The sequence below is a fragment of the Actinoplanes rectilineatus genome (assembly GCF_000962825.1).
Taxonomy (GTDB): domain Bacteria; phylum Actinomycetota; class Actinomycetes; order Mycobacteriales; family Micromonosporaceae; genus Actinoplanes; species Actinoplanes rectilineatus.
The window spans coordinates 115,344-156,524 of sequence record NZ_JZKF01000013.1 but is presented as its reverse complement, the minus strand read 5'-3'; the positions used below and the strand labels follow the sequence as shown (position 1 = coordinate 156,524).

The 41,181-nt window shown below is 71.6% G+C and carries 42 protein-coding genes and 2 pseudogenes (1 of these 44 cut by a window edge); 20 read left to right on the top strand and 24 right to left on the bottom strand.

The window, feature by feature from the left end:
* Positions 1-474: 474 nt before the first annotated feature.
* Positions 475-3,063, bottom strand: coding sequence for an ATP-binding protein (locus tag WH85_RS13240; protein WP_045742115.1), 2,589 nt, complete (start codon positions 3,061-3,063; stop codon positions 475-477).
* A gap of 97 nt (positions 3,064-3,160) precedes the next feature.
* On the opposite strand from WH85_RS13240, the gene WH85_RS13235 reads away from it, so the two are divergent.
* A complete protein-coding gene (locus tag WH85_RS13235; protein WP_045742114.1) occupies positions 3,161-4,216 on the top strand; it encodes a class I SAM-dependent methyltransferase in 1,056 nt (351 codons plus the stop codon).
* Between the two features lie 80 nt (positions 4,217-4,296).
* A complete protein-coding gene (locus WH85_RS13230) occupies positions 4,297-4,800 on the top strand; it encodes a hypothetical protein (protein WP_045742113.1) in 504 nt (167 codons plus the stop codon).
* An 18-nt stretch (positions 4,801-4,818) separates the two neighbouring features.
* Here the strand turns inward: WH85_RS13230 and WH85_RS53710 are convergent, their stop codons facing one another.
* Positions 4,819-6,030: an FAD-dependent monooxygenase gene (locus tag WH85_RS53710; RefSeq protein WP_045742112.1), complete on the bottom strand. Its 1,212-nt coding sequence runs from the start codon at positions 6,028-6,030 to the stop codon at positions 4,819-4,821.
* Between the two features lie 255 nt (positions 6,031-6,285).
* On the opposite strand from WH85_RS53710, the gene WH85_RS13220 reads away from it, so the two are divergent.
* Positions 6,286-6,717 carry a VOC family protein gene (locus WH85_RS13220; RefSeq protein ID WP_045742111.1) on the top strand — a complete coding sequence of 144 codons (432 nt, stop codon included), beginning with the start codon at positions 6,286-6,288 and terminating at the stop codon, positions 6,715-6,717.
* An 875-nt stretch (positions 6,718-7,592) separates the two neighbouring features.
* Here WH85_RS13220 and WH85_RS13215 read toward each other — a convergent pair.
* The 5 genes from WH85_RS13215 to WH85_RS13195 all read right to left on the bottom strand — a co-directional run bounded on the left by WH85_RS13215 (position 7,593) and on the right by WH85_RS13195 (position 12,439).
* Complete coding sequence (locus WH85_RS13215) at positions 7,593-8,246, bottom strand: response regulator (protein WP_045742110.1); 654 nt, start codon at positions 8,244-8,246, stop codon at positions 7,593-7,595.
* Positions 8,243-9,496, bottom strand: a complete 1,254-nt coding sequence (locus WH85_RS13210; protein WP_245673924.1) for a sensor histidine kinase — start codon at positions 9,494-9,496, stop codon at positions 8,243-8,245. Before WH85_RS13210 ends, WH85_RS13215 begins: the two co-directional genes overlap by 4 nt.
* A 13-nt stretch (positions 9,497-9,509) precedes the next feature.
* Complete coding sequence (locus WH85_RS13205; protein WP_045742109.1) at positions 9,510-10,250, bottom strand: ABC transporter permease; 741 nt, start codon at positions 10,248-10,250, stop codon at positions 9,510-9,512.
* Positions 10,247-11,146 carry an ABC transporter ATP-binding protein gene (locus WH85_RS13200; protein ID WP_045742108.1) on the bottom strand — a complete coding sequence of 300 codons (900 nt, stop codon included), beginning with the start codon at positions 11,144-11,146 and terminating at the stop codon, positions 10,247-10,249. The genes WH85_RS13205 and WH85_RS13200 overlap by 4 nt, the downstream gene beginning before the upstream one ends.
* Before the next feature lie 87 nt (positions 11,147-11,233).
* Positions 11,234-12,439: a glycosyltransferase gene (locus tag WH85_RS13195; RefSeq protein WP_045742107.1), complete on the bottom strand. Its 1,206-nt coding sequence runs from the start codon at positions 12,437-12,439 to the stop codon at positions 11,234-11,236.
* Positions 12,440-12,564: 125 nt separating this feature from the next.
* Between WH85_RS13195 and WH85_RS13190 the strand changes: the two genes are divergently transcribed.
* Positions 12,565-13,011, top strand: a complete 447-nt coding sequence (locus WH85_RS13190; protein ID WP_045742106.1) for an SRPBCC family protein — start codon at positions 12,565-12,567, stop codon at positions 13,009-13,011.
* Here WH85_RS13190 and WH85_RS13185 read toward each other — a convergent pair.
* Positions 13,002-14,591, bottom strand: coding sequence for a phytoene desaturase family protein (locus tag WH85_RS13185; protein WP_045742105.1), 1,590 nt, complete (start codon positions 14,589-14,591; stop codon positions 13,002-13,004). The genes WH85_RS13190 and WH85_RS13185 overlap by 10 nt on opposite strands.
* An 86-nt stretch (positions 14,592-14,677) precedes the next feature.
* Between WH85_RS13185 and WH85_RS13180 the strand changes: the two genes are divergently transcribed.
* Positions 14,678-15,142 carry an SRPBCC family protein gene (locus WH85_RS13180; protein ID WP_045742104.1) on the top strand — a complete coding sequence of 155 codons (465 nt, stop codon included), beginning with the start codon at positions 14,678-14,680 and terminating at the stop codon, positions 15,140-15,142.
* Positions 15,143-15,261: 119 nt separating this feature from the next.
* Here the strand turns inward: WH85_RS13180 and WH85_RS13175 are convergent, their stop codons facing one another.
* Positions 15,262-15,858 (bottom strand): hypothetical protein, encoded by a 597-nt coding sequence (locus WH85_RS13175; protein ID WP_245673923.1) that lies wholly within the window; start codon positions 15,856-15,858, stop codon positions 15,262-15,264.
* A 241-nt stretch (positions 15,859-16,099) separates the two neighbouring features.
* Here WH85_RS13175 and WH85_RS13170 point away from each other — a divergent pair, with 241 nt between their 5' ends.
* On the top strand, positions 16,100-16,309 hold the full coding sequence (locus WH85_RS13170) for a hypothetical protein (protein WP_045742102.1): 210 nt from the start codon (positions 16,100-16,102) through the stop codon (positions 16,307-16,309).
* On the opposite strand, the gene WH85_RS13165 is transcribed toward WH85_RS13170, so the two are convergent.
* Positions 16,297-16,680 carry a hypothetical protein gene (locus WH85_RS13165; protein ID WP_045742133.1) on the bottom strand — a complete coding sequence of 128 codons (384 nt, stop codon included), beginning with the start codon at positions 16,678-16,680 and terminating at the stop codon, positions 16,297-16,299. The genes WH85_RS13170 and WH85_RS13165 overlap by 13 nt on opposite strands.
* A gap of 424 nt (positions 16,681-17,104) precedes the next feature.
* Here WH85_RS13165 and WH85_RS13160 point away from each other — a divergent pair, with 424 nt between their 5' ends.
* Positions 17,105-17,461 (top strand): DUF6401 family natural product biosynthesis protein, encoded by a 357-nt coding sequence (locus WH85_RS13160; RefSeq protein WP_045742101.1) that lies wholly within the window; start codon positions 17,105-17,107, stop codon positions 17,459-17,461.
* Positions 17,462-17,738: 277 nt separating this feature from the next.
* On the opposite strand, the gene WH85_RS13155 is transcribed toward WH85_RS13160, so the two are convergent.
* Together WH85_RS13155 and WH85_RS13150 are read right to left on the bottom strand one after the other, a co-directional pair.
* Entirely contained in the window at positions 17,739-19,106 is a 1,368-nt protein-coding gene (locus WH85_RS13155; protein WP_045742100.1) for a mechanosensitive ion channel family protein, read from the bottom strand.
* Positions 19,107-19,629: 523 nt separating this feature from the next.
* Positions 19,630-20,325 (bottom strand): cellulose binding domain-containing protein, encoded by a 696-nt coding sequence (locus tag WH85_RS13150; RefSeq protein ID WP_045742099.1) that lies wholly within the window; start codon positions 20,323-20,325, stop codon positions 19,630-19,632.
* Positions 20,326-20,422: 97 nt separating this feature from the next.
* On the opposite strand from WH85_RS13150, the gene WH85_RS46955 reads away from it, so the two are divergent.
* The 8 genes and pseudogenes from WH85_RS46955 to WH85_RS54110 all read left to right on the top strand — a co-directional run.
* The gene (locus WH85_RS46955) at positions 20,423-20,662 is read left to right on the top strand and encodes a hypothetical protein (protein ID WP_052720404.1); all 240 of its coding nucleotides are present in this window, start codon (positions 20,423-20,425) and stop codon (positions 20,660-20,662) included.
* Positions 20,663-20,933: 271 nt separating this feature from the next.
* The gene (locus WH85_RS13140; protein WP_083448970.1) at positions 20,934-23,165 is read left to right on the top strand and encodes an ATP-binding SpoIIE family protein phosphatase; all 2,232 of its coding nucleotides are present in this window, start codon (positions 20,934-20,936) and stop codon (positions 23,163-23,165) included.
* A gap of 22 nt (positions 23,166-23,187) precedes the next feature.
* Entirely contained in the window at positions 23,188-24,438 is a 1,251-nt protein-coding gene (locus tag WH85_RS13135) for a cation:proton antiporter (RefSeq protein WP_045742097.1), read from the top strand.
* Positions 24,439-24,582: 144 nt separating this feature from the next.
* Positions 24,583-25,299, top strand: coding sequence for a VOC family protein (locus WH85_RS13130; protein WP_245673922.1), 717 nt, complete (start codon positions 24,583-24,585; stop codon positions 25,297-25,299).
* 24 nt (positions 25,300-25,323) lie between these two features.
* The gene (locus tag WH85_RS13125) at positions 25,324-25,533 is read left to right on the top strand and encodes a DUF3072 domain-containing protein (RefSeq protein ID WP_045742096.1); all 210 of its coding nucleotides are present in this window, start codon (positions 25,324-25,326) and stop codon (positions 25,531-25,533) included.
* A 103-nt stretch (positions 25,534-25,636) separates the two neighbouring features.
* Positions 25,637-25,873: a hypothetical protein gene (locus WH85_RS13120; RefSeq protein WP_045742095.1), complete on the top strand. Its 237-nt coding sequence runs from the start codon at positions 25,637-25,639 to the stop codon at positions 25,871-25,873.
* A pseudogene (locus WH85_RS53990) lies at positions 25,874-26,083 on the top strand (Clp protease N-terminal domain-containing protein); the annotation flags it as partial.
* A 174-nt stretch (positions 26,084-26,257) separates the two neighbouring features.
* A pseudogene (locus WH85_RS54110) lies at positions 26,258-26,485 on the top strand (Clp protease N-terminal domain-containing protein); the annotation flags it as partial.
* Positions 26,486-26,522: 37 nt separating this feature from the next.
* Here the strand turns inward: WH85_RS54110 and WH85_RS13110 are convergent.
* A complete protein-coding gene (locus WH85_RS13110) occupies positions 26,523-26,990 on the bottom strand; it encodes a GNAT family N-acetyltransferase (RefSeq protein WP_045742093.1) in 468 nt (155 codons plus the stop codon).
* Between the two features lie 66 nt (positions 26,991-27,056).
* Here WH85_RS13110 and WH85_RS13105 point away from each other — a divergent pair, with 66 nt between their 5' ends.
* Positions 27,057-27,497, top strand: coding sequence for a MarR family winged helix-turn-helix transcriptional regulator (locus tag WH85_RS13105; RefSeq protein ID WP_045742092.1), 441 nt, complete (start codon positions 27,057-27,059; stop codon positions 27,495-27,497).
* 154 nt (positions 27,498-27,651) lie between these two features.
* On the top strand, positions 27,652-28,602 hold the full coding sequence (locus WH85_RS13100; protein WP_045742091.1) for a pirin family protein: 951 nt from the start codon (positions 27,652-27,654) through the stop codon (positions 28,600-28,602).
* A gap of 12 nt (positions 28,603-28,614) precedes the next feature.
* Here the strand turns inward: WH85_RS13100 and WH85_RS13095 are convergent, their stop codons facing one another.
* Positions 28,615-28,899, bottom strand: coding sequence for a hypothetical protein (locus WH85_RS13095; RefSeq protein ID WP_045742090.1), 285 nt, complete (start codon positions 28,897-28,899; stop codon positions 28,615-28,617).
* Between the two features lie 186 nt (positions 28,900-29,085).
* Positions 29,086-29,211, bottom strand: a complete 126-nt coding sequence (locus tag WH85_RS53705) for a hypothetical protein (RefSeq protein ID WP_281179057.1) — start codon at positions 29,209-29,211, stop codon at positions 29,086-29,088.
* Between the two features lie 84 nt (positions 29,212-29,295).
* Between WH85_RS53705 and WH85_RS13090 the strand changes: the two genes are divergently transcribed.
* A complete protein-coding gene (locus WH85_RS13090) occupies positions 29,296-30,831 on the top strand; it encodes a phospholipase D family protein (protein WP_045742130.1) in 1,536 nt (511 codons plus the stop codon).
* Here the strand turns inward: WH85_RS13090 and WH85_RS13085 are convergent.
* From WH85_RS13085 to allB, 4 genes are read right to left on the bottom strand one after another with little or no spacing between them, the layout of a single operon-like run.
* Positions 30,780-31,880: a protein-L-isoaspartate O-methyltransferase family protein gene (locus WH85_RS13085; protein ID WP_045742089.1), complete on the bottom strand. Its 1,101-nt coding sequence runs from the start codon at positions 31,878-31,880 to the stop codon at positions 30,780-30,782. The genes WH85_RS13090 and WH85_RS13085 overlap by 52 nt on opposite strands.
* 5 nt (positions 31,881-31,885) lie before the next feature.
* Positions 31,886-33,058 (bottom strand): aminoglycoside phosphotransferase family protein, encoded by a 1,173-nt coding sequence (locus WH85_RS13080; RefSeq protein ID WP_045742088.1) that lies wholly within the window; start codon positions 33,056-33,058, stop codon positions 31,886-31,888.
* Positions 33,055-34,041 (bottom strand): allantoicase, encoded by a 987-nt coding sequence (alc, locus tag WH85_RS13075; RefSeq protein ID WP_045742087.1) that lies wholly within the window; start codon positions 34,039-34,041, stop codon positions 33,055-33,057. Before alc ends, WH85_RS13080 begins: the two co-directional genes overlap by 4 nt.
* Complete coding sequence (gene allB, locus WH85_RS13070) at positions 34,041-35,345, bottom strand: allantoinase AllB (protein WP_045742086.1); 1,305 nt, start codon at positions 35,343-35,345, stop codon at positions 34,041-34,043. Before allB ends, alc begins: the two co-directional genes overlap by 1 nt.
* Before the next feature lie 95 nt (positions 35,346-35,440).
* On the opposite strand from allB, the gene WH85_RS13065 reads away from it, so the two are divergent.
* Positions 35,441-35,866 carry a glutaredoxin domain-containing protein gene (locus WH85_RS13065; RefSeq protein WP_045742085.1) on the top strand — a complete coding sequence of 142 codons (426 nt, stop codon included), beginning with the start codon at positions 35,441-35,443 and terminating at the stop codon, positions 35,864-35,866.
* Here the strand turns inward: WH85_RS13065 and WH85_RS13060 are convergent.
* Positions 35,863-36,156 carry a hypothetical protein gene (locus WH85_RS13060; RefSeq protein ID WP_083448968.1) on the bottom strand — a complete coding sequence of 98 codons (294 nt, stop codon included), beginning with the start codon at positions 36,154-36,156 and terminating at the stop codon, positions 35,863-35,865. The genes WH85_RS13065 and WH85_RS13060 overlap by 4 nt on opposite strands.
* Positions 36,157-36,405: 249 nt before the next feature.
* Here WH85_RS13060 and WH85_RS13055 point away from each other — a divergent pair, with 249 nt between their 5' ends.
* Positions 36,406-36,732: a hypothetical protein gene (locus WH85_RS13055; protein ID WP_045742083.1), complete on the top strand. Its 327-nt coding sequence runs from the start codon at positions 36,406-36,408 to the stop codon at positions 36,730-36,732.
* Between the two features lie 4 nt (positions 36,733-36,736).
* Here WH85_RS13055 and WH85_RS13050 read toward each other — a convergent pair whose 3' ends face one another.
* The 4 genes in view from WH85_RS13050 to pucL are tightly spaced (at most 25 nt apart) and all read right to left on the bottom strand, a layout consistent with a single transcriptional unit that may run on beyond the window.
* On the bottom strand, positions 36,737-37,873 hold the full coding sequence (locus WH85_RS13050; protein ID WP_045742082.1) for a DUF6986 family protein: 1,137 nt from the start codon (positions 37,871-37,873) through the stop codon (positions 36,737-36,739).
* Positions 37,874-37,881: 8 nt separating this feature from the next.
* Positions 37,882-39,417: a malate synthase A gene (gene aceB, locus WH85_RS13045; RefSeq protein WP_045742129.1), complete on the bottom strand. Its 1,536-nt coding sequence runs from the start codon at positions 39,415-39,417 to the stop codon at positions 37,882-37,884.
* Between the two features lie 25 nt (positions 39,418-39,442).
* Positions 39,443-40,786: an 8-oxoguanine deaminase gene (locus tag WH85_RS13040; protein WP_245673921.1), complete on the bottom strand. Its 1,344-nt coding sequence runs from the start codon at positions 40,784-40,786 to the stop codon at positions 39,443-39,445.
* Positions 40,777-41,181: the 3' end of a factor-independent urate hydroxylase gene (pucL, locus tag WH85_RS13035; protein WP_245673925.1), read on the bottom strand. The gene runs 447 nt beyond the window's last position; 405 of the gene's 852 nt are visible here — the last part of the coding sequence; its start codon lies off the right edge, out of view; the stop codon is at positions 40,777-40,779. The genes WH85_RS13040 and pucL overlap by 10 nt, the downstream gene beginning before the upstream one ends.

Genomic DNA, 41,181 nt, shown 5'->3' with positions numbered 1-41,181 from the left:
CATCGGGTGCAGACACCACCCCAGGCCGACGAGCGCACCCCGGAAGCCCACAGCAAGAGCACCCGATCACGACATTGGGAACGCCCACCACCCGAAACAGGACGGCCACCGCCCCCAACCGCATGATCGGGCGCAAACACCAACCCCACAGACGACACCCGCACCCAATCACGACACTGGGAACGCTCACCACCAGGAACAGGACGGCCACCGCACCCGATCACCACAGCGGGAACGCCCACCACCCGAAACAAGACGGCACGCGCACCCGATTACCACAGCGGGAACGCCCACCACCCGAAACAAGACGGCACGCGCACCCGATCACCACAACGGGGACGCCCACCACCGGACAGAATGGCCAACGCACCCGACCGCAACATCGGGTGCAGACACCGCCCGAGGACGGCACGCGCACCCGAACCCCCACGCCCGGCGCGCCCGGCGAGTGGGAGCGGGCCGCGTAGAGGGCTGTCAGTGGACTCCGGGGAGCAGGCCCAAGGCACGGGCCCGGGACACCGCGTCTCGGCGGGAGCCGGCGGCCAGCTTGCCGAGGATCGCGGCGACGTGGGCGTCGACCGTGCGGACCGAGAGGACCAGCCGACCGGCGATCTCCGGGTTCGTCAGGCCCTCGCCCAGCAAGCTAAGCACCTCGGACTGGCGACCGGTCAGGCCTGCCGGATGGTGGCGGGCGGCCGCCTGCGGTCCGCGCGGTATGCGCGGCACGCCACGGTCGCGCATCGTCGAGCGGAGGCGGCGGGCCAGCGGCGCCGCACCGATCCGGTCGCACAGGGCGAGCGCCGCCCGCAGGTCGTCGGGGCGGTCGCTGTGGCCCAACGCCAGCGCCTGCTCGTAGGGGCTTCCGGCTGTGGCGAACCGTTCGACCGCCTCTTCCGTTCGGCCGAGAGCGAGTAGCGCGTACCCCGATGTCGTTGATGTGAGCGGGACCTGCGCGCCCAGCTTGCGCAACCAGTAGGCGAAGCCGGCCAGCCGGCGGCCGCCCTCGGCAGCGAGTGTCTGCTGGTATACCGGGGTGAGGCGGGCTGCGACGGTGTGGTCGCCGCGCAGCCAGGCCGCTTCCGCGAGGGCCGCGCCGGCCGGGCCGAGGCGTTGAGCTTCGCCGATGCGGCGGGCGTGGTCCCAGGCGCCGGCCAGGTGTTCGTCGCCGCCGGGCAGTCCGCGGCGGATCCGGGACAGGCCCAGCACCACCAGTGCGGGTGGGCGCATGTTCGGGGACGCGTTCTCGGCCCAGCGGGCGCGGCGTTCGGCGTCGTCCCATTCGGCGCGGGCCAGGTGTACCACCGAGCGGGTGATCTGCAGGTAGCGGAGGAAGCCGAGTACTTCGGTACGTTCGGCGAACCCGATTCCCTCGTCGAGCAGTGCCGCCGCCTCGTCGAGGTGCAGGTCGTCGATCAGGTGCCAGGCGTAGTTGGCGTAGGCGCGGCAGGCGTGGTCGTCTTCGCCGGACGCGAGCGCCACGGACAGGCTCTCGGTCAGCATCTTCCGGCCTCCCGGGTCGCCGAGATCCCAGAGGGCGTAGCCGACGTTGTTCAGCGCGTGGGACAGCACCGCCGCGTCACCGGCGGCGCGGGCCAGGGTGATCGCGCGGCTGCCAGCGGTGACGGCTGCGGTGCTCTGCCCGGCCAGGACCAGTAGTTGTGCCTGGTTGCTCAGCCCGAATGCGAGGGCCGGTTCGTCGCCGGCCTGTTCCAGTACGGCGACCGCCTCGTCGCCGGTCTCCTCGGCGGCGGGACGGTCGCCGGCGTACCAGTGCAGGCGGGACAGCCGGCGCAGGGCCAGGCCGAGCGCCACCTGGTCCGGCAGGGTCCGTCGCAGCGTGACCGCTTCGCGCTGGGCGGTGGCCGCCGGGTCGGCGAGGCCCAGCATGTACGCCTCCTCGGCGTAGGCCTCCAGCAGTCCGGCCCGGTCGGCCGGCCCGAACGCGTCCCGATGATCCAGCACCAGCCGGTAGTGCGCGGCGGCCTCCCGGTGGGATCCGGCACCGGCGGCCTCGGCGGCGGCGGCCGGCGCGTACGCCACGATCACGTCGGCGTCGCCGGCCTCGGCGGCGTGGTGCACCAGCCGGGACAGGTCGGCTCCGCCGTGCGCGAGCAGCGCGGACAGCACCGCCCGGTTGGCGGCGATCCGCCGGGACGCGGTCAGGGTGGACGCCACCGCCCGGCGCATCAGCTCGTGCCGGAACAGCACCCGGGACGGTGTCACGGTCAGCATGCCGCGCTGTTCGGCCGGGCCCAGCACCGGCAGCCCGCCGGGCACGGTCGCGTCGATCAGCCAGTGTTCGACGGCGGTCGGCACCACCGCGAGCCCGCCCAGCGCCTCCCGGCAGGCCGGGTCCAGCAGTTGGAGGCGGGCGTGGACCGCTTCGGTGACGGTCACCGGCACCGCTTCGGTGTCGCCCGCGCCGAGCACCTGGGTCACGAAGAACGGGTTGCCGTCGGTGACGGTAAAGACCCGGTCCGGGTCGAGCCCGTGCTCGCCGACCATCCGGCGGACCGCCCCGGCGGAGAGCCGGGACAGTGGCAGCCGCACCATCGGGGCTGCCGCGGCCAGCCCGAGCAGCGACCGCACCGGGTGGTCGGCGCCGATCTCGTCGTCGCGGTACGTCACGACCAGCACGACCGGCAGGTCGACGATCCGGCGGACCAGGAACCGCAGCACGTCCAGGGTGGCCTCGTCGGCCCAGTGCAGGTCCTCCAGCACCAGCACCGCCGGGTGGCCGGGCCAGTCCAGTTCGGCCCGGAACGCCTCGAACACCCGGGACCGGTCGCCGGACGCGAGCGCCTCGGTCAGTCCGGCGCCGACCGAGCCGACCAGGTCCCGCAGCGGTCCGAGCACCCGCGGGGTGGCCAGGTCGTCGCAGTATCCGACGAGGAGCCGGCCCTCGGCCGGCAGCACCGGGCGCAACGCGGACACCAGGCTGGACTTGCCGATCCCGGCCTCGCCGGTGACCAGCACGACGCAGCCGTGACCGTCCCGGGCCCGCCGGGCCGCCGCCCCGAGCTCGGCGAGCTCGTGCTCCCGTTCCAGGAGTGGCCGCCCCATAGCAGCGACCCTAGGTTCCGATCCGGGTAGCCGCCCGCCCTGAGCTAGGTAGCCGACACGGATTCCCCCGGCCGCGCCACACCGTAGAACCGAAGGTATGACAGTCAACGAGCAGAAACTCATGGACTTCGTGCACCGTTTCGTCGGCGACCTGGGTGCCGCCGTCGCCGCCGGGCACATCGTGATCGGCGACCGGCTGGGCCTCTACCAGGCGCTCGCCACCGGGGCCGCCCTGCCGGAGGAGCTGGCCGAGCGGACCGGCACCGCACCCCGCTACGTCGAGGAGTGGCTGCGGGGTCAGGCGGCCGGCGGCTACGTCGAGTACGACCCGGCCGACGGGCGGTACTCGCTCACCGAAGAGCAGGCGTTCGCCCTCACCGACCCGAACGGCCCGATCTTCGCCCCCGGCGCGTTCCAGCTGGCGCTGGGGGCGTTGCGGGCCCAGGACCGGGTGGAGCGGGCGTTCCGCACCGGCGAGGGGCTCAGCTGGGGCAGCCACGACGAGGACGTCCACGCCGGGTGTGAGCGGTTCTTCCGGCCTGGGTACAGCGCGCACCTGATCGCGGAGTGGCTGCCCGCCCTGGACGGAATCCTGCCACGGCTCGGCGACGGGATCCGGGTGGCCGACGTGGGCTGCGGGCACGGGGCGTCGACGGTGCTGATGGCGCAGGCGTACCCCGGATCGTCGTTCACCGGATACGACTGCCACACCGCCTCGATCGAGCAGGCGCGCAAGCGGGCGTCCGACGCGGGACTCGACGGCCGGGTCGGCTTCGAGGCGTCCAGCGCGCAGGACTTCGGCGGCGGACCGTACGACCTGATCACCACCTTCGACGCACTGCACGACATGGGTGATCCGCTGGCGGCGGCCCGTAACGTGCGGTCCCGGCTGACCGGCGACGGCACCTGGATGATCGTCGAGCCGGCCGCCGGGGAGACGGTCGCGGACAACCTCAACCCGGTGGGGCGGGTGTACTACTCGTTCTCGGCGTACCTGTGCGTCCCGGGCGCGCTCGCCCAGGAGGGCGGCTGGTCGCTCGGCGCGCAGGCCGGCGAGGAGCCGATCCGGCGGCTGGTCACCGAGGCCGGATTCACCCGGTTCCGGCGTGTCGCGCAGACGCCGTTCAATCACGTCTACGAAGCTCGCCCGTAAGCGCTACGCCCGGTGCAAGGCCGACGGCAACGGGGTAGGTAAGAATGCTGTCAGCCTGACACAGGGAAAGAGGACCGCGCGTGACGGACGAACCGCTCTACGCACAGCTGGGCTACACCGACGCCGAGTGGGGCCTGCTCACCGGGCTTCCGCAGTCGGTGATCACCGCAGCCAGCGCCGCCACCCCGGACAGCGCCCGCAAGACCCGCGCCGAGAACCAGGCCGGGCTGGACCGGATCTCCGACGCCCGCGCGTCGGCGAGCGCACTGGTCTCGACGGTCGCCGGTGCGGCCGTCGCCGAGGCCGGTGACCCCGAGATCGGCGAGGAAGCCCCGATCATCGAACCGAACGACCCGGAGGCCTACGTCCAGGACGTGTTGTCCCGGGCGGGCGAGGCAGCGGCGTTGCTCTCCGCCAAGGCCACGGTGGCCGACGCCGAGACGTACCGTCACTGGCTTCTGGAGATCACCGACGCGGTGGTGGGTGCCGCCTCGACCGGTGGTCTGCTGGGTATCGGCGCCGAGACGGTCACCGAGGACGAACAGTCGTTCCGGGACCATCTCGCCCAGGCGCTGGCTGCCTGATCTCCTGGCGGCCGTCCCTCACCGGGGCGGCCGCCAGCTCAGGACCGGGTCCATCTGCCGGAGGACCAGGTCCGGGCCGAGCATGCCGGCCAGCTTCATCCCGAGATTCCGGGAGAACACGGCGAGCGGGTGGCTGAGGCCGGCCACTCTGCCCACTCTGCGTGAGGCTTCAGAGACTTTTCTCGTACGCGTGACGCGCTCTGCCGAGTAAAGAGGTAATTCGCCTGCTCGGGCCGCGACGACCAGTGCATCCTCGAGTGCCTGGCAGGCACCTTGCCCCAGATTCGGGGTCATCGCGTGCGCGGCGTCACCGACCAGCGCCACCTTCCCGCTGTGGAACCGAGGAAGCGGCTCGTCGAGGCAGCGGATGTCGGTGCGGGTCACCTCGTCGGCGGCCGCGATCAGTGCCGGGATCGGCTCGTGCCAGCCCCCGAAATGCCGCAGCATCTCGGTCCGCTCGTCGCCGGCTCCTCCCGCCGTCGCAGGCACGGCATCGCCCGCCGTCGCAGGTGCGGCATCTCCCGCCGTCGCAGGCGCGGTATCTCCCGCCGTCGCAGGCGCGGTATCTCCCGCCGTCGCAGGTGCCGTGGCGTAGCAGTAGACCCGCCCGTCGCCGAGCACCATCACTCCGAACACCTTCCCGGCGCCCCACGTCTCGGCCGGGTCCAGCCTGCCCCCGGGATGCGGCACCACGATCCGCCAACTGGTCACCCCCGTGTACACCGGGCCGGGATGCTCCGGGAACAGCGCGGCCCGGATCGGCGACCGCAGCCCGTCGGCCGCCACCACCAGGTCGGCGGTGAGCGTCCCGTCCGCGGTCGACACCCGTCCCGCCTCGGCATCGACCGCCCCCGCAGGCATACCGAGTCGTACCGTCCCCGGTGCGAGAGCACTCGCAAGCGCGTCGACGAGCGTCGCCCGGTGCACCACGATCACCGGGTCGCCGTACCGTGCAAGTGCCCGGTCCGCATCGGTCCGGGTGATCCAGCGGCCGTCCGGGCGCTGGATCCCGGCCGTACCCCGCAGCCCGGCCAGCCCCCGGATCCGCTCGCCGACGCCCAGCACGTCGAGCACCCGGAGCGCGTTGGGCGCCACGGCCAGCCCGGCACCGACCGGTTCCAGCGACGAGGCCCGTTCCAGCACGGTCACGTCCCAGCCGCGCCGCTGCAGTGCCAGCCCCGAGGCCAGCCCGCCGATCCCCGCCCCGACCACGACCGCCCGTCGTCCCATACCCCTCATCCTGCTCCCCCGCAGTCACAGCCGTCTGCATGCAGCCGTCCAACCGCTGCCTTACTCACGCGCTGTCTCCGGCCGATGCCGCACGATCGTTCGTGCTGTCCGGTTTCCATCTCGGGCGGTCACACCCGGTTTCCGTCTCAGGCAGTCGCACCCGGCTTCCGTCTCAGGCAGTCGCACCCGGCTTCCGTCTCGGCGGTCGCACCCGGTTTCCGCCCCGGAAACGACGAGTCCAGCCACGATGAAGGCATGACGGACACGACGACGACGCCCCCTCCGCCGCAGGTCTGGCCCAGCCTGCGCGCCAAGGACGCCCGGGCGCTGATCCGCTTCCTCGTCGAGGCGTTCGGCTTCGAGGAGACCGTGGTGTACGGCGACGGCGACCAGGTGGACCACGCCCAGCTCACCTGGCCGCTGGGCGGCGGCATCATGCTCGGTTCGGCCCGCGACGACCCGTTCGACCAGTGGCCCTTACGAGCCGGAACCTTCGGCGCGTACGTGGTCGCCGAGGACATCGACGCCCTCCACGAACGAGCCGCCAAAGCCGGTGCCGAAATCCTGAAGCCCCCTTTCGACACCGACTACGGCTCCCGCGATTTCACCGCCCGAGACCCCGAGGGCAATCTGTGGCAGTTCGGCACCTCCCGCGGTGAGTCCCCCGCCCCCGCCCCCACCGACTGACCCACCCCACCCACCCCACCCACTCCTCTACTCATCCGCTGGTCAGCTCATCCGTTCTTCCGACCGCTTGTCTACTTGCATGCCCGTCTGTCCGCTTATTTGCCTTCCCGTCCGCATATCCGCCCGTCCGCCTATCCATCCGCCCGTCCGTCCTCATATCCGACCGCCCGTCCTCATATCCGCCCGTCCACTCGTCCGCCCTCCCCGTCAGCCCATCCGCCCCTCAACCCGGCAGCCCGTTCGCCCGTCTACTCGGGGTCCAGCCGTCGCTGATGGCTGACTCCCGCCGCCCGAACAACCGTGCCCGACGGCCCAACCCGCTCAGCCGTCGCCCACGGTCCACCCAAGGGCCGAAAACAACCCTGGACGACGGCCGGACGACCCCAAGCCGTCGCTGGTGGTCCGTCCACGAGCCGAAAACAACCCTGGACGACGGCCGGACAGCCCCAAGCCGTCGCTGGTGGTCGATCCACAAGCCGACAACGACCGTGGACGACGGCCGGCAGTTCCCAGCCGTCGTCCACGGTCGGCCGGCGTTTCCGGAGAGCCGTGGGCGACGGCTGCCACGGCTCGACTCCGCGCGGCAGCCATGAACGACGGCTGGACCCCGAGTGGACGCGCGAACGCGCGAACGCGCGAACCGGCGAACCGGCGAACCGGCGAACCGGCGAACCGGCGAACCGGCGAACCGGCGAACCGGCGAACGAGCAAACGAGCAAACGAGCAAACGAGCAAACGAGCCGAATCGTCGCTACCCGCGGGGAGGCTCACGGATGGCACACACGGGGGTGAGGCTCTCGCGGCAGGTCAGCCCGGAGGCGGCGGCACAAGGCCGAGTGGGCAGGTGGCCGCGTGGTAGCGCGGGAGGTGTGGCGTCAGGAGGGGCCGTCGACGCGTACCCCCAAAGGGAGAAGGCCCCGCTCGAAGGCCGCGCCTACCGCCGACGCCCGGTCCCGCACGCCGAGTTTCGCGTAGATGTGCAGCAGGTGGGTTTTGACCGTGGCCTCGCTGATGAAGAGGCGTGCTGCGGTCTCCCGGTTGGTGCAGCCCTGGGCGGTGAGGGCGAGGACTTCCCGTTCGCGGGGGCTGAGGGACTCCTTGACGGGGGTGGGGGCGCGCAGGCTGCCCATCAGGCGGCCGGCCACCGCCGGGGAGAGGACCGGTTCGCCGCGGTGGGCGGCGGCCACGGCGCGGAAGAGTTCTTCGCGGGGGGCGTCCTTCAAGAGGTAGCCGGTGGCGCCTGCTTTGATCGCGGGCAGCACGTCGCCGTCGGTGTCGTAGGTGGTCAGGACCAGGATGCGGGCGGGTGAGCCGGCCGCTTTCAGCTCGCGGATCGCGGTGACGCCGTCCATCACCGGCATGCGCAGGTCCATCAGGACGACGTCGGGGGTGACCGCGGCGGCGACCGTCAGCGCCTCGCGGCCGTCGGCGGCCTCGCCGAGGACGGTGAAACGGCCGTCGCCGGTGAACATGCCGCGCAGGCCGTCGCGGACCACCGGATGGTCGTCGACGATCAGCAGGCCGATCATGCGAGGCCGCCGACCGGGATGGCCGGTACGCAGGCGGAGATCGCGGTGCCGGCGCCCGGTTCGGATTCCACGTCGAGGGTGCCGGCTATCCGGGTGAGGCGTTCGCGCATGGCCCGCAGGCCGAAGCCGCCGGTGTCGGAGACGGGGCGGGGCAGGTGCGGGTCGAAGCCGGCGCCGTCGTCGCGGACGTCCAGGGTCACCAGGTCCTCCATGTAGGAGAGGGTCAGTGCGACCCGGCGGGCGTGGGCGTGCCGGGCCACGTTCGCCAGGGTCTCCTGGGCGGTACGCAGCAGTGTCGCCTCGATCTCCGGCAGGAGGCGGGCGGGTTCGCCGGTGACGATCAGTCGGGCGTCAGTGGTGGTGTGCAGGCCGGACCAGCCGCGTACCACGTCGGCGAGGACGTCCGGCAGGGGCGCGGCGTCGAGTTGCTGGGGGCGCAGCGCCTGTACGGATCGGCGGGCTTCGGACAGGCTCTCCCGGGCCAGGCGCTTCGCGGTGGCCAGGTGCCGGTCGCGGTCGCCGGGGTCCGCCCCGGCAGCCTCGGCCGCCTCCAGTTGGGTGACGATGCCGGTCAGGCCTTGGGCGAGCACGTCGTGGATCTCGCCGGCCATCCGCTGGCGTTCGTCGAGCACCCCGGCTTCGCGGGCCTGGACCAGCAGCTGGGCGTGCAGGCCCGCGTTCTCCCGCAGCGCCTCCTCGAGTTTCGTGTTCGCCTCGGCCAGTTCGTCGATCATGCGGACGCGGCGGCGGGCGTCCCGCTCGTTGCGGGTCTCGACGTAGAGCATCACGCCTGCGATCAGCAGGTTGGCGGCGACCACGACCAGGAAGGCGATGACCCCGCCGAAGACGGCGAGTGTGCCGAATCCGCCGACCTGGGAGAGCCCGGTGATCGCGGCGCCCGGGACGGCCCCGGCGATCCGCCACCGGCCGGGCAGGGCGTAGATCACGAAGAGGTTCGCGGTCCAGGTGAAGAAGCCGAAGAACGGGCTGCACCAGACGAGGAGCAGGTTGCAGCTGAGCAGACCGACGAAGAAGACGGTCATGTGGACACGGCGGGTGGCCCAGTGTGGATGCAGGGTCACCCACCAGAGGATCCAGGCGGCGGTGAGGGCCACCGCCGCGAAGATCTCCGGCGCTGGGCGGTGGGTGATGTGCGGCGCTTTCACCACGAACGCCAGCGCGGTGGCGATGCCGAGTGTGGTGAACGGCAGCCAGCTCCGCCAGGCTTTGCGTTCCGGCGCTTCGGTCACGTCCGTCAGTCTCTCAGGACCACTGGAACAGGCGGGAGGCCGCGACGCCACAGATCAGCAGATAGCCGAGGAGGACCGCGACGGACAGCGGGTTCGGCCAGGAGCCGGTCATCGCCTCGTGCAGGGCCCGTTCGGCGGCGCCGAGCGGCGTGAAGTCGCCGATCCGCTGTACCGTGGCCGGCATCGATTCGCGCGGCGCCCACAGTCCGGCGAAGAACATCGACGGGAAGAACAGCAGCGTGCCGACGGCGTTGCCGGCTTTGCCGGTGGGGACGAGGGCGGCGACCAGCAGGCCGATCGCGAACACCCCGGCGCCGCTGAGCAGGAACGCGATCAGGAAGGCCGGCATGTTCGCGGCGGGCTGCACGTCGTAGACCAGGTAGCCGACCGTGATGCACAGGGCCGCCGCCACCACCGCCACCAGCAGGTTCGCGACGAGTTGGGCGCCGAGCAGGGCGACCGGGTGGACGGGGGTGGTCGCCAGGCGGCGCAGAACACCCTTCTCCCGGTACGTGGCGAGCGCCGCCGGCAGCATCTGGAGGCCGAGCATCGCGAGCACCAGGGTGACCGCGATGCCGACGTACAGGTCGATGATCCGCAGGCCGCCGAGCTCCGGCACCGGTTCGCGGAATACCCGGATCGCGCCGAGGATCACGACCAGGGCAGTCGGGAACAGTACGGCGAAGAAGATCGCCAGTGGTTCGCGGACGAGCAGCCGGAGTTCGGTCGTGGTGAGCTTGACGAAGACGGTCACGACTCCTCCCTGCCGGTGAGGCGGACGAAGGCGTCGTCCAGGGTGGCCTGTTCCAGGCGCAGTTCGACGGCGACGATCTGGTTGAGGGCGAGCGCGGACACCACCGCGTGCAGCAGGTTGCCGTTTCCGGACACTTCGATCCGGTCGCCGTGCCGGGTCAGGCGGCGCACCTCGGGCAGGGTGGTGAGCAGTGCGTCGGCGAACGGCACGGACGGCCGGAACCGGATGGTCTGCTCGTCGGAGGTCTGCTGGACGAGGCCGGCCGGGGTGTCCAGGGCGACCACCTCACCGCGGTCGATCACCGCGATCCGGTCGCAGAGGCGTTCGGCCTCCTCCATGAAGTGGGTGACCAGCAGGACGGTGACGCCCCGGCCGCGGATCTGCGAGATCAGCTCCCAGGTGTCCCGGCGGGCCTGCGGGTCCAGGCCGGTGGTCAGCTCGTCCAGGACGGCGATCCGCGGGTTGCCGATCAGGGCGAGGGCGATGGAGAGGCGCTGTTTCTGGCCACCGGAGAGTTTCGCGTACCGGGTGGTCAGCTTCTCGGTGAGGCCCAGGTCACCGGCGAGCTGCCGCCAGTCCGCCGGGTCCGGGTAGAACGTCCGGTACAGCTCGAGGGCCTCCCGGACGGTGAGCCGGTCCGGCAGCTCACCCTCCTGCAGCTGCACGCCGACCTCGGCGCGCAGGCTCCGGTCGGCCGGTGGGCGGCCCAGCACCGTGATCCGGCCGGAGTCCGGGGTGCGCAGGCCGCCGATGCATTCCACCGTGGTGGTCTTTCCGGCGCCGTTCGGACCGAGGATCCCGAAGATCTCGCCGGGTTCCACCGTGAACGACACGTCCCGCACGGCGACGGTGTCGCCGTACCTCTTCGCGAGCTTCTCGACCTCGACGACTGGCATGCACCAAGCGTGGCGGACCGGCAGGGGTGCCCGGATCGACCGGTGGGCGGCCGAACGGATCCACCGATCGGTGGATCCGGACTACTCCTACGCCGCCGCCTCACTGCCGGCGCTGGTACGCCGCAGCCCACTCACCGCCGAGTAGATCGAGCCGATCTGAGCGGCGACCCGCTTCCACGAGTACGCCTGCCGGGCCCGGTCCAGTGCCGCGGTCCCGTACGTGAACCGGCGGACCTTGTCGTTGACCAGCCGGCGCAGGGCACCGCCCAGGGCCCGCGGGTCGCGGGCCGGCACCAGGTCGCCGGTCAGCCCGTCCACCACGGTCTCGGTCAGCGCGCCCACCGAGGTCCCGATGATCGGCACTCCGCACGCCATCGCCTCCAGGGCGGCCGGGTCGAACCGGTCCGACGCGGCCCACGGGGCGGCGACGAGCAGGTCGGCGGAGCGGTACCAGTTCGGCATGTCCCGGTACGGCACCTGGCCGACCAGGCGGAGACGGTCGGACACCTTGAACTGTTCGGCCATCGCCCGCAGCAGCCGGGCGCCCGGGTCGGCGGTCAGCTGCTCGGCCGGTGGGCCACCGACCACCACCACCTCGGCGCCGGGCACGTACCGCATCGCCTGGATGACGTCGCCGAAGCCCTTACGTTCGACGAGCCGGCCGACGGACAGGATGCGGGGTCGTTCCGGGTCGCGGTGCACGGCCGGCCCGTCCGGGCTGAACCGTTCGCTGTCGACGCCGGCGGGCACGACCGACAGCCGGGCCCGGGGGACGCCGATCCGGACCAGTCCGCGGACCTCGTCCTGGGTCTGGGCGACCACCCGGTCGACCGCACGACCCAGCGCGCGTTCGTAGCCGGCGCGGGACGGGCCGTTCGCGGTCTCCCGGTCGTCGTCCCGGGCGCCCAGTTCGTGGAAGGACTGCACCACCGGGATGCCGACCTGCCGTGCCGCGGTGACCGCGGCCAGGCCGCTCGTCCAGAAGTGGGCGTGTGCCACGTCCGGGGTCCAGTCCTCGTCCCGCCACTGTTCCCGGAGTCGCCGGGCGAACTCGCCCATGTGGGGCAGCAGCAGGCCGGGTGGCGTGGGACGGGAGGGCCCGGCCGGGATGTGGACGACCCGAACGCCGCTCGGGGTGGGAACCACCTCGGCCACGTCCGGATCCTCACGACGGGTGTAGACACGGACGTCATGTCCAAGCTCGGCCAGCGCGGTGGAAAGCCCGGAAACGTGGGCCCCCTGGTCCCCGCCTCCGAGCGGGCTGGCGTGCTCGGAGATCATTGCAATTCGCACAGAGTCTCCTCTACCGCTTGTATCGCAGGCGACGAGTTCGGATACCCGGTGCCGATTGCCCCACTGCCCGAGGCGTAAACATGACCCGGCCGTTACAAGCGTCCTGAGCAGGGTAATCAGCTGTCGTGGCCACCGTCTCGCGCACTGTCGCAGCACCACCCGATCGGGTTTTCGCCGTCCTCGCCGACGGCTGGACGTACAGCGACTGGGTGGTGGGCACCGCCCACATCCGGGACGTGGACGAGGAGTGGCCGCAACCGGGCTCGAAACTCCACCACAAGGCGGGGCCGTGGCCGCTGTCGCTGCACGACTCGTCGACCGTGCTGAGCTGCCTGCCGGACCGGCGGCTGCGGCTGGAGGCCGGGTTGTGGCCGTTGGGGTCTGCGGTGGTGGACATCATCCTGGAGGCCACGGCCGGCGACCAGACCCGGGTGATCATGCATGAGGAGTTCGAGCAGGGGCCGTTGAGCTGGGTCCAGAACAAGATCAACGACCTGCTGCTGCACCGCCGCAACGTGGAGACGCTCAGCCGCCTCGCCGACATCGCCGAACGCTGGGACGGTCAGCGGTAGACCGCCCGGTGCGCGCCGTCGATCAGCGCCCGGTAGGCCCGGCCCGTCACGGCACGGTCCCGGGCCAGCGCCGCCCGGGCCGCGTTCGCCCCCGGCGCACCGTGCACCCCGCCGCCCGGGTGCGCCGAGGCGCTGCCCAGGTAGAGCCGGTCCACCGGGGTGTCCGGCCGGCCCAGCCCCGGGATCGGCCGCAGGAACAACTGCTGGAACGCCGCCGACGTGCCGCCGCCGAGCGCCCCGCCGACCAGTGACGGGTTCTCCCGTTCCAGGTCGCCGGGGGCGAACACGTTGCGGCCCTCGACCATGCCGAGGAAACCCGGCGCGTGCGACTCGACCACGGCCTCCATCCGGCGTACGTGCTCCGCGATCTCGTCGGCGTGCCAGGACTGGCGGTGCGGCAGATGCGTGTACGCCCACATCGCCTCCGTTCCGGCCGGCGACCGGCTCGGATCCGCCGTGGTCATCTGCCCGAGCAGCAGGAACGGGTCGGGGGGCAACTCGTCGACCGCGATCCGGGCCGCGTACCGCGTCAGCCCGTCGAGGTCCGCGCCCAGGTGCACCGTCCCGGCCCCCACCGCCGCCGGGTTCTTCCACGGCACCGGGCCACGGACCGCCCAGTCGACCTTCAGTGTCGCGCCGTCCCAGCGGAAGTGCGCCAGGTCCTCCACCATCCGCGGCGGCAGCCACCGGTCACCGACCAGGTCCAGGAACAGGGCCGGGGCGGGCAGGTCGGCGATCACCGCGCGACGGGCCCGCCAATCCCGGCCGTCCACCGTCCGCACCCCCATCGCCTGCCCCCGGGCCACCAGCACCCGGGCCACCGGCGACGAGTACACGATCTCGCCACCGCGGGCGGTCAGGCGCCGGACCAGGGCGGACGTGAGCTCCTGGGCGCCGCCGCTCGGCACCGGCCAGCCGTACTCCTGGCCGAGCATGGCGAGCAGCCAGCCGTACACCCCGCCGCCGGCGTCCTCCGGTGACAGGTCGGTGTGCAGGGTGCACCCGGCCAGGGCCAGTTTCGCCCCCTCACCGTCGAACAGTTCCGAACCCAGCTCGCGGACCGACAGCACCAGCCGCCGGGCCAGGCGCAGGCCGCCGCCGACCCCGAGCCGGCGGGCCAGGGCGAGGCCGTTGCGGACCGGCGGGAACGGGTCGAACAGCGTGGCCAGCATCGGTGCGGAGACGTCCCGCCAGTCGTCGTACGCGTGCTTCCACCGCTCCCCGTCGCCGGGCGCGAACTGCTCCACCGACGCCATCGTGGTCGCCAGGTCCCGGTCCAGGCTCACCGCACGGCCGTCCGGCAGCAGATGGGTGAGGACCTTCGGGGCGTGCGTCCAGCTCAGTCCCTGCTCGTCGAGGTGCAGGCCGCGCAGCACCGGCGAGGTGTAGCCGAGCGGGTAGAACGCACTGAACAGGTCGGAGAGATAACCCGGCGCGGTCACGTGACCGGAACGCACCGCCCCACCCGGATGTGGCGTGGCCTCCAGCACACGCACCGACCAGCCGGCGTCGGCAAGCAGGTTCGCCGCCACCAGACCGTTGTGACCTGCACCGACGATGATCGCGTCCACGGTCTCCACACCAGCACGCTACCCACCTGTGCGTTTGGCACGCCATTTCCCGGGCACCGGTAGTGCCGAGAGCAGAAAACAGAAGGGAGATCCTCGTGAGCACGGTTACCGAGTTCGTCGACGTGAACGTACCGGTGAGCACCGCGTACAACCAGTGGACCCAGTTCGAGGAGTTCCCGCGCTTCATGGACGGCGTCCGGGAGATCCGGCAGATCGACGAGACCCGCATGCACTGGGAGACCGAGGTCGGCGGGGTGCACCGCGAGTTCGATGCCGAGATCACCGAGCAGCTGCCCGACGAGCGGGTCGCCTGGCACACCACCGAGGGCGAGAAGCAGGCCGGCGTGGTCACCTTCCACCGGCTCGACGACGCCCACACCCGGGTCACCGTCCAGATGGACTTCGAGCCGCAGGGTTTCGTCGAGATGGCCGGCGACAAGCTCGGCGTGATCGACCGCCAGGTCAAGGGCGATCTGAAGCGCTTCAAGGAGTTCATCGAGAGCCGCGGCGGCATCGAGACCGGTTCGTGGCGCGGTCACGTCGATCGCCCCGGAGCCTGAGAATCCACCACCTGAAGATCACAACAATCATCTTGTACGACCTACGCAGAAGTACCGTGCCTGAACGCCGGGTGGGTGCCGCACCGGCCCTCACCCGGCCGCCGGGCTGAGATCGGTGGTCACCCCTCGGGCGTACCCAGCCGGCGTTCGTCCGCTGTGGTCGCCAGCCGCCGCAACTCCAGGCTGCCGACCCCGGACCGGGCCCGCACCGAATACCGGTCTCGGGTGCCGCGATAGCCCGGCTCCCGGAGCACCCGCCCCGCGGCGGTCCCGTTGTTCGCCGTCCACGGTGTGGTGACCGACCCCGCGCCCTGGTCGAACCGCAGCCGGAACGGCGCATCGGTGTCGGCCGCCAGCACCGCCGTGCCGATCCCACCGGTGAACGTGACCGTGACCGTCCCGTCCGGCGCCGGCAGCCACACCTCGGCCAGACCGGACGTGCCCAGGTCGAGACGCTCGACCCGGCCGTGCCGGAGGTTCACCTGCTGCTCGCCGGCCCCGTCCGGCAGTGCGATCCCCCACCGGACGTCCCGGTTCAGCACGATCCGCACCTCGTCCAGCCCGTCGCCGCCGGTACCGCGCAGGCCCACCACGACCCGCCCGCCACGGCGGGTGACGACCGGCGCCACGCCCGCGTCCGGTTCGGTGCTGATCCGGTACAGCAGTCCGGGAAGGGTCGCCGTCTCGACACGTACGCGACTCGCCGCGTCACTCACCGTGAGCCATGCTCCGGTGCGGTCGAGTAACGGACCTGCCTGGACCCGATCCGGCGCCGACGGCTGCGGCCGGGGCGGCGCAGGCGTGGGTGGGGTGCACCCGACCGCTCCGACCAGCATCGACAGACACGGGACGAGCACGCTTGAGTGACGGCGACGCAAGGCGAGGGGCACCATCGGACAACGGAGAATCGGCCGAACGGGTGACGGCGTTTCGTCCTGATCGAGACACACTTTCCGAGTGCGATCTGCCGGATTCCTGTCTGAACGTCAGCGCCGTTTCGCCTGGGTGGCCTTCTTCCTCTCGGCCTTCCAAGCGCCACTGGCGGCGAAGCTCGTCGATGACGCCTCATGGTTCTTCGCCATAGTCGTGTCACTCGTCGTAGCCACCGTGATCATCGCGGACGACTCTCAGCGTCGCCGCCCCCAGGCGGTCGACTACCCGGAGTGACCGGGTAACGCCTCGTGGCCGGGCCGCCCGCGTGTCCGGCGGTGTTCTTTGAGTTCCGCCTCGTACAGATGACGGCGCCCGCCGGCCAGACGGTCCCGGGCGTCGCGTTCGACGGCGCGGAACTCCGCGTGGTACCCGTCGTCGAACTCCTCGACGATCTGGAACGTCCAGCGTCCCGGGACGACGTTGCGGCCGATCAGATCGTTCCGGATCCGGTCGGCCACCTCACCGTGCCCGGCCTCGGCGAACAACGTCACGGCCTCGTCCAGGGCGAAGTCGGCGCTGCCGATCAGCTGGTGCATCGTGTAGAGGTGGCCGCGGGCCCGCTCGACCGTCTCGAGTGCCTCGCTGAGCTTGCCGAGCGCCAGCACGGTCGTGTCGTCGAGCCCGTCCGGCCGCCGATGCTCCCGATCCGGCCCGTCGGCCGTCCGCCCACCCGCCGGGCGGTCCGCTGCTCGCGTCCCCGCCGGCCCCGCCGCGGCCCGCCCGCCCACCGCGCGCTCGCCGGTCTCCGCTTCTGCCACGGCACCTGTGTTCCCCGCGCTGCCCGCCTTGAACCGATCCGAGCGCTTTTCCCGACCGGTTCACCTTTCCGGGGTACGGCCGCGGGCCCGTTCGCGTCCGGGCACGGCCGCGAGCCGGTTCGCGCCCGGGCACAGCCGCGGGCCCGTTCGCGCCCGGGCACAGCCGCGGGCCGGTTCGCGCCCGGTACGGCTGCGGGCCGGTTCGCGCTTCAACCGATCCGCAACGGTGCGAGAAACGTTCGGGCACCCCGGGCTACCTAACGTTCTTCTCATGAATGGCCTGTTCAGCAACGCCGCCGCCCGCGCTGCTCAGCGCTCCGCCCACTCGTCGCTCGCCGACCTGACCGCCGTGGTCGGCATCAGCGGTTTCGCCGCCGCCGACGCCAACCCCGGCCTGATGTCGATCGTCGACCAGCACTCGGCCGGAGTCCGCGACAGCCTGTCGGCCGACAAGCGCCCGCTGACCGCGGTGCTGCTCGCCGCGTACGCCGAGGGTGTCCGCGACGCCGCGTTCCAGCACGGCTGGACGGCCCCCGAGGGCGAGATCGACTGGTCCGAGGACGACTGGGTACTCCGTCGCCTGCTCGCCGTCTGCGCGCTGGCCCGCACGCTGCCCACCACCCGCTGACCCGCCCCGACCGCACCGGGTCCGCCGCACGCTGAACCGGCACTCCTCCGACGACCGGGCTGCGTCCGCGTCCGGCCATCACTTCCCCGATGACCAGGCTCCGATCCGCCCCCGACGGCACCTCCCCGACGACCAGGCTCCGATCCGCTCCCGACGGCACTTCCCCGACGGCCGGGCTTCGGCCCATCCCTGAACGACCGACTCCCGACCGCCAGGGGCCGGCACCCACCAGGTGCCGGCCCTCAGTCGTACCCGCATCGCGCCGTAGGTCAGATGTTCATCTCGGCCTGGGCTTGTCCCGGGGCAGAGGCAGCGTCTCCGTCTCGTCGGTGTCCGGCAGGGGAACCACCTGGGTCCGGTCCCCCTCGTCGGTGTCCTCCACGTTCACCGACGCGTCCGGCTCCGGATCCGTGATCACGGTCGTCTCGCCGCTCCCCGGCCCCTGGGTGATCACCGCGTTCTCCGTCTCCCGGGTAGTGGCGGATCCGGCATCCCCGGTGGTGGTGTCCTCCGGCCCCTGAGCGGTCCGGCTCTCCGGCCGGACTCCGGGGGTGAAGACCGTCGGGCCGGCCGGGGCGGGCGCGATCGCGTCCGTGGTGATCACCTGGGTCTCGTCCGCCGACCGTTCCCGGGCTTCCGCCTCCGCGCGCTCCCGCTCCGCCCGGCGCGCCTCCTCGGCACGACGGTTCTCGGCGATCCGGGCCTCCTCGGCACGATGCGCCTCCTCCGCGGCTCGGGCCTCGGCGAGTCGGGCCACCTCCACAGCCCGTGTCTCCTCCTCGGCGAGGCGGGCCTCCTCGACCCTGCGGGCCTCCTCCGCGAGGCGGGACTCTTCGGCGAGACGGGCCTCCTCGACGATCCGTGCCTCTTCGGCCCTGCGGGCCTCCTCCGCGAGACGCATCTCCTCGGCTCGGCGGGCCTCCTCCTCGGCCGCGGCCCGGGCGCGTTCCTCCGCGCGGGCGCGGGCCTGTTCGCGGATCGCCGCCGATTCGGTCGCCGCCCGCTCCAGCCATCCCTCCCAGCGCTGCTGCATCGGCCGGACCAGACCGCCGCCGACCCCCACGATGATCACGCCGGCCACCGTGGCCAGGACGGTGATCAGCAGCGGACGGGTGACCGCCGTCGCGATACCCACCTGGTCCAGTGCCGCGATCACGCCTAAGGTGACGATCACGCCGGCCGCCACGCGGGCCAGCAGACGGGCCGTCCCGCCCACGCCCAGTACCGTCCGGATCAGGTCGTGGGCGGCACCGGCGATCGCGGCCGCCACCACCAGCACCACGACCGCCACGAACAGCTGCGGCAGCCACGAGATCAGGCCGGTCAACAGGTCGCTCACCGGGTTCGGTCCCCACAGCCCGAACGCCAACTGGAGGGCGATCAGCATCACCGCCCAGAAGACCAGGCGACCACAGAAGTCGGTGGCCGCGGCGGTCCGGTCCTTCAGCAGGCGGCCGGCGATCCCCCGCTCGACGGCCCGGTCGAACCCGGCGCGGCGCAGCGCCTTCACGGTCAGCGTTCGCGCCAGCCACGCGAGTAGCCAGCCCACCAGCAGGATCAGGGCGAATGCCACCGCGTACGGCAGGAACAGCACCACCGATCGCCACATGTCGCTCAGCCCACGGCTCAGCCCGTCCCCGGTCATCCGCCCTCCTCAAGATCCTCGAGACGCCTTCCACGCCTCAACGAATCACCGGCCGGAGGATTACCCCGTAGCCGCCCGTGAATATCGACCGACGGCACTCCGAATACGCGGACACGGAAAAGCGACCGCCACGCCCCGTCCGGTGGATCACGCGGGAAGCGGGGCATCCCGGAGCACCGATGCCGCTCAGCTTGAGTTGATCAATGCCGTGACCGGTAACCATGCGATCGCTTCGCCGCGGCGACTCGTCGGCCGTGGACGGTGGTCGCTTTCAGCTCACGGATGAACCACAGCCGACGGCCGAGCCGGCCGAGCCGTCGGACACGGCTGTCGACAGGACGCGAGTCAGCCGTGAACGACGGCCCGGGAACACCCAGCCGTCACCCACAGGACGAATCGACGAGGCGAAGCGCCTCGCACCAGCACGCATGGTCGAGTAAGCAGCCCAGTCCATGACCGACGTCGCGCAATGACCGGCGGCGGTCGGCGGTGCGGGCCGCCCCGGTCGGGACTCAGCCGGCGACTATGCGCAGGCGGTGCCGTCGATGGTGCAGCCGGTGGGCAGTGCGGAGGGCGCCCCGCCCAGCGTGAAACTGAACGTCGAGGAGCCGCCCGCCGCGACGGACGAACCGTGGAACGTCACCCGGGTTCCGGACTGGGACACCTGGACACCGCCGGACGCCGCCACGTTCTCGCCGCCGGGCACGGTCATCGTCACGGTCCAGTCGTCGGCGGCGGCGTCGCCCGCGTTCACCACCTGCACCGTGCCGACGAAGTCCGTGTCCGCCGAATAGCTGTAGAAGGCGCTGAGCACCGCGGCTCCGGAGTCCTCCGGGGCTGCCGAGGTCGCTTTCCGGGTGGGCGTACGCGACCCCGCGTGCACCGCCGGCCTGGTGACCACCGTGGAGGCGGACGGCGACGGCGACTTCGACGGGGTGGGGCTCGCCGACGCGGAGGCGCTGGGGCTCGCCTTCGACGGCGAGGCCGGGGTCAGGTCGGGTACTTCGACCTCGGTGGTGGACGGCGTGGCGGGGGCCGCGACCGGGGTGGTGGTCTCCTCCTGGTCGCCGCCGGTCAGCAGGAACCCGGCGCCGATCAGCGCGGCCACGGCTCCGGCGGCGACCGCCACCCGGATGCCGCGGCTACCCATTCCGGGACGTCGGTGGCGGGCGTCCAGCAGCGGGTCACGGCCGGCGTGCGGTGCGGGTTCCTCGAACATTGACAGTGGCGCGGCCTGCCCCCACGGTGAGTAGTCCGCGGGTTCGTCCTGCTGGTACGGCGGCAGTCCGTACCCCGGGGCGAAAGAGTCGGACTCAGTGCCCTGGGGCGAGGAAGGCGAGGAGGGCAAGGAAGGCGACGAGGGCGAGGAGGGCGACCAGGAGGAAGAGAGCGGCGAGGAGGCGGGCGGCGAGGAGGCGGAGGACCGCCGCGGCACCGACGGCAACATGATCGTCTCGCCGGACTGTGCCCAGTCGGCGAGTGCCGCGTACCCGTCATCGGCGTGCCGGTCGTCGGCCGACGGGCCGTGCCCTGGATGGCCGGGCGGCACCGAGTGATCGACGACTCGGCGATCGGCGCCTGCCGTCGCCTGCTCCTGCTCCCCGGAGGAGCGCGTCACCCCGTGCGGTCGTTCGATCACGGCCGCGATGATAGGGGAACACGAATGATCTTCACCAAGATCAAACGGTAGTTGACCAGCAACTTTAAGTGATCTGACACGTCAAACGGGTACACCTCGCCGACACCCGGTCCCCTCGGTTGGTCAATAACCGGACGGTCGGCCGGTGGGGCATCGTACAAACGGATTAGTCGGGATAGGCTTTCTGCATGGTCGGCTCGGCAGGAACAAGCTCGAGGGATCTCGGGTCCGACGGTCTGGGGACCGGCGGGCTCGGGTCTGGTGGGCTCGGGTCCGGCGGGTTGATCCCGGCCGGCATCCGGCCCTCCGGGATCTCCACTCTCCCCCTACAGGCCGCTGGTTCGCCGCACACCGGCATCGCCTGCGCCTCGATGGTGCACGCGTTCGACTGGTCGCGCACCGCCCTGGGCCCGATCACCACCTGGGACCCGGCGGTCCGCGCCGCCGTCGAGCTGATGCTCGCCTCGCCGGTGCCGATGATGCTGGTCCACGGCGACGCGTTCCTGGTCCTCTACAACGACGCCTACGCCGAGGTGCTCGGCGACCTGCACCCGGCGGCGCTGGGCCGTCCGGCCGCGCAGGCGTTCGGCGACGCGTGGGACCAGCCCGGCATGCGCGACGTGATCAGCCGGGTGCACCGCACCGGGCGGGCGGTCCTCGAGCCGGAGAGCCAGGTCGCCATCGCGCCCGGGCGCACCGAGCCGGCGTTCTACACCCGCGGGCATTCGGTGGTCCGCGACTCGCGCGGCGCGGTCGCCGGGGTCCTCACGGTCGCCGCCGAGACCACTCAGGTGATCCACCGGCTGCAGAGCCTGGGTGACCTGACCGCACGGCTGGCCGGCGCGCTCACCATCGACGATGTCACGCGCGTCGTTCTCTCGTACGCGATGGAATCCTTTGATCTGGATCATTGTGTGCTCGCGGTGGACGACGGCGGCACCTATCGCTTCGTCCGGCGGATCCGGGGGGAGATGCTCGACGAGGCCGACGAACGCCTGCCCCCGGTCTGGCGGCGTGTCAGTGACGACACCGCGCCGCTGGTCGAGGCGGCCGAGAGCGGCCGGGCCAGTTTCGTCGCCGACGGTGAGCCGCTGGCCGCCGTCGCCACCGACCGGCACGAGCGCCGGGTCCGCGCGCTGGCCGTGCTGCCGCTGCGCACCCCGTCGCTGCGCGGTGCGTTCACCGTCGGTTTCACCCGTGCGCACGCCTGGCTGCCCGCCGAACGCGCCCTGCTCACCGCCGCCGCCGCCCTGGTCGCGCAGGCCGCCGAGCGGGCCCGCCGGTTCGAGGCCCAGCACGGCACCGCCCAGCTGTTGCAGCGCAGCATGCTGCCGGAGCACCTGCCCGAGTTGGACACCTTCCGGATCGCCGCGCGCTACGACGTCGGGGTCGACGGCAATGCCGCCGGTGGTGACTTCTACGACGCGTTCCGGCTGCTCGACGGCCGTCTCGCGATGGTTCTCGGCGACGTGGCCGGGCACGACGTGCGGGCCGCCGCGGTGATGGGCCAGGTCCGGGCGGCCCTGCGCGCCCTGGCGCTGACCGATCCGTCGCCGCCGAGCGTGCTCGCCGGGCTGGATCGGCTGGTCGGTTCACTCGGTGCCGAGTCCCGCAACGAAGAGATCTTCGTGACCGTGGTGTACGGCGTGCTGGACCCCGCCGACGGCACGATCACGCTGGCCAGTGCCGGTCATCCGCCGCCCGTGCTGCGCCGGGCCGGGCAGGGTGGCGAGCCGGCCACCGCCGAACTGGTCAAGGTGCCGCCGGGTGCCCCGCTGGGCCTGGGTGGGCGCTGGCAGACCGGTTCGCTGCTGCTGGAGCCGGGCGACACGATTCTGATGTTCAGCGACGGCGTGGTGGAACGCCGCGGGCGCCCGCTCAACGACGGCCTGGACGACCTGGTCGCCGCGGCGGCGCATTCGGCCAGTGGTGACCCGCGCAACATGTGTTCCCTGGCCACCTCCGCGGTCGAGGGCACCACCGACGACGACGTGGCGGTGCTCGCCGTGGAGCACGCGCTGGCGATGAGCCGGGCCGCGACCATGCTGGTGGCCGCCGAGCCGACCGGCCCGAGCCGGGTCCGCCAGTGGATGACCACCCGGCTGCGGGAGTGGTCGGTGCCCGAGGCGGTGATCGGCGCGGCCATCCTGTGCACCAGCGAGCTCACCACCAACGCGCTGCTGCACGCCGGCACCCCGGCTCAGGTCCACATCGACCTCAACGCGGAACGCCTGCTCGTCTCGGTCGCCGACACCGGCACCCGGGGCAGCGTGATCCGGGCCCGGACCGACACGATGGCCAGCCGGGGCCGGGGTCTGGGGCTGATCGAGGAGCTGAGCGACTCGTGGGGCACCGACCCCACGGTCCGTGGATCGACGGTCTGGTTCGAGATGTTGCTCGGGGGTAATGGGCGGGCATGATTGCCGCCCCTGACTTCCACCCATGGAGCTGACGCTCTCCGACGGGCTGTTCGCCCTGGCCGGCGGGAGTGCCCTGCTGGCCGGCATCCTGCCCCGCATCCTGGAACGCCGCCCGATCTCGATGCCGATCGCCTTCCTGGCCCTGGGCCTGCTCGTCTTCGGCCTGCCGCTGGGCCTGCCGGACGCCGATCCGCTCGCGCATCCGACGCTGACCGAGCACCTGACCGAGATCGGCGTGATCGTCGCGCTGATGGGCGCCGGGCTGAAGATCGACCGGCCGTTCGGTCTGCGCCGCTGGGCGTCGACCGGGCGACTACTGATCATCGCGATGCCGGTGACGATCGCGGCGACCGCCCTGCTCGGCTGGTGGTGGGCCGGGCTGGCGCCGGCGGCCGCGCTGCTGCTCGGCTCGGCGCTGGCCCCGACCGATCCGGTGCTCGCCGCGGACGTGCAGGTCGGCGAGCCGACCGACGAGGAGGACTCGGAGGACGAGGTGCGGTTCGCGCTGACCTCCGAGGCCGGGCTCAACGACGGGCTGGCGTTCCCGTTCGTCTACGCCGCCGTCGCGATCGCCACGCACGGTCTCGACCCGGCCGGCTGGCTCGCGGAGTGGGCGCTGAAGGACGTGCTGTACAAAGTGGCCGTCGGTGTCCTCGGTGGCGCGCTGATCGGTCACGGGCTGGGCAAGCTGTTCTTCCGTGCCCGGCGGGACTCGCTGCGGCTGGCCCGGCATTCCGAGGGTTTCCTCGCCCTGGCTGCGACCTTTCTGGCGTACGGGGTGGTCGAGGTCGCCGGAGGCTACGGCTTCCTGGCGGTGTTCGTGGCGGCGCGGGCGATCCGGGCGGCGGAGCGGTCGCACGAGTACCACCAGGTGCTGCACGATTTCGCCGAGCAGACCGAGCGCCTGCTGACCGTGCTGCTGCTGATGCTGCTCGGTGGCGCGGTGGTGGGCGGGTTGTTGACGGCGTTGACGTGGCAGGCCGCCCTGACCGGACTGGTCCTGATATTTCTGATTCGTCCGCTGACCGCCTTCGCATCCCTCCGCGGCACCCCGGGGTCCACATCGGAACACTGGGTGATCGCCGCATTCGGTATCCGTGGCATCGGATCCTTTTATTACTTAGCGTACGCAGTTACACACGCCGACTTCCCGGGTATGGAGATCGTCTGGGCGACGGCCGCATTCGTGGTCGTCGTGTCCGTTGTGCTGCACGGAATCGCGGCCACTCCGGTGATGCGTTACCTGGATCACTCAACCGCTCACACTGTGTAGTATTTTTACCTCGCAAATCGGACAATGGACCGTCCGGTAGTGACGAAGAGTTATCAGTGCCGTAGAGTGCTCAAGTAACTGGGGATGTCCACCATGGAGCGGCTCATGCGGATCAGAGGCTATGCACCGTTGACACCTTGCTGGGTGGAACTGGCGAGCGCGGACCCTGCGCGCGCGTCACAGTTCTACGCAGAGTTGTTCGGATGGGAGTCAGCGGGTGATCGGTTCAAGCTCGGGGGACGTGCCGTCGCCGGCCTCACCCGGAGTGGGCCCGACCGGCCGGAGGGCTGGCTGACCCACCTCAGCGCACCCGACCTCGAGGAGGCGCTCGAGCAGGTCGCCCTCTCCGGCGGCCACCTGCTGAGCCACCCGGCCGAGGCACACGGCGGACGCCGGGCGATCATCGCCGACCCGTCCGGCGCGGTGCTCGGCCTCTGGGAGCCCCGCGAGTTCGGCGGCTCGCAGGCGCGCGACGAGCCCGGCACGATGTCCTGGCCCGAGCTGATCACCGACGACGCGAACACCGCGGCCCGGTTCTACGGTTCGGCGTTCGGCTGGCTGCTGCGCCACGAGTTCGGCACCGGCGAGTGGCTCAACCAGGCACACGACGCCATCGCCGGACTGTCCGCGGGTTACCGCGGTGGCTGGTGGCGCGCCGCCTTCCAGGTCGAGGACATCCAGTCCGCGGCCGACTACTGCGAGCGCCTCGGCGGCGCGGTGCTCTCCGAGCCGGTCGAGACCGGGCTGAGCGCCTTCGCCGAGCTGCGTGACCCGTTCGGCGCGCGTTTCACCGTGGTGGCGCCGGTGCATCACCCGGTCGAGTTGACCGTCTCGTTGGGGGCTCTCCCGGCATGGGAGTGACCCACCACGGGTAATGACGGTGTCATGTCCGATCAGACGAACGCCGACACCGGCAACACCATCAAGGATCCCAGCGACTGGACGACCGGCGAGGAGCCGGCCACCGGAGCGCAGGAGTCCTACCTGCACACCCTCGCCGCGGAGGCGAAGGAGGATGTACCGGAGGGCCTGACGAAAGCCGAGGCCTCCCGGCGGATCGACGACCTGCAGGAGAAGACCGGCCGCGGCAGGTGAGCGGCCCGAGGAGCGACCGGCCCGATCAGGGCCGGTCTTCTTTTTTGCCCGGCGAGCGTCAACCCGGGTTGACGGGAGCCGACTGTCAACGTACGTTGACAGCATGACCGAAGCGACCGACCTCGCCGCCGCCGCGAGCAGCACCGACCCCCGGGTGGGCCTGCGGGCGGTCGTGGCGTTGCGCCGACTGCTGGAGGGCCTCGAGCATCTGCAGGTGGCCAACGCCCGCCGCAAGGGCTGGTCCTGGCAGGAGATCGCCGACGCGCTCGAGGTGACCCGCCAGGGCGTGCACAAGAAACACGCCAAGCTCGTTCCGCCGCACGACCCCCGGGAGGGCTAGATGTTCGAGCGATTCACACAGGGCGCCCGCACCGCGGTGATCGGCGCCCAGACCGAGGCCCGCGAGCTGGGACACCCCGTGATCGGCACCGAACACGTGCTGCTCGCCCTCGTCGCCGACGAGGCCGGCCCGGTCGCCGCCACCCTGCGCCACCACGGCGTCGACCGGGCCGGCGTGCGCTCCGCGATCATCCGGCACCTCGGCGACCAGAGCACCGAGGCCTCCACGGTGGCCGATCGTGACGCCGAGGACGCCGCCGCCCTCAAAGCCATCGGCATCGACCTCGACGCGGTCCGCGCCGCCATCGAGGAGAACTTCGGGGCCGGTGCCCTGCGACTCCCGCACCCCGCGCCGAAGAGGAGGGGACTCTTCGGCCGCTTCCACGCCGGCACCGGCCACATCCCGTTCTCGCCGCGGGCCAAGAAGGTGCTCGAGTTGTCCCTGCGCGAGGCCGTCCACCACAAGCACGACTTCATCGCCCGCGAACACATCCTGCTCGGCCTGCTCCGCGAGGGTTCCGGGCTGGGCGCCCGCATCCTGACGGAACGCAACGTCGACGTGGCGGCCCTGCGCGCCGAACTGACACGGTCCCTCAACACCAGGGCGGCATGAAACCCACGATGGGGTACGCGACCGAGCACAGTCCCGGTCAGACCAGCCGCAGGCGCATCGACGGGTCAGCGGTCCGGGCGAAACCGAGCGAACGGTAGAGCGGCTCGGCCTCCCCGGAGGCGCGCAGGTCCAGGGTCCGGAGGCCCTGGTCGCGGTACCACTGGAGCAGCCCGGTCATGCACGCCCGCGCATAGCCCCGCCGCCGCATGTCCGGATCCGTCGCGACGCTCATCACGTAACCGACGCGCCCCGACGGGTCGACCGGATTACCCAGCCGCTCCTCGATCAGGCCGACCGCGCAGGCCGCCAGCCCACCCCCGTCCGGACGGTCCACCACGTAGGCGGCGAGCGCCGGCACCGGTTCGGCGAGCCGCCGGGCGAACGACTCGCGAACCGGCTCCCGCCAGTCGTCGTTCCAGCCCTCGCGGTAGGCCTGGCTCAACATCACGGCCCGGAGACGGACCAGTTCGGCGGCATCATCGGGAACAGCTCGGCGACTCGACACAACGGCACCCTAACGCGCGCCTCCCCGGGCTGGGCTTCTTTCAGATTTGAAGGGTATCGTCGGGGTATGGCCGAACAGCTCAGCGCGAACCAACTCGAGCACTGGCGCACGTTCATCGAGGGTTCGTGGGCACTGCACACCCGCCTCGAGGACGAGTTGCGCGCCGCCACCGGCTTGAGCATGAACGACTACCACGTCCTGGTCGCGTTGACGGAGGCGCCGGGCCGCCGCATCCGGATGGGCGAACTGGCCAACCGGCTGGTGCTCTCACCGAGCCGGATCACCTACCAGATCACCTCGATGGTCAAGCGCGGGCTGGTCCGCAAGGAGAACTGCTCCGACGACGGGCGGGGCCAGGAGGCCGTGCTCACCGACGAGGGCTTGGAGACGTTGCGGGCGGCGGCGCCCGCCCACCTCGCCACCGTCCGCGCAAGCTTCATCGACCACGTCGACGACGAGGAGCTGGCCGCGATCGGCCGCATCTTCGCCAGAGTCCGAAAGGCGTGACCGGCAGGCCACCCTCATCGTCACGGAGCAGTCGGGACCGCTCCGGCCGGACCTCGATGACACGGCTCACTGATTCTTCAGATTTAAAGCAGCACCTTGTTATTTCAGATTTGAAGGAGCTATGCTGGGGCCCTCGAAGTCAGGAGGGCTTGAGATGCCTGCAATCACCGTCGATGACGTTCTCGTTCTGCCGCGACTGCCGGAGCTGGATCCGGTCGCGACGGAGTTCCGGGCGGTCCGCCGGCTCACCACCGCGCCGCAGGGATACGAGGGTGAGGGCTTCCCGGTCCGACGGGCCTTCGCCGGGGTGCCGGTCACCGAGCTCGACCCGTTCATCCATCTCGACCAGATGGGCGAGGTGGACTATGCGCCCGGAGAGCCGAAGGGCACGCCGTGGCATCCGCACCGCGGGTTCGAGACGGTCACGTACATGATCGACGGGATCATGGACCACCAGGACTCGCTGGGCAGCGGCGGCTCGATCGCGAACAGTGACACGCAGTGGATGACGGCCGGCAGCGGGATCCTGCACATCGAGGCGCCGCCGGAGCACCTGGTCACCAGCGGTGGGCTGTTCCACGGCCTGCAGCTGTGGGTCAACCTGCCCAAGGCAGCAAAGATGATAGACCCGAAATATCAGGACATCAGGGGTACGGCTGCCGCCCTCCTCACCACACCGGACGGCGGCGCACTGATCCGCGTGATCGCCGGTGAGATCGCCGGGCACGCCGGACCGGGGTCGACGTTCACGCCGATCAACCTGGCGCACATCACCATGGAGCCGGGCTCCCGCCTCGACCTGCCGTGGCAGCCGGACTACAACGCCCTGGTCTACGCCCTGTCCGGCGAGGGCTGGGTGGGCACCGACATGCGGCCGATCCATCTGGGACAGCTGGCCACGTACGGCCCCGGTGACGCGATCCGGGTCGAGGCCAAGACGGCACTGGACCTGTTCGTGATGGGCGGTCGGCCGATCCGTGAACCGGTGGCGCAGTACGGGCCGTTCGTGATGAACACCAAGGCCGAGCTGAAGCAGGCGTTCGAGGACTTCCAGAAGGGGCGCCTCGGCGTCATCCCGGCGACGAAACTGCCGCACACCGACTGAGCATCGGTTCTCTCACCGCGCGGGCGGGTGTGGCTGATATCGGCGCACCCGCCACTCGCCGCCCTCGGCGGTGCCGGCGTAGATCTGTTCGATGCGGTTGCGGGCCGCCGCCTCGGTGGCGAAACGTCCCCGCTCCTGCGTGCCGAGCCGCAGATCGCGGTCGAGGATGACCTCCCAGCCGCCGGATCCGGCCGCCTTCTCCAGACGCAGGAGCGACACCGGCCCGGGGTAGACGCCGGGAAAGTGCAGCCAGGCCGCTTCGTGGAGTTGCGGGGCACCCCGCGGTCGCCGTTTCATTCGCACAAGTGTACGAATCAAGCGATCTTTGTCGACCCCGGCCGTCGCGTACGCCCGTGGGCCCGGACGAGGTGACCGGTGCTCAGTGATCGGGGCCCGGGAATCCTGGGGCAGGCAGGAGAGGTGTGGCGGAAGGCGGGGAGTAGTGGCTCGTACCCCCTGGCAAGTGTGAGAAAGACGCCTGGATCAGGACATCAGGAGCATCGCGGCGGTGCCCATGACGACGAGGAAGAGGACCGCTATGAGCAGTCCTTTCTCAGCGGCGTCGGCGGTCTCGGTGACGGGCGTGCTGACCAGGGGCTCGGCGCTCATGGGGTCCACTCCTGATGACGAAGGGATGCGGGGTGCGTGCGGGAGGCTTACGGTGAGGGCGTCGTCGACCTCGAAGGGGCTGCTTTGCCGCTGCACGAATGGCTTCTCACCGCTGCCGAGCGCGGCAACCCGGACACCTCCATACCCACATGGAACACCGGAAACACTGCCGAGCCTCTGATTCATGGGCGAAAGTACTTCGATCGGCTGGTGAGTGAAGTCGAGGCTCTTTCGGAGGGCGACCACCTGTTCTTCACCGACTGGCGGGGCGACCCGGACGAGCTGATGCGTGACGACGGTCCGTCGATCGCGGAGCTGTTCGCGGCGGCCGCCGCCCGCGGGGTGATCGTCAAAGGATTGTTGTGGCGCTCGCACATGGACAAACTCGCGTACAGCGAGGAGGAGAACCGGAACCTCTCCGACGCGATCGAGGAGTCCGGCGGTGAGGTGCTGCTGGACCAGCGGGTCCGCCGGGGCGGCTCGCACCACCAGAAACTGGTGGTACTACGCCATCCGCGACACCCGGAGAGGGACGTGGCGTTCGCCGGGGGCATCGACCTGTGCCACAGCCGGCGCGACGACGCCGAGCACCACGGCGACCGGCAGGCGGTGCAGATGGCGAAGGCCTACGGCCCGACGCCGCCCTGGCACGACGTGCAGCTGGAGTTGCGTGGCCCGGTGGTCGGCGCGCTCGACCACACGTTCCGGGAGCGCTGGAACGACCGGGTGCCGCTGGACCAGAACGGTCCGGTGTCCACGGTCGTCGACCGGCTCAAGCACGAGGACATGAGCCCCGACCCGCTGCCCGAACAGCCGCCGGACCCGCCCGCGTGCGGTCCGCTGACCGTGCAGGTGTTGCGCACCTACCCGGCGATGCGGCCGCCGTACGGTTTCGCGACGAAGGGCGAGCGCAGTGTGGCCCGCGGCTACACCAAGGCGATCAAGCGGGCCACCCGGCTGATCTATCTCGAGGACCAGTACCTGTGGTCCAAGGAGGTGGCCCGGCTGTTCGCCGAGGCGATGCGGGAGAACCCGGAGCTGCACCTGATCGCCGTGGTGCCGCGGTACCCGGACGTGGACGGCGCGTTCGCCCTGCCGCCCAACGAGGTCGGCCGGGAACAGGCGATCGACCTGTGCCGGCAGGTCGACGCGGACCGGGTGCACGTCTTCGACCTGGAGAACCACGAGAGCACGCCGATCTACGTGCACGCCAAGGTGTGCGTCATCGACGACGTCTGGTGCAGCGTCGGCAGCGACAACTTCAACCGTCGATCGTGGACGCACGACAGCGAGCTGTCCTGCGCGGTCGTCGACGAGGACGGGCGTTTCCCGCGGGACCTGCGCCTGCGGCTGATGCTCGAGCACCTGGACCGCAAGGACGGCGACGACGAGGACCTGATCGACCCGGCGTCGGCGGTCCGGGTGATGGCCGACGCCGCGGACCGGCTGCGGGAGTGGCACGACGGCGGCGGGCAGGGGCCGCGGCCACCGGGCCGGCTCGTCGCACACCGGACCGGGAAGCTGCCGTGGCATCAGAAGCTGTGGGCGGTCCCGGCGTACCGGATGGTCTACGACCCGGACGGGCGGCCCTGGCGGGACCGGCGTTCCGGGACCTGGTGACGCCACTCGACCGGCACCAGGATCGGGCCCGCCTCGGCCAGCCGGACCGTCCAGGCGCTCATCGGCGGCCGGCCCAGTGACTCCCACCGGCTCACCAGCGCGTCGGCGACCGCGGCATACCGGTCCGGCTCTTCTCCGGTGGCCAGCACGGCGCCGGCGGGTGTGACGACGGCACCGCCCGTGCCGGTCCCGTCGAGCACCACGACGTCGTTCGACGCGTGCGTCACGCGGCGGTGCCAGGCGCCGGCCGCGTACCAGAGATCGCGGTAGGGCAGGCCGGTCAGCGGCGGATCCCAGCGCGGCGGGACCGCCTCGACCAGGTCGGTCAGGCCGGCGACGGGCGCGGGATGGCTGCCCGGGTGGCGGGCGGTGAGCGGGCCGGCGGCACTCATGAAACCGGCCGGGCAGATCACGGTCGCGGTCAGCCCGGTGCGGTCCGGGCGGACCGCCAGCACCGGGTGCACGCCGGCGTGCTCGACCGGCGCGATGATCAGGCCGTCCGGGGCCAGCCGGTCCAGCCAGTGCGGGGAGATCCCGGCGACGCCCACGGTCACGATGATCCGGTCGTACGCCCCGGCCGGGCCGCCGGTGTAGCCGTCGGCGATCTCGACGCGGACGCCCGTGGTGCCGGACCGGGCCAGCGCGGCGCGCGCCCGCTCGGCGACGTCGGCCTGCACGTCCACCGTGGTCACCGCCGCGCCGAGTGCGGTGAGCAGTGCGGCGTTGTACCCGGTCCCGGCGCCGATCTCCAGCACCCGCATCCCCGGGCGCACCTCCAGCGCCGCCAGCATCACCGCCATCAGCGACGGCTGGCTGGACGAGCTGACCGGGCGGCCGTCGCTGAGCTTGGTGACCAGCACCTCGTTGCTGTAGACCGCGGGCAGGAACTCCGGGTCGGCGGGCACCACCAGGCGGCCGTCGCGGCGATGGAACCCGTCCGGCACGAAGACCTCGCGGGGCACCGCGGCGAACGCGGCCGCCAGCTCCGGGGTCAGCGTCACCCCGTCGTGCCGGATCAGGTCCAGGTAGTGCCGGCGGGCATCGTCCATGAATGTCAGTCTGCCGCCGCGGCCACCGCGGCGCTCAGTCGTTCCGGGACGTCGCCCGCATGGTACGGCCATTCGGCCGGTTCGATCTCGTCGAGGAAACCGGCGTAGGTGACCGCCGCCTGCAGTGCCGCGACCGGCCGGATCAGGGCGGCCACCCCCACCGGGTCGCTGCCCGGACGGCTGTCCCGCCACCGGTCCGCCCAGGCGGTCAACGGTCCGGACGCGTCCGCGGCGGAGTCCAGCGAGTCCACGAGACGCAGGATGTCGTACGCCGGATTGCCCACCCCGGCATCCGCCCAGTCCATGATCACCGGTGGTCCGTAGTTGTCGATCCGGATGTTGCCCGGGTGCAGATCGCCGTGGATCAGGGTGTCCGGCAGACCGCAGGCCTCGATCCGCCCGAGTCGCCGCGGCAGGCCCTCGACCAGCTGCCGCAACCCGTCGAGCCGGTCGAAGAAGGGCAGCGCGACCGCGGCGATCTGGGCGATGTCCGGCCGTTTGTCCGGCAACCCCGCCTTGATCATCTCGTCGGCCCAGCCGGCGAAGTGCTCCTGCACCGGGTGGAACGAGGCCGCCGCCTCGTCGCACACCTCCGGCCCGGCCCCGTAACAGTCGTCGCCCGGCACGTGCGCCAGCAGCATCCGGCCCTGCTCCCCACCGGCCAGCAGGCAGGGGGAGATCCCCGGCACCACCTTGTCGACCAGGGCGAGAACGGCCTTCTCATGAGCCAGGAACGGCGGGACCTGCTTGAGCCAGGCGACCGGGACACCGTCCGGCCCGTCGAACCGCCACAGCGCGGACAGGTTCCAGGTGCGCTGCTGATGTGCGATCGCGTCGACGATGCCGATCCGGTCCAGGGCGCCGGTGGCCCAGGCCAGCGAGGCCGCCGGACCGCCGATCTCGGCGTACGGCGCACGCTTCGGATGATCGCCGAAGTCGGCGTCCACCGGCAGCAGGCCGGCCGGGCGGTCCGGCGTCACCGCGAGGTACGTGACGTGACCGCCCGGCGGACGCTCCCGGTCGGCGCTCAACAGCCGCAGCACGGTCACGTCGACCCCGGCCTCCGCCACGATCTCGCCGACCTCCTGCCACCAGGGGGCCGCGACGGTGAACGGCGGCAGGGCACCCAGCAGACGCCCGGCCGGATCGGTCAACACCAGAGTCACACTTCGGGTCACCGATTGATTCTCGCGCGCAGGTGCGCCCGATCGGCACGGCCCAGCAAACGCAGGCGGGCCATCCCCCCGTCCGGGAAGATGTCCAGGCGCACGTGGGTCACCTCGGTGCGCACCCGGACCGGGAACCGGTGCCGGGTGTCGCGGCGCAGCGCCTCCCGGGGCAGCACCTCGAACCAGGCGTCCGGGTCGACGCGGGAATCCATCCCGGTCAGCCGGGCCGCGCCGGGGGCGTTGCCCTTGAAGTGGCTGGTGTCCAGTTCCGCGAAGCGCAGCCGGGCCGGGGCGGCCAACCGGACGACCACCCAGTCGTTGCCGTCGTCACGGCGGCGCGACGTCTCCCAGCCGTCCCCCATGTTCTGCGCCAGACCGGGCATCAGCATCCGCTGCGGATTGCCGTAGAACATGTCGCTGCAGTCGACCACCGTGGCGCCGTACTCGGCGGCGGCCACGTCGAACACCTTCGGCAGCAGCTCCGGGTCCGGAACCACCTCGCCGTGCACGCGCAGCCGGGCCACCCCGCCGTCCGGGAAGATGTTGAGGCGTACGTGCGTGAACCGCCGCCCGTCGTCGACCGGGAACAGGTTCGAGCTGTCCCCCTTCAGCGGCGAGCGGCCCAGCAGCGGCTGCCAGTCCGCGGCGGCCAGCTCGTCCGGGCCGGGATGGCCGGGCAGCGCGACCGCGTCGACCGAGGCGAACGGCGGGAAGTTGCCGGTGAAGAACGCGGTGTCGATGTCGAAACCGCGGATCACGCCGGGGGCGCCGAGCCGTACGACGGCGAAGTCGTGCCCGGCCTCGCGGCGGCGACGGGTCTCCCACCCGTCGTACACCTGGCCCTTGGTGTCGAACGTCCGCGGCGCATGCCCGGGTGCGGTGGGCAGCACCAGATGGTCGGCGGCCGCGAAGAACTCGTCGTTGGCGACCACGACACCGCCACCGAAGGCACGCGAGGCGAGGTCGGGCAGGGTGGTGAACTCTTCTGGCATCAACGCTCCTGACGCACGAGGAACCTTCCACCGGCGTCGTTGCCGGAAACCGGACGCCCGCGCAGCCACGTCGCGGCGACCACGCCCCGCAGGGTCCGCCCGGCGTAGGGCGTGACCGGGTTCTTGTGGTGCAGGGCGTGCGGGTCGACCACGAACGTCGCCTCCGGGTCGAAGGCCACCAGGTCCGCATCGGCACCGGCGGCGATGCGGCCCTTCCCCCGCAGGCCCACCAGATCGGCGGGACGCTGTGCCATCCAGCTCACCACATCCGCGAGCGTGTGGCCACGGTCCCGGGCAGCGGTCCAGATCACCGGAAGGCCCAGTTGCACCGACGCGATGCCGCCCCAGGCCGCCGCGAAGTCGCCGGTGTCCTGCCGTTTCAGCTCGGGCGTGCAGGGCGAGTGGTCACTGACCACGCAGGTGATCAGGCCGTCGGCGAGGGCCTGCCAGAGCAGGTCGGCGTTCGCGGCGTCCCGGATCGGCGGGCAGCACTTGAACTCGGTCGCACCGTCCGGGACCGTGCCGGCGTCCAGGGTCAGATAGTGCGGGCAGGTCTCGGCGGTCACGCGTACCCCCGCTGACCGGGCCGCACGGATGAGAGGGAGTGCCGAGGCCGCGGAGAGGTGGAGGATGTGCACGCGGCGGCCGGTCTCGCGGGCCACCCCGATGGCGGTGGCGACGGCCGCGTGTTCGGCGGCCTCCGGGCGGGAGGCGAGGAAGTCCGCGTACGCGGGCGACCCGGCCGCCTCCCGCAGGTGATCCGGGTCCTCGGCGTGCACCACGAAGAGCGCGTCCACCGAGCGCATCGCCAGGTCCAGTTGGGCGGCGTCCACCGGCGGGAACTCCGGCACGCCGGAATCCGCGAGGAACGCCTTGAAACCGAACACCCCGTCGGCGTGCAACCCGGCCAGGTGGCCGTGGTTGCCGGGGATCGCGCCGCCCCAGAAGCCGACGTCGACGTGGCACTGACCGGTCGCCGCCTTCTGCTTGACGCGCAGCGCGGCCGGGTCGACCGTCGGCGGCAGGCTGTTCAGCGGCATGTCGATGATCGTGGTGACGCCACCGGCCGCGGCCGCCCGGGTGGCCGACGCGAACCCCTCCCACTCGGTCCGCCCCGGCTCGTTGACGTGCACATGCGTGTCCACCAGGCCGGGCAGCAGCGCGGTGTCGCCGAGGTCGACACCGTCGCCGGGATGGTGGTAGTCCTCGACGGCCACGATCCGGCCGTCCGCCACCAGAATCGATGCCGGCCGCTCCCCCTCAGGGGTGACCACCCGGCGGGACCGCACCACGAGATCAACCATGGCCGCACCCTAACCACGGTTTGTTTCCTGTTGACATCCATCATCCCGCCAGTAGGGGATGCCGTCACCGCAGGTAACCGAGTACCGTCCCCGCCATGCTGCGAAGGTGGAGGCTGGCGGCCCTGTGGGCCGTCTGCGGCGTGCTGATCGCCGCCGTCAAGTTCGGTGCCGGCGCCCCGACGACCGCCGCGGTCGTCCTGGTCGTCTTCCTGGTCCTGGCGTACCTGTTCTCACCAGGCGCGTTCCCCCGTCCCGAAAGCACCGCCGACGCCGTCGCCGACGGCCGCCCGGTGGTCTACTGGCGTCCCGGATGTCCGTTCTGCCTCCGGCTGCGGGCCCGGCTCGGACCGGACGCCGCCCAGCTGCACTGGGTGGACATCTGGCAGGATCCGGAGGGCGCCGCCGTCGTCCGTGGCATCACAGGCGGTGACGAAACAGTCCCCACTGTGGTGATCGCCGGCGAGGCCCACGTCAATCCGGACCCCGCCTGGCTCCACGACCGCCTGACCGTTCCTTCTTAGACACTCACCAGTTCACCGGTCCGGGCCGGCTGCTGCAACCAGCCCAGGAACCGGTCGAACATGACGGCCGGCGAGGCCGGCACCAGGTCACCCATCGCCTGGTCGAGGTTGCCGGACATGTACATCGCCAACCAGATCCGGTCGTCACTGCCGGCCAGATCGTCCCGGGCCGGTGCGCACGGCCAACTCTGACCACACTCCCGGCAGTCCCAGGACGGTCGTTCCGCCATGTGCTCGACCGCCTGGATGACCGGGCTATCCGCGACACCCGTGCCGCGCTTCCATGTCATTCTCACTGTTGTCGATTCCTCTCCCCGCGTCCCGTCGCGCACAGTGATACTCAGTGGATCAGAGAAAGGTTCGACGCGGGTCCATCTTTGGCCTATCGCGAGCGCTTCTTAAGAGCTACCTAAGGGTACGAGCCTCAACTCCCCCACCACAGCATGATCAGCACCCCGCCTGCGGCGGCTACCGCCGGTAATCGGCACCTCCCCCACCGCGAAAACGTGACGCCACCGGTCTGACGAGAGACTTGCGGCATGACTTCACCTCCGGCGTACGCGGTCCCCGGCATCGAGCCGGCGGCCGGCACCGTGGGACAGGGCGGCGTCAGCTACCGCGACGACCACCTGGCCGGACTTCCGGCGGTCGCGGCGGTCCTCGACCGGCTGCCGGACACCCTGATCGCCCCGGCCGGGCCGGACGAGGCCCGGACCGAGTTCCCGATCACCCGGGCGGATCTGGCCGCGCAGGTGCACGTCGGCACCGGCGACGGGCTGCGGTGGGGGCTCGGCTTCGACGACGAGGTGGGCGCCCTCGTCCACCGCGCGTACGCCCGGCACCTGGGACGTGACCTGCCCTACTGAAGCCCTACTGAAGGGCCAGCAACTCGGCGCGGGTGAACCCGGCGTCGGTCAACGCACCGCAGTCCAGCCCTCGCAGCAGATATCCGGCCAGGGCGCGGGCGGTGGCCGGTTCGTCGAGGATGCCGCTGTCCTGCCGGTCCAGGTACCGCCGCAGCCGGGTCACCGCGGCGTCCCGGCCGTCCCTGAAGAACTCGTACGTGGCCGCGTAGCGGGTCGGCAACTGGGCCGGGTGCAGGTCCCAGCCCTGGTAGTAGCCGCGTTCCAGCGAGCGGCGCACGAGTCGGCGGTGCAGCGCCCAGGCCTCGTGCACGGCGGACCGGTCGCCGACCGGGAGGATGTTCGTGGAGCCGTCGGAGAGGCGCACACCGGTCTGCGCGGCGGCGGCCTGCATCACCGCCTTGGCGTAGTCGGCCACCGGATGCTCCATCGACTGGTACGCCGCCGCCACTCCGGCCGCCGCGCTGTAGTCGTAGGTGCCGTAGTGCAGTCCGGTGCACCGGCCGTCCGCGGCGGTCAGCAGAGCCGCCACCGTGGCGGTCCCGTCGGCGGACAGGACCGCGGACGGCAACTCCACCTGGATCTCGAACGTCAGGGTGCCGGTGCTCAGGCCGTACCCCCGCTCGAGTCTCTCGCAGAGGGTGACCATGGTCGCGACCTGGACCGGGCCGCTGACCTTGGGCAGCGTGATGATGAAGGTGTCCTGATAGGAGTCGAGGAAGAGGTCGAGCGTGCGCAGCGCGCGGTGCCGGGTGGCCGCCTCCAGTGATTTGATCCGGACACCGACAAACGGTGGTCGCGGGCCTGCCGCGAGGATCCCGGCGGCCCTGCGGACCACGGCGTCCTCCTGCGCGTCGTCGCGGACGCCGTAACCGTCCTCGAAATCGACGCGCAGGTCCTCGATCGGCTCGCGGTCGAGCTTGGCCCGGATCGCCGGGTCCGACCCGGGGAAATCGTGCTCGTCCATGGCGGCCAGGGCGATCGCGCCCCAGTCGCGGAAGTCGTCCAGGCGGTCCGCCGGGACGTAGACGGTGTGCACGGGTTGCCGCCCGGCGCGCTCCCCCGGGTACCGGGATTTCAGGAACGCGTCGTGGGCGGCCAGGCGCCCGTCGATCTCGGAGTAGTCATGATCGGACAGGCGCATGGGGAACCTCAATCGATCGAGTCGTAGGCCGCGGTCGTCAGGAAGTCGGCGAAGTCGTCGGCGAGCGCGACCCGTTCGAAGAGTTTGCGGGCGTCGTCGAAACGGCCGGCGGAACCGGCCGTGGCACGGATCGTGGCGAGTTCCTCGTCCACGATCCGGGTCACCAGTTCGGCGGTGACCAGCGTGCCGTCGTCGAGGCGTACCCCGTTGTGGATCCACTGCCAGATCTGTGAGCGGGAGATCTCGGCGGTGGCCGCGTCCTCCATCAGGTTGTGGATCGCCACTGCGCCGTTGCCGCGCAGCCACGCCTCCAGGTACTGCAGGGCGACGTTGACGTTGTTGCGCAGGCCGTCCGCGGTCGGCGTGGCGCCCAGGCTCGCCACGTCGAGCAGGTCGGCGGCGTCGACCGCGACGTCCGGGCGCTGCTTGCCGAGCTGGTTGGGGGCGTCGCCGAGCACCCCGGTGAAGATCTCGGCGCAGATCGGCACCAGGTCGGGGTGGGCCACCCAGGAGCCGTCGAAACCGTCGCCGGCCTCCCGCTCCTTGTCCTGGCGCACCTTGACCAGGGCGACCTCGTTGACCTGCGGGTCGCGGCGGCTCGGGATGAACGCCGCCATGCCACCCATCGCGAACGCGCCACGGCGGTGGCAGGTGGCCACGAGCAGTTCGGTGTACGCCCTCATGAACGGCGCGGTCATCGTCACCGCGGCCCGGTCCGGCAGGATCATCGACGGGTTGTCGCGGAAGTACTTGATGATGCTGAACAGGTAGTCCCAGCGGCCGGCGTTGAGCCCGGAGATGTGCGGCCGCAGCGCGTGCAGGATCTCCTCCATCTCGAACGCGGCCGGGATGGTCTCGATCAGCACGGTGGCGCGGATGGTGCCGACCGGGATGTTCAGCCGCTCCTGCGCCCAGGTGAAGACGTCGTTCCACAGCGCGGCCTCACGGTGCGACTCCATCTTGGGCAGGTAGAAGTACGGGCCGCTGCCGCGTTCCAGCAGTTCGGCCGCGTTGTGGAAGAAGTAGAGGCCGAAGTCGACGAGCGCGCCGACGGCCGGTTCGCCGTCCACCGGCAGGTGCCGCTCGTCCAGGTGCCAGCCGCGCGGGCGCACCACGATCGTCGGGTACGGCCCGCCGTTCAGCTCGTAGGTCTTCTTCTCCGTCGCCAGCGAGATGGTCCGCCGGATCGCCTCGTAGAGGTTGCGCTGGCCGTCGACCACGTTCGCCCAGTGCGGGGTGTTCGCGTCCTCCAGGTCGGCCAGCCACACCTTGGCGCCCGAGTTCAGCGCGTTGATGGTCATCTTGCGCTCGGTCGGGCCGGTGATCTCCACCCGGCGGTCCCGCAGGTCGGCGGGCGCGGGCGGGGCGGACCACTCGGCGGCCCGGATGTCCGCGGTCTCGGCGAGGAAACCGAGGGTGGCGCCCGCGGCGATCTCGGCCCGGCGGGTGGCCCGGGCCGCCAGGAGTTCGTCGCGGCGCGGCCGGAAGCGCCGGTTCAGCTCGGCGACGAACGCCACCGCCTCGTCGGACAGGATCTCGGTCATCGTCACGGCTCCTCTCGGTGCTGCTTCAGGGGACGAGCCGGCGGTGGGCCCCGCGCGCCGCACGGGTCAGGGCCTCCTCGTCGGCGTTGACCAGTCTGCCGTCCTCGACGACCGGTGCACCACCGACAAGCGCCAGTCCGATCGGGGCCGGCGGGCCGAACACCAGGGCGGCGAGGCGGTCGTCGATGCCGTCGTGCCCGGGGCCGTCGAGACGCCACAGCACCAGGTCGGCCAGCTTGCCCACCTCGATCGAACCGATGTCGTCCTGCCGGCCCAGGCAGCGGGCCCCGCCCATGGTGCCCAGGCGCAGCGCCTCCCGCGCGTTCATCGCCGTCGGACCGCCGCGCATCCGGGCGGTGTAGAGGGCCTGCCGCAGTTCGGCGCCCAGGTGCGACACCTCCTGGGAGGCCGCGCCGTCCACGCCGAGGCCGACCGGCACCCGGTGGTCGAGCAGTTCCCGGACCCGGGCCATGCCGGCGCCGAGACGGGCGTTCGAGCTGGGGCAGTGCGCGACGCCCGTGCCGGTGGCGCCCAGCTTGGCGATGGCCGCGTCGTCCAGGTGTACGCCGTGCGCCAGCCAGACGTCGTCGCCGAGCCAGCCGACGCGTTCCGCGTACTCGACCGGGCTGCAGCCGAACTGTTCACGGCAGAACTGCTCCTCGTCGTCGGTCTCGGCGAGGTGGGTGTGCAGGCGGACGCCCTTGCGGCGGGCGAGCGCCGCGGCCTCCTCCATCAGCCGGGTGGTGACCGAGAACGGCGAGCAGGGGGCGACCGCGATCTGCAGCATCGCGTCCGGGGACGGGTCGTGCCAGCGGTCGATCGCCGCCTCGGTGGCTGCCAGGGCCTCGTCGGTCTCCTCGACCAGATGGTCCGGGGGCATGCCGCCGTCCTTGCGGCTGAGGTCCATCGAGCCGCGGGTCGGGTGGAACCGCAGGCCGATCGTCCGGGCCGCCTCGATCTCGGCGCCCAGCACGTCACCGCCGTCGCGGGGGAAGACGTAGTGGTGATCCATGCTGGTGGTGCAGCCGGAGAGGGCGAGCCAGCCCAGTCCGGCGGCGGCCGCGGCACCGACGATCTCGGCGTCCAGGCGGCCCCAGACCGGGTAGAGCGTGGTCAGCCAGCCGAACAGGGTCTCGTCGAGGGCGAGCCCGCGGGTGGCCCACTGGTAGAGGTGATGGTGGGTGTTCACCAGCCCCGGGGTGAGCAGGCAGCCACTCCCGTCGATCCGCCGGGAGAAGTCCGTGAAGTCGTGCCGGCCCACGGCGGCGATCCGGCCGTCGTCGCCGACCACCACGTCGGCGCCGGCGAGCACCGTGTCGCCGGCGTCGACCGTGGCGACGGTGGCGTTCTCGATGAGGATCACAGCCACCACTCCGCCACCGCGGCCACCGCGTCGTCGCGGACCACGGAACCCTCGATCAGACCGTAGGGCCGGTCGCCCGCGATGAACACCTCACCCTCGTTGACCAGCCCGAACGGTGCCAGATCCACGAGATAGTGATGTTTGTTGGGCAATGCCAGCCGCACCTCGGCCACCTCGGGACGTTCCTGGAGGACCCGGCGGCCCATCGCGTACAGCGTCTGCTGCAGCGAATAGCTGTAGGTGCCGACGAACGCGCCGGTCATCGCCGCCAGCGAAGCGTCGAACGACTCGCCCCACGCGACGTCCACCCCGGAGTGCCGCCACCGCGCGTCCACCGCCGTGGCCAGGATCCGGTCGGTCGCCTCCGGCAGCGTCGTGTACTCGTCCCGGACGAAGCCGTG

Excerpts from the sequence above, each read along its gene's own strand:
- WH85_RS13150 (WP_045742099.1), bottom strand. The coding sequence starts at position 20,325 with ATGTTCGAGGAACCCGCACCGCACGCCGGCCGTGACCCGCTGCTGGAC.
- WH85_RS53710 (WP_045742112.1), bottom strand. The coding sequence starts at position 6,030 with ATGGGACGACGGGCGGTCGTGGTCGGGGCGGGGATCGGCGGGCTGGCC.
- WH85_RS13220 (WP_045742111.1), top strand. The coding sequence starts at position 6,286 with ATGACGGACACGACGACGACGCCCCCTCCGCCGCAGGTCTGGCCCAGC.
- WH85_RS13120 (WP_045742095.1), top strand. The coding sequence starts at position 25,637 with ATGACCGAAGCGACCGACCTCGCCGCCGCCGCGAGCAGCACCGACCCC.
- WH85_RS13050 (WP_045742082.1), bottom strand. The coding sequence starts at position 37,873 with ATGCGCCTGTCCGATCATGACTACTCCGAGATCGACGGGCGCCTGGCC.
- alc (WP_045742087.1), bottom strand. The coding sequence starts at position 34,041 with ATGCCAGAAGAGTTCACCACCCTGCCCGACCTCGCCTCGCGTGCCTTC.
- WH85_RS13125 (WP_045742096.1), top strand. The coding sequence starts at position 25,324 with ATGTCCGATCAGACGAACGCCGACACCGGCAACACCATCAAGGATCCC.
- allB (WP_045742086.1), bottom strand. The coding sequence starts at position 35,345 with ATGGTTGATCTCGTGGTGCGGTCCCGCCGGGTGGTCACCCCTGAGGGG.
- WH85_RS13100 (WP_045742091.1), top strand. The coding sequence starts at position 27,652 with ATGCCTGCAATCACCGTCGATGACGTTCTCGTTCTGCCGCGACTGCCG.
- WH85_RS13055 (WP_045742083.1), top strand. The coding sequence starts at position 36,406 with ATGACTTCACCTCCGGCGTACGCGGTCCCCGGCATCGAGCCGGCGGCC.
- WH85_RS13240 (WP_045742115.1), bottom strand. The coding sequence starts at position 3,063 with ATGGGGCGGCCACTCCTGGAACGGGAGCACGAGCTCGCCGAGCTCGGG.
- WH85_RS13215 (WP_045742110.1), bottom strand. The coding sequence starts at position 8,246 with ATGATCGGCCTGCTGATCGTCGACGACCATCCGGTGGTCCGCGACGGC.
- WH85_RS13235 (WP_045742114.1), top strand. The coding sequence starts at position 3,161 with ATGACAGTCAACGAGCAGAAACTCATGGACTTCGTGCACCGTTTCGTC.
- WH85_RS13140 (WP_083448970.1), top strand. The coding sequence starts at position 20,934 with ATGGTCGGCTCGGCAGGAACAAGCTCGAGGGATCTCGGGTCCGACGGT.
- WH85_RS13095 (WP_045742090.1), bottom strand. The coding sequence starts at position 28,899 with ATGAAACGGCGACCGCGGGGTGCCCCGCAACTCCACGAAGCGGCCTGG.
- WH85_RS13160 (WP_045742101.1), top strand. The coding sequence starts at position 17,105 with ATGAATGGCCTGTTCAGCAACGCCGCCGCCCGCGCTGCTCAGCGCTCC.
- WH85_RS53705 (WP_281179057.1), bottom strand. The coding sequence starts at position 29,211 with ATGAGCGCCGAGCCCCTGGTCAGCACGCCCGTCACCGAGACCGCCGAC.
- WH85_RS13135 (WP_045742097.1), top strand. The coding sequence starts at position 23,188 with ATGGAGCTGACGCTCTCCGACGGGCTGTTCGCCCTGGCCGGCGGGAGT.
- aceB (WP_045742129.1), bottom strand. The coding sequence starts at position 39,417 with ATGACCGAGATCCTGTCCGACGAGGCGGTGGCGTTCGTCGCCGAGCTG.
- WH85_RS13065 (WP_045742085.1), top strand. The coding sequence starts at position 35,441 with ATGCTGCGAAGGTGGAGGCTGGCGGCCCTGTGGGCCGTCTGCGGCGTG.
- WH85_RS13085 (WP_045742089.1), bottom strand. The coding sequence starts at position 31,880 with ATGGACGATGCCCGCCGGCACTACCTGGACCTGATCCGGCACGACGGG.
- WH85_RS13060 (WP_083448968.1), bottom strand. The coding sequence starts at position 36,156 with ATGACATGGAAGCGCGGCACGGGTGTCGCGGATAGCCCGGTCATCCAG.
- WH85_RS13105 (WP_045742092.1), top strand. The coding sequence starts at position 27,057 with ATGGCCGAACAGCTCAGCGCGAACCAACTCGAGCACTGGCGCACGTTC.
- WH85_RS13200 (WP_045742108.1), bottom strand. The coding sequence starts at position 11,146 with ATGCCAGTCGTCGAGGTCGAGAAGCTCGCGAAGAGGTACGGCGACACC.
- WH85_RS13155 (WP_045742100.1), bottom strand. The coding sequence starts at position 19,106 with ATGACCGGGGACGGGCTGAGCCGTGGGCTGAGCGACATGTGGCGATCG.